53 protein-coding genes, 2 tRNA genes and 1 pseudogene are annotated in these 53,688 nt (G+C 64.6%); 32 read left to right on the forward strand and 24 right to left on the reverse strand.

Annotated features, from left to right (window positions below; all coding sequences use genetic code 11):
- Positions 1-60 precede the first annotated feature (60 nt).
- From J1N50_RS06125 to J1N50_RS06150, 6 genes are all read left to right on the forward strand, one after another.
- Complete coding sequence (locus tag J1N50_RS06125) at positions 61-267, forward strand: hypothetical protein (RefSeq protein ID WP_215351151.1); 207 nt, start codon at positions 61-63, stop codon at positions 265-267.
- Positions 264-638 (forward strand): hypothetical protein, encoded by a 375-nt coding sequence (locus tag J1N50_RS06130; RefSeq protein WP_215351154.1) that lies wholly within the window; start codon positions 264-266, stop codon positions 636-638. The genes J1N50_RS06125 and J1N50_RS06130 overlap by 4 nt, the downstream gene beginning before the upstream one ends.
- Positions 635-850 (forward strand): hypothetical protein, encoded by a 216-nt coding sequence (locus J1N50_RS06135; protein WP_215351158.1) that lies wholly within the window; start codon positions 635-637, stop codon positions 848-850. Before J1N50_RS06130 ends, J1N50_RS06135 begins: the two co-directional genes overlap by 4 nt.
- The gene (locus J1N50_RS06140; RefSeq protein ID WP_215351161.1) at positions 834-1,394 is read left to right on the forward strand and encodes a hypothetical protein; all 561 of its coding nucleotides are present in this window, start codon (positions 834-836) and stop codon (positions 1,392-1,394) included. The genes J1N50_RS06135 and J1N50_RS06140 overlap by 17 nt, the downstream gene beginning before the upstream one ends.
- Positions 1,381-2,676, forward strand: a complete 1,296-nt coding sequence (locus J1N50_RS06145) for an AAA family ATPase (protein ID WP_215351163.1) — start codon at positions 1,381-1,383, stop codon at positions 2,674-2,676. Before J1N50_RS06140 ends, J1N50_RS06145 begins: the two co-directional genes overlap by 14 nt.
- A 420-nt stretch (positions 2,677-3,096) precedes the next feature.
- On the forward strand, positions 3,097-3,435 hold the full coding sequence (locus J1N50_RS06150) for a hypothetical protein (protein WP_215351166.1): 339 nt from the start codon (positions 3,097-3,099) through the stop codon (positions 3,433-3,435).
- A 36-nt stretch (positions 3,436-3,471) separates the two neighbouring features.
- Here J1N50_RS06150 and J1N50_RS06155 read toward each other — a convergent pair whose 3' ends face one another.
- Positions 3,472-4,626, reverse strand: coding sequence for an acyltransferase family protein (locus tag J1N50_RS06155; protein WP_215351169.1), 1,155 nt, complete (start codon positions 4,624-4,626; stop codon positions 3,472-3,474).
- 66 nt (positions 4,627-4,692) lie between these two features.
- Between J1N50_RS06155 and J1N50_RS06160 the strand changes: the two genes are divergently transcribed.
- On the forward strand, positions 4,693-5,244 hold the full coding sequence (locus J1N50_RS06160; protein ID WP_215351172.1) for a hypothetical protein: 552 nt from the start codon (positions 4,693-4,695) through the stop codon (positions 5,242-5,244).
- A gap of 307 nt (positions 5,245-5,551) precedes the next feature.
- Here the strand turns inward: J1N50_RS06160 and J1N50_RS06165 are convergent, their stop codons facing one another.
- The 4 genes from J1N50_RS06165 to J1N50_RS06180 are packed head-to-tail and all read right to left on the reverse strand — an operon-like array spanning position 5,552 to position 6,733.
- Positions 5,552-5,710, reverse strand: coding sequence for a hypothetical protein (locus J1N50_RS06165; protein ID WP_215351175.1), 159 nt, complete (start codon positions 5,708-5,710; stop codon positions 5,552-5,554).
- Positions 5,707-6,042, reverse strand: coding sequence for a hypothetical protein (locus tag J1N50_RS06170; RefSeq protein ID WP_215351323.1), 336 nt, complete (start codon positions 6,040-6,042; stop codon positions 5,707-5,709). The genes J1N50_RS06165 and J1N50_RS06170 overlap by 4 nt, the downstream gene beginning before the upstream one ends.
- The gene (locus tag J1N50_RS06175) at positions 6,039-6,413 is read right to left on the reverse strand and encodes a hypothetical protein (protein ID WP_215351177.1); all 375 of its coding nucleotides are present in this window, start codon (positions 6,411-6,413) and stop codon (positions 6,039-6,041) included. The genes J1N50_RS06170 and J1N50_RS06175 overlap by 4 nt, the downstream gene beginning before the upstream one ends.
- On the reverse strand, positions 6,410-6,733 hold the full coding sequence (locus tag J1N50_RS06180; RefSeq protein ID WP_215351180.1) for a hypothetical protein: 324 nt from the start codon (positions 6,731-6,733) through the stop codon (positions 6,410-6,412). Before J1N50_RS06180 ends, J1N50_RS06175 begins: the two co-directional genes overlap by 4 nt.
- 259 nt (positions 6,734-6,992) lie before the next feature.
- Here J1N50_RS06180 and J1N50_RS06185 point away from each other — a divergent pair, with 259 nt between their 5' ends.
- Positions 6,993-7,724: a hypothetical protein gene (locus J1N50_RS06185; protein ID WP_215351184.1), complete on the forward strand. Its 732-nt coding sequence runs from the start codon at positions 6,993-6,995 to the stop codon at positions 7,722-7,724.
- Positions 7,725-7,784: 60 nt separating this feature from the next.
- Complete coding sequence (locus J1N50_RS06190) at positions 7,785-8,267, forward strand: hypothetical protein (RefSeq protein ID WP_215351186.1); 483 nt, start codon at positions 7,785-7,787, stop codon at positions 8,265-8,267.
- A 65-nt stretch (positions 8,268-8,332) separates the two neighbouring features.
- Here J1N50_RS06190 and J1N50_RS06195 read toward each other — a convergent pair whose 3' ends face one another.
- The 4 genes from J1N50_RS06195 to J1N50_RS06210 all read right to left on the reverse strand — a co-directional run bounded on the left by J1N50_RS06195 (position 8,333) and on the right by J1N50_RS06210 (position 12,907).
- The gene (locus J1N50_RS06195; protein ID WP_215351189.1) at positions 8,333-8,710 is read right to left on the reverse strand and encodes a hypothetical protein; all 378 of its coding nucleotides are present in this window, start codon (positions 8,708-8,710) and stop codon (positions 8,333-8,335) included.
- A 4-nt stretch (positions 8,711-8,714) separates the two neighbouring features.
- Positions 8,715-9,275, reverse strand: a complete 561-nt coding sequence (locus J1N50_RS06200) for a Panacea domain-containing protein (protein ID WP_215351192.1) — start codon at positions 9,273-9,275, stop codon at positions 8,715-8,717.
- Positions 9,276-9,492: 217 nt separating this feature from the next.
- Positions 9,493-9,582, reverse strand: a tRNA-Ser gene (locus tag J1N50_RS06205).
- Between the two features lie 91 nt (positions 9,583-9,673).
- Positions 9,674-12,907: an amidohydrolase family protein gene (locus J1N50_RS06210; protein ID WP_215351196.1), complete on the reverse strand. Its 3,234-nt coding sequence runs from the start codon at positions 12,905-12,907 to the stop codon at positions 9,674-9,676.
- A gap of 140 nt (positions 12,908-13,047) precedes the next feature.
- On the opposite strand from J1N50_RS06210, the gene J1N50_RS06215 reads away from it, so the two are divergent.
- The 5 genes from J1N50_RS06215 to J1N50_RS06235 all read left to right on the forward strand — a co-directional run bounded on the left by J1N50_RS06215 (position 13,048) and on the right by J1N50_RS06235 (position 18,408).
- Complete coding sequence (locus tag J1N50_RS06215; protein ID WP_215351199.1) at positions 13,048-14,226, forward strand: CaiB/BaiF CoA transferase family protein; 1,179 nt, start codon at positions 13,048-13,050, stop codon at positions 14,224-14,226.
- A 75-nt stretch (positions 14,227-14,301) separates the two neighbouring features.
- Entirely contained in the window at positions 14,302-15,183 is an 882-nt protein-coding gene (yghU, locus tag J1N50_RS06220; protein WP_215351202.1) for a glutathione-dependent disulfide-bond oxidoreductase, read from the forward strand.
- Positions 15,184-15,341: 158 nt separating this feature from the next.
- Positions 15,342-15,788, forward strand: a complete 447-nt coding sequence (locus J1N50_RS06225) for a TadE/TadG family type IV pilus assembly protein (RefSeq protein WP_215351205.1) — start codon at positions 15,342-15,344, stop codon at positions 15,786-15,788.
- Between the two features lie 2 nt (positions 15,789-15,790).
- Positions 15,791-17,413, forward strand: coding sequence for a TadG family pilus assembly protein (locus J1N50_RS06230; RefSeq protein WP_215351208.1), 1,623 nt, complete (start codon positions 15,791-15,793; stop codon positions 17,411-17,413).
- A 116-nt stretch (positions 17,414-17,529) separates the two neighbouring features.
- Positions 17,530-18,408, forward strand: a complete 879-nt coding sequence (locus J1N50_RS06235; RefSeq protein WP_215351211.1) for a PAS domain-containing protein — start codon at positions 17,530-17,532, stop codon at positions 18,406-18,408.
- On the opposite strand, the gene J1N50_RS06240 is transcribed toward J1N50_RS06235, so the two are convergent.
- Entirely contained in the window at positions 18,405-19,481 is a 1,077-nt protein-coding gene (locus tag J1N50_RS06240; RefSeq protein ID WP_215351214.1) for an MBL fold metallo-hydrolase, read from the reverse strand. The genes J1N50_RS06235 and J1N50_RS06240 overlap by 4 nt on opposite strands.
- A gap of 153 nt (positions 19,482-19,634) precedes the next feature.
- Here J1N50_RS06240 and J1N50_RS06245 point away from each other — a divergent pair, with 153 nt between their 5' ends.
- On the forward strand, positions 19,635-20,828 hold the full coding sequence (locus tag J1N50_RS06245; RefSeq protein ID WP_215351217.1) for an acyl-CoA dehydrogenase family protein: 1,194 nt from the start codon (positions 19,635-19,637) through the stop codon (positions 20,826-20,828).
- A gap of 111 nt (positions 20,829-20,939) precedes the next feature.
- On the forward strand, positions 20,940-22,079 hold the full coding sequence (locus J1N50_RS06250; RefSeq protein ID WP_215351219.1) for an acyl-CoA dehydrogenase family protein: 1,140 nt from the start codon (positions 20,940-20,942) through the stop codon (positions 22,077-22,079).
- 20 nt (positions 22,080-22,099) lie between these two features.
- Here the strand turns inward: J1N50_RS06250 and J1N50_RS06255 are convergent, their stop codons facing one another.
- From J1N50_RS06255 to J1N50_RS06270, 4 genes are all read right to left on the reverse strand, one after another.
- Positions 22,100-24,589, reverse strand: a complete 2,490-nt coding sequence (locus J1N50_RS06255; protein ID WP_215351222.1) for a TonB-dependent receptor — start codon at positions 24,587-24,589, stop codon at positions 22,100-22,102.
- Positions 24,590-24,593: 4 nt separating this feature from the next.
- Positions 24,594-25,529: a FecR family protein gene (locus J1N50_RS06260; protein ID WP_215351225.1), complete on the reverse strand. Its 936-nt coding sequence runs from the start codon at positions 25,527-25,529 to the stop codon at positions 24,594-24,596.
- Positions 25,522-26,217 (reverse strand): RNA polymerase sigma factor, encoded by a 696-nt coding sequence (locus J1N50_RS06265; protein WP_343227848.1) that lies wholly within the window; start codon positions 26,215-26,217, stop codon positions 25,522-25,524. Before J1N50_RS06265 ends, J1N50_RS06260 begins: the two co-directional genes overlap by 8 nt.
- Before the next feature lie 74 nt (positions 26,218-26,291).
- Positions 26,292-29,495 carry an autotransporter domain-containing protein gene (locus J1N50_RS06270; RefSeq protein ID WP_215351230.1) on the reverse strand — a complete coding sequence of 1,068 codons (3,204 nt, stop codon included), beginning with the start codon at positions 29,493-29,495 and terminating at the stop codon, positions 26,292-26,294.
- 177 nt (positions 29,496-29,672) lie between these two features.
- On the opposite strand from J1N50_RS06270, the pseudogene J1N50_RS06275 reads away from it, so the two are divergent.
- Positions 29,673-30,383, forward strand: a pseudogene (locus tag J1N50_RS06275) (2OG-Fe(II) oxygenase); the annotation flags it as partial.
- 10 nt (positions 30,384-30,393) lie between these two features.
- On the opposite strand, the gene J1N50_RS06280 reads toward J1N50_RS06275, so the two are convergent.
- A tRNA-Ser gene (locus J1N50_RS06280) sits at positions 30,394-30,483 on the reverse strand.
- Between the two features lie 236 nt (positions 30,484-30,719).
- Between J1N50_RS06280 and J1N50_RS06285 the strand changes: the two genes are divergently transcribed.
- From J1N50_RS06285 to mazG, 10 genes are read left to right on the forward strand one after another with little or no spacing between them, the layout of a single operon-like run.
- On the forward strand, positions 30,720-31,712 hold the full coding sequence (locus J1N50_RS06285; RefSeq protein WP_215351316.1) for a lytic murein transglycosylase: 993 nt from the start codon (positions 30,720-30,722) through the stop codon (positions 31,710-31,712).
- On the forward strand, positions 31,696-32,670 hold the full coding sequence (locus J1N50_RS06290; protein ID WP_215351233.1) for a septal ring lytic transglycosylase RlpA family protein: 975 nt from the start codon (positions 31,696-31,698) through the stop codon (positions 32,668-32,670). Before J1N50_RS06285 ends, J1N50_RS06290 begins: the two co-directional genes overlap by 17 nt.
- Positions 32,671-32,676: 6 nt before the next feature.
- On the forward strand, positions 32,677-33,900 hold the full coding sequence (locus tag J1N50_RS06295) for a D-alanyl-D-alanine carboxypeptidase family protein (protein WP_215351236.1): 1,224 nt from the start codon (positions 32,677-32,679) through the stop codon (positions 33,898-33,900).
- A complete protein-coding gene (gene tmk, locus J1N50_RS06300) occupies positions 33,894-34,523 on the forward strand; it encodes a dTMP kinase (protein ID WP_215351320.1) in 630 nt (209 codons plus the stop codon). The genes J1N50_RS06295 and tmk overlap by 7 nt, the downstream gene beginning before the upstream one ends.
- Positions 34,520-35,494, forward strand: coding sequence for a DNA polymerase III subunit delta' (locus J1N50_RS06305; RefSeq protein WP_246553155.1), 975 nt, complete (start codon positions 34,520-34,522; stop codon positions 35,492-35,494). Before tmk ends, J1N50_RS06305 begins: the two co-directional genes overlap by 4 nt.
- Before the next feature lie 38 nt (positions 35,495-35,532).
- Positions 35,533-37,101: a methionine--tRNA ligase gene (gene metG / locus J1N50_RS06310; RefSeq protein ID WP_215351242.1), complete on the forward strand. Its 1,569-nt coding sequence runs from the start codon at positions 35,533-35,535 to the stop codon at positions 37,099-37,101.
- Positions 37,101-37,877 (forward strand): TatD family hydrolase, encoded by a 777-nt coding sequence (locus J1N50_RS06315; RefSeq protein WP_215351246.1) that lies wholly within the window; start codon positions 37,101-37,103, stop codon positions 37,875-37,877. Before metG ends, J1N50_RS06315 begins: the two co-directional genes overlap by 1 nt.
- 13 nt (positions 37,878-37,890) lie before the next feature.
- A complete protein-coding gene (locus J1N50_RS06320; RefSeq protein ID WP_215351251.1) occupies positions 37,891-38,655 on the forward strand; it encodes an MBL fold metallo-hydrolase in 765 nt (254 codons plus the stop codon).
- A complete protein-coding gene (locus J1N50_RS06325) occupies positions 38,652-38,834 on the forward strand; it encodes a hypothetical protein (RefSeq protein WP_215351254.1) in 183 nt (60 codons plus the stop codon). The genes J1N50_RS06320 and J1N50_RS06325 overlap by 4 nt, the downstream gene beginning before the upstream one ends.
- 56 nt (positions 38,835-38,890) lie before the next feature.
- Complete coding sequence (gene mazG, locus J1N50_RS06330) at positions 38,891-39,673, forward strand: nucleoside triphosphate pyrophosphohydrolase (protein WP_215351257.1); 783 nt, start codon at positions 38,891-38,893, stop codon at positions 39,671-39,673.
- 10 nt (positions 39,674-39,683) lie between these two features.
- On the opposite strand, the gene hflX is transcribed toward mazG, so the two are convergent.
- From hflX to dusB, 7 genes are all read right to left on the reverse strand, one after another.
- Positions 39,684-41,015, reverse strand: coding sequence for a GTPase HflX (hflX, locus tag J1N50_RS06335; protein WP_215351259.1), 1,332 nt, complete (start codon positions 41,013-41,015; stop codon positions 39,684-39,686).
- A gap of 10 nt (positions 41,016-41,025) precedes the next feature.
- On the reverse strand, positions 41,026-41,616 hold the full coding sequence (hfq, locus tag J1N50_RS06340; RefSeq protein WP_215351262.1) for an RNA chaperone Hfq: 591 nt from the start codon (positions 41,614-41,616) through the stop codon (positions 41,026-41,028).
- A gap of 28 nt (positions 41,617-41,644) precedes the next feature.
- Positions 41,645-43,024, reverse strand: coding sequence for a nitrogen assimilation response regulator NtrX (ntrX, locus tag J1N50_RS06345; RefSeq protein ID WP_215351265.1), 1,380 nt, complete (start codon positions 43,022-43,024; stop codon positions 41,645-41,647).
- Positions 43,014-45,305 (reverse strand): sensor histidine kinase, encoded by a 2,292-nt coding sequence (locus J1N50_RS06350; RefSeq protein ID WP_246553157.1) that lies wholly within the window; start codon positions 45,303-45,305, stop codon positions 43,014-43,016. The genes ntrX and J1N50_RS06350 overlap by 11 nt, the downstream gene beginning before the upstream one ends.
- 86 nt (positions 45,306-45,391) lie before the next feature.
- Positions 45,392-46,807, reverse strand: a complete 1,416-nt coding sequence (ntrC, locus tag J1N50_RS06355) for a nitrogen regulation protein NR(I) (protein ID WP_215351277.1) — start codon at positions 46,805-46,807, stop codon at positions 45,392-45,394.
- Positions 46,804-47,898 carry a two-component system sensor histidine kinase NtrB gene (locus tag J1N50_RS06360; protein ID WP_215351278.1) on the reverse strand — a complete coding sequence of 365 codons (1,095 nt, stop codon included), beginning with the start codon at positions 47,896-47,898 and terminating at the stop codon, positions 46,804-46,806. The genes ntrC and J1N50_RS06360 overlap by 4 nt, the downstream gene beginning before the upstream one ends.
- On the reverse strand, positions 47,895-48,893 hold the full coding sequence (gene dusB / locus J1N50_RS06365; RefSeq protein ID WP_215351280.1) for a tRNA dihydrouridine synthase DusB: 999 nt from the start codon (positions 48,891-48,893) through the stop codon (positions 47,895-47,897). The genes J1N50_RS06360 and dusB overlap by 4 nt, the downstream gene beginning before the upstream one ends.
- A gap of 97 nt (positions 48,894-48,990) precedes the next feature.
- Here dusB and J1N50_RS06370 point away from each other — a divergent pair, with 97 nt between their 5' ends.
- A complete protein-coding gene (locus J1N50_RS06370) occupies positions 48,991-50,166 on the forward strand; it encodes a bifunctional 2-C-methyl-D-erythritol 4-phosphate cytidylyltransferase/2-C-methyl-D-erythritol 2,4-cyclodiphosphate synthase (protein WP_215351282.1) in 1,176 nt (391 codons plus the stop codon).
- Positions 50,167-50,168: 2 nt separating this feature from the next.
- Positions 50,169-50,726 carry a CinA family protein gene (locus tag J1N50_RS06375; RefSeq protein ID WP_215351284.1) on the forward strand — a complete coding sequence of 186 codons (558 nt, stop codon included), beginning with the start codon at positions 50,169-50,171 and terminating at the stop codon, positions 50,724-50,726.
- Here J1N50_RS06375 and J1N50_RS06380 read toward each other — a convergent pair.
- Positions 50,669-51,148, reverse strand: coding sequence for a type II toxin-antitoxin system RatA family toxin (locus tag J1N50_RS06380; protein WP_215351286.1), 480 nt, complete (start codon positions 51,146-51,148; stop codon positions 50,669-50,671). The genes J1N50_RS06375 and J1N50_RS06380 overlap by 58 nt on opposite strands.
- Positions 51,149-52,093 carry a lipoyl synthase gene (gene lipA, locus J1N50_RS06385; RefSeq protein ID WP_215351288.1) on the reverse strand — a complete coding sequence of 315 codons (945 nt, stop codon included), beginning with the start codon at positions 52,091-52,093 and terminating at the stop codon, positions 51,149-51,151.
- A 62-nt stretch (positions 52,094-52,155) separates the two neighbouring features.
- Between lipA and J1N50_RS06390 the strand changes: the two genes are divergently transcribed.
- The 3 genes from J1N50_RS06390 to J1N50_RS06400 form a co-directional block, all read left to right on the forward strand.
- Positions 52,156-52,794 carry a carbonic anhydrase gene (locus tag J1N50_RS06390; protein ID WP_215351290.1) on the forward strand — a complete coding sequence of 213 codons (639 nt, stop codon included), beginning with the start codon at positions 52,156-52,158 and terminating at the stop codon, positions 52,792-52,794.
- Positions 52,795-52,815: 21 nt separating this feature from the next.
- Positions 52,816-53,394 carry a DUF2846 domain-containing protein gene (locus tag J1N50_RS06395; protein ID WP_215351292.1) on the forward strand — a complete coding sequence of 193 codons (579 nt, stop codon included), beginning with the start codon at positions 52,816-52,818 and terminating at the stop codon, positions 53,392-53,394.
- Between the two features lie 114 nt (positions 53,395-53,508).
- The coding region (locus J1N50_RS06400) for a hypothetical protein (RefSeq protein WP_215351295.1) at positions 53,509-53,688 on the forward strand (180 nt) is incomplete at its 3' end.

Genomic DNA, 53,688 nt, shown 5'->3' on the forward strand with positions numbered 1-53,688 from the left:
GCGTCCTCTGTGGAAGCGGCTCGCTTACCCGTCCCGGATGCTTCGGCAGGGGAGGTTGGCATGACCCTGCCGCAACCATTCCAGTCGGTGCGTGCTGCGGCGCTCGCGGTCCTCAACGATCATGCGGACGGCTTGACGTGGAAGGCGGGGGCGTTCCTCGGCCAGTGCTGCGTTGCCGACCGCGACCTCTCGGAGAAACAGCGCTCTTGGCTGGGGTCGATCCTCGCCCGTGCTGGTCTGCCCGATCTGGCGGAGCAAGCGAAATGAACGACAACGATCTCCCCAAGTATCCCAAGGGGGCTGGCTACCGCGATGACGAAGCCAGCAGGGATGGCGCTCGCAAGGTGAACAGTGATGGCTCGCGCAAGAGCCAGTCCGATTTCGCTTTGGCGCTGGTCGAGGCTGCCGGACCTGCCGGCATTATCGCGGACACGATCTTCGCCGCTCCTGACGCTCCATTCTCGGCGCTGGCTCTCTGCCGCGCACGGCTGAGCGAATTGAAGAAGCTCGGGAAGATTGCCAAATCCGGCGAACGCCGCCTCGGCTTGTCCGGTATCGCGGTCAACGTCTGGGTTGCAGCGCGTTACGTGACGGAGCAAGACGGTCAGGGCGACTTATTCGGGAGCGAGGCGGCATGAACGATCCCGCTCCCGCCATCGTGATCGGCAAGGGCGGCGGGTTTTTCCGCGTCGTCTTTCGAGAATCAACCCTCTCGCCTTCCGACTTCAACCGACCCGGCACCTATACCGCCCACAGCGCAGCGTGGGATGCTGCCCGCCTTCTCGCAAAGGCAACTGGCTGGCCGGTGATCGATGAGACGAAAGAGGGCGGCAATGTCCCTGCTCGATGATTGCAACCGCGCCGTGTTCAACGTCCGCCAGCCGCACATAGACTATCTGCTGGGCCTCGGGGCGACCCCTGAGGCAATTGCAACCCTTGGATATCGGCAGCCGCCTTTCGGTGTTGAGCGCATCGACGTGGACGATGCTGGGCGATGGTGGCCCGAACCTGAGGGGAAGCCAGCCCTTATCGTGCCAGTGTTCGAGCGTGGCGAGATGATCGACATCGTTGCCTTTCGCTCGTCGGCCTCGGCTCGTTGGTGGTGGCGTATCGGCTGCGGCTCGATCCTCGGCGCCGATCTGCTCAACGACGTTTGGCCAATTGGTCCGCTTCGGATCGTCTCGACGCCGTTGCAATGGCTGTGCGAGGGCGGGAATGCTGTCTGCATTCTGGATTGGTCCTGCCCCGACTATGAGCTGTCACCCATGCGCGACCGCGAGGCCTTGGCCTGCGATAGTCCGATGCTGGCCGCTCGTCTCCGCAAGCGCCTTTCGCAGCCACGCAAGGTTCCTCCGATTTCCGTGATGACAGGAGGCGCCCGTGACGCTGCGTAGTCTCGCCGATGAAATAGACGGGCGTCCGTTCGCCAGTGACACCGAATCCGGCGCGAAGGTCGCTCGCCTCAAGCCGATCAGCGCAACGCCGTTCGGCTGGCCTGATCCGCGATCTATTCCGACACGGCCTTGGCTCATGGGCCATTGGCTGCTTGCCGGGGAAGTCACCGCGATCATCGCCCCCGGCGGGACCGGCAAGAGCACGATCGGCAATGCCATTGCCTTGTCGCTCGCCTCGGGCCAACCCTTGCTCGGGAAGCCTCTCCACCGTGGAGCGCAGGCGGCATGGATCTACAATCTGGAGGACGCCCAGGACGAACTGGACAGGCAGATTTCTGCCGCTGCCCTGTTCTACGGAATATCGCCCGATGATTGCGCCGGCCGCCTGCTGGTGGATAGCGGATTGGATCAGCCGCTGTGTACCGCGAAAGAGGACCAGTCAGGATTCCTTCTCGCGGAGGATGTCTTTCAGCAACTCACGGCCACGATCCGTGCCCGAAAGATTGCCGTGGTGACCGTCGATCCGTTCGTGTCGAGCCACATGGTTTCGGAGAACAACAACGGCGCTATCGACGGTATCGCCAAGCGTTGGAAGCGCCTCGCGAAGGAGACCGGATGCGCGGTGGTGCTGGTCCACCATACCAAGAAGCTCGGGGGGCGTGAGGTTACGGCGGAAGATGGTCGCGGGGCCGTCGCTCTGCGCGATGCTGCTCGCGTCGTGCTGCCGCTCAATCCCATGGGCGATAGGGAGGCGGAGGAACTTGGGATCAACGATCCGGCATTGCGCCGGTCACTGGTCCGCATCGACACCGGGAAAGCCAACCGCGCTCCGGCCGATGCCGCGACGTGGATCAAACTGGAAAGCCAGAGCCTCGATAATGGCAAGGATGGGTCGCCAGCCGATTTCGTCGGTGTCGCCACGCTATGGGAAAAGCCTGATGCATTTGATGGCCTTTCGGCATGGCATCTCTACGAGGTCCAGCAGCGCCTTAAGGATGGGGAATGGCGGGATAGCGTTCAAGCCAAGGATTGGGCGGGGCATGTCGTCGCCGAAGTCGTTGGTCTCTCAGCCGAGCGCGACAAGGGAAGGATCAAGGCCTTGCTTCGGTCGTGGATCGGGAGTGGGGCCCTCGCTATCGATCGGCACACCGATGGTAAGGGGAATCTCCGCCCGTTCGTCATCGTCGGCAATGAGCTTAATCCTGCCGAGCTTGGGCCTCGCCCCCACCTTGAAAAGTGTGGTGGGGAAAGTGTGGAAAGTGGGGGCGGCGTCCTCTCGTGACGATCTCCCCACCACCCCCACCCCCCTTTAGAAGGGGGTGGGTGGTGGGGGTGAGGATTTCCGTGGTCAGGCTGCTATTGCCGAAGGTTGAATTTTTTCAGGCAGTCATAGCCGGTTGATCGCGTCGGTTTGAATTTGCGGCACGTATCGCGTGCGGGAGTTATGAGAGCAATACGCGCGGGCGCGCGTTATAGCTGATCCAGAATTTTGTCAGGCAGTATGTGTCTGGTAATTTTGTCAGTCCAATGCGCGCGCGCGCGTTAAGTTATAGATGCAAGAGAACCGGAAAAAACCTGAAACGGAGCGCTAAGATTGCACTGAGGGTCGAGCCGGGTTTGCGACACGTATTGCGCGCGCGTTATAGCGAGGTTGGCAACTACGCACGGGCGCGTCTCATTATAGCTGGAGAGGGCGGGCGGCATGTCGGAAGCGGGCGGATGGATCGACTACCTCATTGCCAGCGACGATCCTGCGGATAGGGCATTGCTCAATGAGTTTCGCGACCGGGCATGGGCTTATGGCCAGCTCATGCAATTCATCTGCGCCGATCCCGCGAACATCAACAATGAAACCGCTGCGCGCATGGATGAGGCACAGGAGGCGGAGAATAATCTACAGGCTCGCATCCACGCTCGGGCGCTGGTTCTCCGCGATGCTGGACAGCCGCCATGCGATGAGGCGGCGTTCAAGGCTTGGCGGGCATCGTGGGTGCCGCTTGCCTCGCATGTCGCGAACGACGGCCCGCTACCTCGGGTCTAACGTGCGTGCGCCGTGCTTCCTCGCGACTCACCGGCTCTAGACCCGTGCAGCATCCATAGCGAAGGGCTGGCCTTTAGCGGTCGCCAGCCGATGCCCGATCCGGATCATAGGTTTCTCGATTAGGTGAAGGCTCAACAAGGCGCATGCAACGGCCGCCACGATGTTGATCGGGAAATCTTGTAGTACCGTGAGCGAAGATGACAGCCATTCGTCCTCAACGAGAAAGAGCTGTTGGTAGAGGTATAGGCTGTACGAGAGGCGGCCAACCCATCGAAATGGCGGGCTTTCGAGCAGGCGCCCCATCCAACCGCCGGGATTCACGACCGTGAATATGATCGCGGAGACGATCAGCAGAAATTGGACGTCGATCAGGAAGAGGTTGACCTTCCAGTCGAAGGCTTGTCGCAGCATTGCCACCGATAAGGCGCAGACGACTAGGCCGAATCCCAGAAGTGGCGCCCATTTGCCCGAGAGGTGTTTGACGATGCGCGCGCGCCATTCGGGATCGGCGAACAGCAGGGCGAGCGCAACCCCGAATAGCAGGCTGTCTGCGTTCGTGTCTGTGCGTCCCCAGAAGAGCGCGCTGTCCGTGTAGGTGATCTGATACTTGAACGCGATGGCGCGCCACAGCGCCACGCCCGCTATCGTCGCTACCACAAGCACAAGGCGATGCGACGACTGCCTGAGCAGGATGAATGCAAGCGGCCAGATGAAATAGAAATGCTCTTCGACCGCTAGCGACCAGAAATGCATGACATAATAGCTGCGCGGCGCTTCCGAATAGTTCGCCATGAACAGCAGCGTATGAACCCAACGCGTCGGATCGACTTCGATAAATTGAAGCGTCCCGAGCAGGCCCGCAATCGCGAGGAATGTAAGCGCGGCGGGCAGGATGCGAAAGCATCGCCGGATGTAGAAGGAGCGCAACGACGCGGAACCCCGCGCATCCTCTTCGTTGATGAGGTTGGTCGTAATGAGGAAGCCGCTCAGACAGAAGAATATCTGAACCCCGAGCAGGCCCACGCCAGAGCCTGGATCGAAGTGAACGCCGGCCGGGGCAAGGGCTCGCGTGATCGAGTCCGCTCCATGCAGCAGCATGACGAGTCCGATCGCGACTGCACGCCAGCCATCGAGCGTCGGAATATGTCTCCGCACAGGATTGATGCCCCCCATCGCCGCGCTAAATCGCATCGTGGCCACGCCTCGGCAAGCCTGATATCGCGCCAAACTGGTTCGGAATGAAACGGGGTTGGCGATATGGGGTGGCTCACGGTTCTCGACTATGTGCTGGCGTTTATCGCGTGCGGGATGGCGGCGCTGTCCGACCAGCGGAACGCGCGGTTCTGGGCGGTGTTATGCCTGTTGATGCTGCTGCTCGGCGCCGCGAAGGCAACGGCCGCCGACCTGTTGCTCGCCGACCTGATCCGCGAACCGATACGCGACAGCGCCCTATACGGGGACCGACAGGGCTACCAAGAGGTCGCCATCGCAGGAATGTTTGCCGTCGCCGCGGCGGCTGGCGCATTGTTGCTCTATCGGAAACGCGCCGCCAGGTTGCCGATCAGGCTCGCTGCTTTTGCCAGTGTCGGCCTGATCGCCTTCATCGCTGTCCGGTCGGCATCGCTGCATCAGGTCGATGCCTTGCTAGGGATCAGGCTTCTCGGACTTTCGGCGAACGCCGCCATCGAGAACGCTGCGATCATCGTGATCGCGCTCTGCGCGGCGATTCGCGTCGCGCCGGGTTGGAAAGGCGGACCAGCCCGGACTAGCCCGGAAGGGGTAGCAACATCGCGTCGCTCCAACCGTTAAATAGTCAACCTCGTCTCGCGGGTGCGACTCCGCGAGGCGGGGCCCCGCCAGCCAGATTTACCAATAAAAACGCCCCCGCCAACATGATCGCGGCGGGGGCAGTAGGAAGGTTTGGGCACAGTGGCTAGGGTCGCAAAAGCCACTGTGTCCGAACGCCTTACCGGGTCCGGGAGCGCTAGACATTGATCCCGATCAATTAAAGGCCAAATTACTTTAGCCTGTGCCAGTTCGGGGCGGTGGACCGACGACGCAGAATGGGCAGCGAGCCGAAACCCGCTGCCCGCTTAAGGTTGGGATTCCCAACCTTTCAACTGACCTTGTAGCGCGTCGGCTGGCCTCCCTTCTGTGCTGGCAGGATGATTTCGCCCACGTCCTCGCCGTCGTTGCAGGCGATCAGGCGAATGGGCTTGCTGTCGATATGGCGGGTGAGCGCGGGCCGCCCTTTGCGCTGTGGTCGGGCGTTCATGCTGCCGCCCTCGGCTGCACGGCCTCAATCGCACGACGGAGCAATTCGAGAGCCTGCCGCGGATCGCCGTTGGCATTCCGCAATGCGCGCTCCTCAAGCGAGACGGTGCGCCTCCGGTCGCCGATCTTGTGGACCTGACCGGCTTTGTAGGCAGCCCGCCAATTCCGCATGAAGTCGTCACAGCGAAGAGTGACCGACCGACCGGCCTCCCTGCCGCGCCGCAAGTCATCAACAAGACGGGGATCGCGGACCACCATGCGGCCAAAGACGCTCGGGGGCATGTCCGCCTCTCGGAGAAAGGCGTTGATGCGCTTGACGAGGGCCGCGCTCATACAAGTCCCCGCCGCTGCAACACGGTCCATATCAGATGCTGTGTCAGTGGGTCGGCCAGCGCCAGCTCTATCAGGGTGAGGGCCTGATTGCTGGAAACGACGTTCCCGCGAAGTTCTGCAACCTGTTCGGGTTCGAGGATTTGAACAAGCCCCAGCCTGACCGCCAATTCGGCTCGCATCGGCAAATTCTCCACCATGAAATCCGCCAGCCTCTCGGCCTTTATGACGGCCTCGCGGTTGTGGTGCAGCGGGAAGTCGAACAGCCCCTGCTCCCTGCGAAGCGCGCTGCCCGCGCGGCGCTGCTCCTTCCACCGGCCATTTTTGACCTTGTGCGACGCTGCTGTGGGCAGCTTCACGACGGCGGCGCTCATCCGAACCACCCCGCGGGGGTCACGTCCCGCTCCAGCTCGTCGCCGTTATATTCGATGTCCTCGTCATAACCGCTACCCGGGTCAGAGATTGGGCAACCGGGGCCGTCGTGGTGAGAGCCGCTGAAATCATCTTCGCCGCCCGTGTGGTCGGTTTCCTCGGGCTCTAGGTCGGTGTCGCCGTCGGCCTCGTCCATGCGATCGATGAGGGTTTGGACAAGGCGCTCAAGGTGCGGACGCGGCAGCGACGGGATGAGCGCAAGGGCGATGTCGGCGGGGAGCTGCGAAACCCCCCGACCGAACCGAATGGTAAGCGCGCTCATTTCAGCACACGGAAGGCAAGATCGACGGTCTGGATCGTGAACCATGAGGCCGCGAGGCAGACAATCCAGCAAACGAGCGTCGTCCAGCCGCTGGGTTCGGTACGACGGGCGCTCATTTGCCCTGCTCCGTCGCGTTCGACAGGATGCGGACGCCCTTGGCCCGCATATAGGCCTTGAGCATGTCCGCTCCCCCCGGAACGACGCCGAGCGCAGCGACGCGCGCATCCGTTCTCGCGTTCCCGGCCTGTCCGATGACCTCTTGCCCAAGCGCGATATTTGGGGGCGTCCGATCACGGGCGAGGGCGGTATCGGGCCTGACATTGTTTCGCCGATCTGGACCTCAACAGCGAAGAACGATCCTATTACGCGCGAAGTTCTGCGCGCTGGTGGGGCTATCTCCGTTCCCCAAAAGGGTGACCTCACGCCGCAGCAGTATGACAAGCTGCTTGAGACGCGCGGCCCGATTGCGCGTCGCTGGCTCGGGGAGTTGTTCGGGACGCCGGAGTATCGCGCCATGTCGGCGGACGATCAGGCTGAGGAAATTCGCAAGACGATGGCGAAGGCCACCAAGGCAGCGAAGGCAAATATCTTCGGCGGGGAGCCAGTGCCGGATTCACGCCCCGAGAGCTACAAGAAGGGGGAACCCCGGTTCAGCAGCAAGGTCCAGCCGATCATCAAGGGCAATCTCCCGCTCGGCATCCGTGACCGGGTCCAGAACTTGGATGGTTCGCTATCGACGGTGCGCACCATGTCCATCGGGACCGATGATGGCGAGGTGCTGATTCCGACCGTCATCGGTGGGCGCGTCGTGTCGGACGCCGAGGCGATCCGACATTATGAGCGTACCGGCGAGAATTTCGGTACTTTCGCGACGCCGGCCGATGCGACGGCCTACGCGGAAACGCTGCATCGCTATCATGAAAGACTGCTCGATCGCTCCGAAGCGCAGTCTGCGCCAGCGATCCCGAGCGGGTGGGAATTAGCGGAGTAGGCTTCTGCTCTTGCCGCCTCGCCGCAAGCCGCGCTACCCCTGATAAAACAGGAGAGCGTGATGGAGCGAGAACAGGCTGGCCTTCCGCCATATTTCGATACGAACCGTCGTGACTATGAAGGTCATATGGCCGAGGTCGCTCAGCGTTTACAGTTCCAGCACGATTTCGCGCAATCGGCGCTCAAGACGTTGGTCCTCGTCAATGGGGGAGCGATAATCGCGCTGTTCACGTTCTTGGGCCATGAACGTGCGGCGTTCGATCTCCTGTGGCTCAAGCGGTCGTTCGCCGCTTTTGCGGCCGGTCTTGGGCTAGCGATGTTCGCATATTTTGGGGCATTTTACTCCCAGGCGAATTATATGACCGCCGTGTACCAGCAGGCCATCAACTCGCGCTCCGCGATGGCTGCGCTAGATCTGCGAGAAGACGAGGAGCCAGCGGAGCGCTGGGGCACCATCTTTCTCAGGGTTGGGGTCGGGTCGGCTTTATTAGCGCTTGCAGCCTTTGTCGGCGGTTCCGTCTGCGCCCTCGTCGGCCTTGTCTGATACTGCCAGTCGTTGAGATGGCCGCGCACCGTCGATTGGATCGTGGATTCGCGCACGATCACGGGTCAGGGGCAACCTATATATTTCTTAATCTTTCGGGGTGTCTGGATGGACGCGCATATGCCGTTTGCAATTCGCAGGAAGGTTTGGCCGTTCATGTCGTCCTTCACTGTGAAATGGTTTCCGGCGATACCGTTTGCCAGCGCAGCCTGAGGGACGATTTGAGCCTTCCTGTAAAAGACATAGGACTCTTTGGTCAGCCAAGAGTGTTCGTGCGGCTGAATGGTACAAGCTGGGTCGCAAAGGTTGTTCACCTTCGTGCATATCGAGACAATCAACTGCTCGCCATTGGCGTCGGGATCGGTGCAAACCACGTGCAAATGCTTGCGATTTGGATCGTGCGATGGCCCCGACGGAATAAGTACCGTCCCCTTTTTATGCATCGACTTAGGCTAGCTTGACCATCAGGTGAGCGATCCGGGCATGATCATCAATCATCGCCGATTGCGCCACTGCATTCTCCACACCGACCATCGACATGATCCGCTCTAAAGGAATCGTTTCTGAGCTGCCGTGCGGGTCTTCCCATTCAGGCACGTTTTCACGCCGGTGAGTCCAATCCACAATATCCCACTTGCCCATATGGCCGAATTTTTCCCACACGGCATCGAGGCACTGAATATCGGCTTCGCTCAGTTCATCCAGATCGTCGTCGGTCACGTCGGCTTTGACGGCGAGCTGATGGTTCGCTCGATCTTCCAGAAATGCAGACCAGCCACAGGCATCAAGGTCACGTTCGCCGTTGATGTGCGAATAGGTGACAGAGTTTACCGGGCCGTGCGGCATTGAGACTCGGCGCTCATCCAAAATGGGCGCCCCAAAAGTCGTGATGCTTTCGCGGTCGGCGAGGTAAACCAGTTTGATCGCCTTCAGCACATCAAGTGTCCGGTTCGGAACCTTGCACGCAAGGTAAGCGATAACCTGTGCTGCCTTTACCGGATTATACATCTGGTTCCTCCGGGCGCTAATAGCGCCCCACTGCCGGGGGGGTATATGCCTGCGGCCCTAAAATTGCACTAAAATTGATATCAGACTCACGCTGAACGATCACTGAGCCAAAACGCCGCTCAGGACTTCAAGAAATCCTTATGTGGTATCGAATGAGGGAACGATTTGAACCAGCGGGTCGAAACGCCAGCGTTTTCAATCCACTAAGGGAAGGAAATGGAGGAGAGTGAGGGATTCGAACCCTCGGTACCGTTGCCGGCACTTCGCATTTCGAGTGCGACGCTTTCGACCACTCAGCCAACTCTCCTCGCTGAGAGGAGACGCCCCTAGCGGCGGCCGCCGAGTCTTGCAACCCTCTCGTCACAAAATCGTCGGCCGCCATCTGCGTCCGCAATGTATCAGGGTTTATCGGCCTCCCACCAATAGGGCTGCCGCTTGCGTGTCCCTGTGCCGACCTCGTCCATCGTCAGCGGATCGTAGAGCCGTCCGCCGAGCATGACGCGATGGATTTTCTCGGTATTGCGGATGTCCTGCGTCGGATCGGCGTCGAGAATCAGCAGATCGGCGAGCTTGCCGACCTCGAGAGAGCCAACATCCTTTGCATAGCCCAGCGATGTCGCCGGCATGATCGTCGCGGCGCGCAAGGCATCGATATTGCTCCAGCCGCCGCGCACGAAGGACCAGATTTCCCAATGCGCGCCGAGCCCCGCCTGCTGGCCATGCGCCCCGATCGAGACCATGCGGCCGGTATCGGCGATTTTCTTCGCCTCGCGGGCACTGTCGTCGTCGACATAGTCGCCCTCGGGCGCGATCACGCGGCGCTTGTTGTTCGCGGCGAGTTCCGCAGGCGGCGCGTGGCGCGAAAGGATCGGCTGCTCCCATACATTGGTGTGGGCGCGCCAATAGGGGTCGCCCGCAGGTCCGCCATAGGTCACGACAAGCGTCGGCGTGTAGTCGGTCCTGGTCTGACCCCAGAGCTGTACCAGATCCTTGTAGAAGGTGTGGAGCGGGATGTTGTGCTCGACGGTCGAATTGCCGTCCTGAATGAGCGTGACGTCCATCGTGTAGAGCGAGCCGCCCTCGGGCACGACCTCCATGCCTTCGGCCTGCGCCGCCTTCACAACCATCTGGCGCTGCTCGCGGCGCGGCTGGTTGTAATTCTTGACGCTGTGCGCACCCTGCGCCTTCAGGCGGCGGACATGCGCGAGCGCATCCTCATAACTGTTGATTTCGGCATAGATACCAGCCGCCTTCGCCCCATAGATGATCTCGCCGGTCGAGAAGATGCGCGGCGCGAGAATTAACCCTGCACGCTGCATTTCGGACGACACGAAAATCTCCGAGGCGCGCGACGAAGGGTTGTGGCTGGTCGTCGTCCCCATCGCGAGGTTGACGATTTCCGACCAGTTATGCTGCGGCACCAGCTCGTCGTCGCCATGCGGTCCGTGGGCATGAGCGTCGACGAAGCCGGGGACGATCGTCTTGCCGGTCGCATCGACCGTTACGGCGTTCGCGGGCACCTGCACTCGGACGGTGTCCGCAGAGCCGACGAACTCGATCCGGTCGTTCTCGATGACGATCAGCCCGTTGTCGATGATGCCGCCGTCCTTGTCGGCCATGGTGACGATCTTTGCGCCGGTGATGACGACGGTGCCTTTCGGCTTTGATGCGGCCTGCGTCATCGCGAGCGACACGCCGTCGGTCGGCGGCGTGAATTCGGGCGCCTTGTCGTCGGTCGGCGCGTTGGCGAAGAAGCTGCCGAGATCGGCGCTGAACAGCGTTGCGCCGCGGCTCCAGTGCAGGCGGCTGCCGCCGTTCGACCAGTGGATATAGTCGGCGCCGCTGCCGCTGACGCGCGTCACCGGGAGCGCGCCGCTCTTGGTCCCGAGCGACACATCCTGTCCGCCCGGCATCAGCGGCGTGACATAGGCGTCGTAATTCTGCCGGAAGGCGAGGGTGCGGCCATCGGGCGACACTTCATAGTCGCTGACGAGTTCGCCGCTGGCGTGGACGCGCCTGTCCTGCCCGTGCAGATCGGTCGAGACAAGCTGATTCTTGCCGTCGGCCGACGCGATCATGAAGATGCGGTCGCTGGCGGCGCCGAACTGTGGCTTCGCGCCGTTGTCGCTCACGCGTTCGGCCGCGCCGCCGCTTACCGCGATACGGTAGATGCCGGGATTCTCGCCCCAGCGTTCCGACCGGAGGCCGCCGCCCGAGCGCTTTTCAAACGCGATCAGCTTGCCGTCGGGCGAGAAGCGTGGCTCGGCATAGTGGCCGGGGCTGGCCGTGATCTTGCGCGACGATCCGCCGCCCCGTCCGACGATGTGGATTTCGCCAAGCCCGGCGTCGGTCCAGCGCACGAACACAATAGATTTGCCGTCGTGCGACCAGCTGGGCCACAGTTCGAACGCATTGTCCTTCGCGGCAGTCAGGCGTCGCGCGGTTCCGCCGGCTGCAGGCTTGATCCACAGTTTGCCGAGCGTTTCGAAGACGACGGTGCTTCCATCGGGCGACACTTCGGCCCAGCGCGGCATTTTCGTCTCGAAGCTGTCGGGCGCGACCTCGACCGCCGGGTGGGTCGCATCGATGATGACCCGGTCGTCGCTGATGCTGAACGGGATGATCCGCGCCTCGCCGCCCGCGCTGCTCACGCGGCGGAGCTTGCCTCCGGCCCAGAAGACGACGTCCTGGCTGTCGGGTGTCCAGCTCATATTCGGATAGACGCCGGTCACCGCCCAGGTCTCCTGCACATCCTGGTCGAGCGCGTCATAGAGCTTCTTCTCGGCGCCCGAGGCGAGGTCTTTCACATAGAGCTTCGATTGCGTTCCCTCGCGGCGGACATAGGCGAGCTTCTTGCCATCGGGCGACGGGGAGGGGCGCACGGCGCCGCCGGGGCCAGCTGCCACGGTCGTGACCTCGCCATCGTTCAGGTCGTAGCGCTCGATGTGGAACAGGTCGCCGTTGCTGTCCTGTGCATATTCGAAGATCGGTCCCGGCGTGACGTTGCGCGTGTAATAAACCCCGTTGCCGTCGGGCGCGAAGGTCGGTTCGCCAAGTTCCTTCTGATGACGTTCGCTGGGTTTCTTGACCAGCGGCACGCCCGCGCCGCCCGAGACGTGATACATCCAGACCTCGCCGGTGCCGAGCGAGCGACCGGTGGTGAAATGCTTCTTCGCGACGATGAACTGCCCGTCGGGGCTCCAGCTCGGCTGGTTGAGCAGGCGGAACTCTTCCTTGCTGAGCTGGCGCTTGTCGCTGCCGTCGCGGTTCATCAGCCAGATATTGTCGCCGCCGCCGCGGTCCGAGACGAAGGCGATACGCTTGCCGTCGGGCGAGAAACGCGGCTGATGCTCATAGGCAAGCCCTTCGGCGATCCGCGTCGGCGTGCCCCCCTCGATCGGCATGGTATAGATGTCGCCGAGCAGGTCGAAGGCAATGGTGCGCCCGTCGGGCGCAACGTCGACGTTCATCCAGCTGCCCTCGTCGACCGCGATCGGCACCTTGTGCGTCGTCATGCCGGGAGGGGCGTTGACGTCCCACTTTTCGGGCTGGGCATCGGCGGGAGCAGCCTGCGCCCATGCCGAAGTCGAGCAGGCCAATGCCGCCGTGAAGGCGAGTGCGAAGCGCGCCATTTAATTATCCCCTGTTGAAATTTGCAGCGACCATATGATTTGCCGCGCCACATGCAAGGGACTGGTTTCAACGAAGAACTGGCACGGTCGACGGGCGACTGCTAGCGCGGTCGAAACATGGAAAAATCGGGAGAGCTGATGTGCCGCTGACGGGAATAAGGGTACTCGATTTCGGCCGCTACATCGCGGGCCCGTATTGCGCGGCATTGCTCGGCGATTATGGTGCCGACGTCATCCGCATCGAGGCGCCCGGCGGCAACGACGATCGCTACACCGTCCCGGTCGCGGAGGACGGATCTGGCGCGATGTTCATGCAGATGAACCGCGGCAAGCGGTGCCTGAGCCTGAAGCCCGGAAGCCCCGAGGGCCGCGAGATCGTCCGGCGGCTCGTCGAAACCGCCGATGTCGTCGTCGCCAACCTGCCGCACGATGCGCTCGTCAAGCTCGGCCTCGACTATGACAGCCTGTCGGCGATCAATCCGCGCATCATCCTCGCGACCGCATCGGCATTCGGTAGCGACGGGCCGCTCGCAAAAAATGTCGGTTTCGATGCGGTTGGGCAGGCGATGTCGGGGTCGGTGCATCTGACCGGCACGCCCGACCAGCCTTATCGCGCGCAGGTCAATTTCGTCGATTTCGGCACCGCGCTCCACACCGCGTTCGGCGTTATGGTTGCACTGCGCGAACGCGAGACGACGGGGAAGGGGCAGTGCGTGTCCGGGTCACTGCTCGGCACCGCGCTTGCGATGACCAATTCGCTGACGATCGACCATGCGCTGAACGGCATCGAACGGCAGCCGATCGGCAATCGCAGCTTCAGTTCGGGGCCGACCGACATATTCCGCACCCGCGATGGCTGGATCGTCACCCAGATTGTCGGCGGTAGCATCTTCGCGCGATGGGCCGGGCTGATGGGTCGGCCCGAACTGGTCGATGACCCGCGCTACGCCAGCGATATTCTGCGCGGCGACAATGGCGAGGAGCTGAGCGTCATCATGCAGCAATGGTGCATCGACCGCACCAGCAGCGACGCAATCGCGGAGCTTGGCGCCGCGCGCGTGCCCGCAGCGCCCGTGTTGCGGTCCAGCGAGGTGCTGGCGCAGCCGCAGGTCAGGGCGATGGCGCTCGTCGAGCCGGTTTCCTATCCCGGCGCAGCCCGGGACATTCCGATGATCCGGGCGCCGATAGATCTGTCGGGAAGCGCCAAGGCCGATCCCGCACGCGCCCCGCGCGTCGGCGAGCACAGCGATATGATACTCGCCGAGATCGGTTACAGTCCCGACGCGATTTCCGCTTTGCGGGCGCAAAGCATTATTTGAGCGGCCGACGCTGGACGATTGCGCCCGGGACGATTAAGTACCGATCAGTACAAAATCAAGAGCAGGAGCTTCCCGATGACCGACCAGAGTGAATATGTGCCGCCGAAAATCTGGACCTGGGACAAGGACAGCGGCGGGCGGTTTGCGAACATCAACCGCCCGATCGCCGGCCCGACGCACGACAAGGATCTGCCGATCGGCAAACATCCGCTCCAGCTCTATTCGCTCGGCACGCCCAACGGCGTGAAGGTCACGGTGCTGCTCGAGGAACTGCTCGCAGCCGGCCATAGCGGCGCCGAATATGACGCCTGGCTGATCAACATCGGCGAAGGCGACCAGTTTTCGAGCGGCTTCGTCGACGCCAATCCGAATAGCAAAATCCCCGCGCTCGTCGATCGCAGCGGCGCGGAGCCGATCCGCGTCTTCGAATCGGGAGCGATCCTGATCTATCTCGCCGAAAAATTCGGTGCGTTCCTGCCAACCGAGCCTGCGAAGCGCGCCGAGACGCTGTCGTGGCTGATGTGGCAGATGGGCAGCGCGCCGTTCCTCGGCGGCGGTTTCGGTCATTTCTATGCCTACGCCCCGACGAAGCAGGAATATCCGATCAACCGCTATGCGATGGAGGTGAAGCGCCAGCTCGACGTGCTCGACCGGCGCCTGGCCGAGAACGAATATATCGCGGGCGCCGGCTATACGATCGCCGACATGGCAATCTGGCCCTGGTACGGCGCGCTCGCGAAGGGGTTGGTTTACGATGCCGGCGAATTTCTGCAGGTGCAGGAGTATAAGAATGTCCAGCGCTGGACCGACCAGATTGCCGCGCGCCCGGCGGTGAAGCGTGGACGCATGGTCAACCGCGTGATCGGCGAACCGTCGAGCCAGCTTCGCGAACGCCATGACGCGTCCGACTTTGACCTGCGCACACAGGACAAGCTGGAAGCCGAAGCCGCCGAATAATCGGATTTTTCGTTTTGCGCCGCCGCCGCGCCGTTAACGGTTCAGCGACGGTGGCGGATTTGCGGGCGATTGGTCCGCTCGAAAATACATAAAGTACGGAACATTACGGCGGGCGCGCCGAGACGCAGGATTCATCGGGCGACGCCATGCTGTGCCGCATGACCCGACCGACCTTACCCCTGCGGCTTGCCCGCTCGCTGCCCGCCCGACTGGTCCGCAGCGAGCGGGCGGCCGCGATCGTCGAGATGGCGCTCGTGCTGCCGCTCTTTCTTGCGCTGATGATGGGCATATTGGTCTATGGCCAATATTTCATGCTCGCGCACAGCGTGCAGCAGGCCGCCAATGACGGAGCCCGCGCGGCGATCGTCGGGCTCGACGCCGCCGACCGGCGCGCCATCGCCACGCGCGCGGTCGACCGCAGTATGCAGGGCGTTGGCGGTTATGCGGTCGCCCGCCGCAACGTATCTGTCGCAGAAACGACCGACGCCGTGACCGTCGCCGTTACTTACACCGCGCCGCAGACCAGCTTTCTCCGCTCTTCCTTCGTCCCGTCGCCAGGCCATGTGATCCGCGCCCGCGCGACCTTCGAACTGCCGGTGGATTGACCATGCACCTGTTCACAAATCTTGTCGCCGACCGCCGCGGCGGTATCGGCGTGACATCGGCCGCCGCGCTGACGATGCTGATCGGCGCGGCGGCGCTGGCAGTCGACATCGGCTCCTTCCAGCTCGATCGCCGCAAGCTTCAGGGCATCGCCGATGCGGCTGCGCTCGCCGCGGCTGGCAAGCCCGGGGAGGAGCGCGCGGCGGCGGAGCGCGTTATCGCCGCCAACTGCAATTGCAACATCGTCATCGCCTCGCTCGAGGCCGGCACCTATCGCCCCGACGCCGCGATTCCCGCCGAGCAGCGTTTCAGCGCGGGCGGGGCGACGCCGAACGCCGTGCGCATCGTCCTGACGCGCGACCGCCCGATGTTTTTCGGCAGCTTCCTGACCGGGCGGCAGAGCACGGTCATCGGCGCCTCGGCAACCGGCGCCCGGCGGGGATATGCGGCCTTCTCGCTGGGATCGCGCGTCGCCGCGGTCCACGGCGGCGTCCCCAACGCATTGCTGTCGGCGCTGACGGGCAGCCAGGTCAATCTGTCGGTCATGGACTATAACGCGCTCGCGAGCGCCGATATCGACCTGCTTGCTTTTTCCGACGCGCTCAGAACCGAACTCGATGCCGATGTTCTGACCTTCGGCCAGACGCTGAACACGCAGGCGACGCTGCCGCAGGTGCTTTCGGCGCTTTCGAAATCGAGCACGGATGCAAAGGTCGCGTCGGCGCTCGGCACGATCGCCGACAGTGCGCTTCCGCGCAGCCTGCTCCCGTCGCGCGCGATCGACCTTGGGCCGCGCTCGTCGAGTATCCGCGTCGATCCGGCCAATCCGGTGAAGGTCAACGCGCTCGGCCTGCTCCGCTCGATGCTGCTGCTTGCCAACGCCAACCGCCAGGTCGACCTGTCGCTCGCCTCCAGCTTGCCGGGCGGGTCGGGAGTCGATGTCGCGCTCCTGATTGGCGAGCCCCCCGCGCAGTCGCCGCTGATCGCGGTTACCGACAATCAACAGGTCATCGTTCGCACCGCGCAGGTGCGGATCAAGATGGATACGAAAGTTGCGACGCCGCTGGCCACGGTCGAAATCCCCGTCTTCGCCGAACTTGGATCGGCGTCGGCGCGGATAACCGCCATCGACTGCACGCGCGGCAGCAGCAACGCCGTCCGCCTTGGCGTCACGACTTCGCCCGCGACCCTGGCGCTCGGAAAGGTCGCCGCCGCCGACTTCCAGAACATGCAGCGCCCGATCGATCCGGCTCCTGCAAAGCTGCTCAAGCTGCCGCTTGCCAGCGTCGAGGGTAAGGCCGAACTCGTCCTTTCCGGTCTCAGTCCCAAACCGGCCGGCTTTTCGCGCGACGATATCGATCGCGGGACAGTCAAGACGGTGGAAAGCACCGGCCTCGTCGCTGGCGCCGCCAAGTCGCTCGCCGATCGCATGGACCTCAAAGTCAATATTCTCGGCCTTGGCCTGAATTCCAGGGCGCTGACCACAGCGGTAGGCGATGCCGTCGGTCTAGCGGCGCCAGTGCTCGACGGGGTTTTGGAGAGCGTCACCGGGATGCTCGGCGTCCATATCGGCGAAGCCGACGCCCGCGTGAACGCGCTTCGTTGCAGCAAGGCCAAGCTGGTCTGACGCGCGATCGGGATCGCCACCGAACCGGACATAACAGGACGAGTTCCTCAGCTATTCGGACCGAAATCGGCGCCACATCACCGGTCGCAGGGCTAGAATGGGCCCGGGAGGCGTGAATGGCGGCAACTCAGGAACCCCAGCGTGTTTCGGCGGCGAACTTCATCCGGGGCTTCGCGAACTGGCGATTGCAGGCGGCACGCAAACCGGTGGTGGTGACGCACCACGGCAAGGACGCCCATGTGCTGATCTCGCTCGACGATTATCGGCGACTGGGCCACACCGGCGCGGCGGGCATGGACTTGCGCGCATCTTTGGCCGATCTGGTCGAATCGATCCACGACGGAATTCTGGTCATCGATCGGGAAAGGCGGATCATGGCCGCCAACCCCGCCGCCTCGGACATGTTCGCTATCGCTGTTGCCGACATGATCGGCCGCAACCTCGTCGAGGCGCTGCCCCAATTCGGCCGCCACCTGCTGCTCGCGCATATCCACCGGCTGCTCGACCATCGCGAGCGTTTTTCAGGTGATGTGCCGGGGCTGCTCGACCCGCGTCGATGGGTGCATGCCGAGTTGGTCCCGATCCCCGTCGGCGGGGCGCTGTTGCTGCGTGACGTCAGCGCCGCCATGGCCGAACTGTCGGAGAATGATGCGCGGCGGGCGCTGGCCGACGCTATCGGGGCGCATGGCGATATCGGCTATGCCGCGATTTCCGTGCGCGAGGCGGTCGAAGATGCGAATGACGCGCTGACCGCATGGGTCGGGGTCGACCCGGCCGCGATCCGGCGCGTCCGCTTCTCCGCGCTCGTCGCGATGAAGGAGCGCGCCAGCTTTGGCGAAGCGCTGGAGACGGTGTTCCGCACCGGCCTGCCAACACGGCTGGCCTCTGCGCTGATTACACGCGAGGGCGACGCCGTTCCGGTGATGCTGGCAATCGCCGAGCGTCGCAGCGCCTATGCCAGCGAAGGCGCGATGATCGCCGTGACCCGAGCCTAGAACCAGTTTCCGCGCCGGATATCCTTGGTGCCGACGGGCATGGAATAATAATCTCCATCCTCGCCAACGATGACCGGCCCGGCGAATTTGTCTTTCGCATCACCCAGAAATGCCGCGTCGAGATAACGCAGAGGGTAGGGCGGTACGATGTGGCTCAGCACCAGCATCTTCACACCGGCAGTCTTCGCGCTCGCCGCCGCCTGCGCCGGGGTCGCGTGATAGTCGATGATATCGTGCATGATCTGCGCGGTCTGCGGACGCCCTGCGGCCTTCAGCTTCGCGGCCAGCGCCTTGACCATTTCGGGTTGAAGCGCTTCGTGGACGAGCAGGTCGGCGCCCTTGGCCACGGTTTCGACCATCGTCGACGGACCGGTGTCGCCGCTGATCACTACGCTCCGTCCCTTATAGTCGAAGCGATATCCAACCGCGGGCTGGACCGGGCGATGATCGACCGGAAAGGCGGTCACCTTCAATCCGTCGGCTTCATAAACCACCTCCGGGCCGGTCGGGGGAGCAAAAGGCATCGCGATCGCCCCGGCGGCTGCCGGCGGTGCGATCGCGGCGCCGTGATGCGCCGTGCGATATCCATTGTCGGCGGCATAGGCGGCGCCAAAACCGGCTATGACCGCCTCGACCCCGCTCGGGCCATAGACGGGAAGGGGCACGGCGTTGCCGCTTGCCGTCCAGCGGAGCAGCATCATCGGCCCCAGCCCGTCGATATGGTCCGAATGAAAATGCGTCAGGAAAAGGCCGCGAATTCTGGCGTTGGGAAGCCCCATCAGCGCGATGTTGCGCGCACCGCCTTCGCCGGCATCGACGACGAACATGGCCTTGCCGGCGATCACCACGGTGCAGGCGCCTGCACGGTCGCGGTTGGGGAGCGGCGATCCGGTTCCGCAAAGACCGACATGGAGGCCGTCGGGCAGGCTCGCCAGATTGTCGCGGCCCGCACCGCGCTCGACCGCACGATCGAACATCCACATCCCGATCTGGCGCTGGAATAGCAGGGCGGCCCCGCCCACCAGGGCGATCAACACAAACAACCCCGTCAGCGCGCGCAATCCCTTCGTCATCGTCCCCTCCCGAATATGATTTTCTTATGGGGCGCCGCTGGACAAGCGACGCGACCCGGCGCAGTCTGCCCGAAAGGGTTGCCGCCCGCAACTTACCTTTACGTAAACGTGAGCGCCTTCTATAAGGGCGCCAGTGCCCTTGGGAGAATCATAATGGACATGGAATTCAGCCCGGAAGATCTCGCTTTCCAGAGGGAAGTGCGCGAGTTCATCGCCGAAAATTATCCCGCCGATCTGCGCGCAAAGCAGGATGAAGGCGAAGAGATGGCGAAGGAAGATTTCCTCGCCTGGCACAAGATCCTGTACAAGAAGGGCTGGGTCGCCCCGGCATGGCCGGTCGAATATGGCGGGACGGGGTGGACCCCGACGCAGCGTTTCATCTGGTCGGAGGAAACCGCGCGCGCCGATTGTATCCGCCTGCTGCCCTTCGGCCTCGCGATGGTCGGGCCGGTGATCTACACGTTCGGCACCCCCGAACAAAGGGCCTTTTTCCTGCCGCGCATCCTGTCGGGCGAGGATTGGTGGTGTCAGGGCTATTCCGAACCTGGCTCGGGCTCCGACCTCGCCAGCCTTCGCACGACCGCAGTCCGCGACGGCGACCATTATGTCGTCAACGGGCAAAAGACCTGGACCACGCTCGCGCAGCACGCCGACTGGGGCTTCTTCCTCGTCCGCACCGACAAGGATGCGAAGCAGCAGGAAGGCATCAGCTTCCTGCTGATCGATATGAAGTCGCCGGGCATCACCGTGCGGCCGATCATCACCCTCGGCGGCGAGCATGAAGTCAATGAAGTGTGGCTGGAGGACGTCCGCGTCCCCGTCGAGCAGCGCGTCTATGAGGAAAACAAGGGCTGGACCTGCGCCAAGTTCCTGCTCGCGCACGAACGCACGGGCATCGCGGGCGTCGCGGCGTCGAAGCGCGGGGTCGAGAAGGTGAAGGCGATCGCGCGCACCGAGCTCGACGGCGACAAGCCGCTGCTTGCGAACCCCTTCTTCAAACGCAAGATCGCGGAACTCGAGGTCGACCTGACCGCGCTCGAATTCACCGAGCTTCGCAGCCTCGCCGGTGCGAATGCGGGCAAGGGGCCGGGGCCCGAATCGAGCCTGCTCAAGATCAAGGGATCGGAAATCCAGCAGCGTCTGACCGAGCTCACGCTGGAGGCGGTCGGCCATTATGGAGCGCCCTATTTCCGCGGTTTCGGCGAGGGCGACAACGAGCATCCGATCGGGCCCGATTATGCGCATCGCGCCGCGCCGACCTATTTCAACACGCGCAAGACGACGATCTATGGCGGGTCGAACGAGATTCAGCGCAACATCATCGCGAAGATGGTGCTCGGGCTCTGAGCGCATAATTGACGTCATTCTGGCGAAGGCCGGGATCTCGACCTCTCTGCATAAAGCGACGGTGAGATCCCGGCTTTCGCCGCGATGACGATGAAATTGAGGACTGGGATAATGGATTTCACTTACACCGAAACGCAGGACATGATCCGCGATACGCTGTCGCGCTTCCTGGCCGACACCTATGATTTCGAAACGCGCCAGAAGTTCATCAACAGCGACACGGGCCGCGATCCCGCGATCTGGACCGCGCTGGCGCAGGAACTCGGTATGCTGGGCGCCGCCTTTGCCGAAGAGCATGGCGGGCTTGGCGGCGGTGCGCTTGAAAATGCGATCGTCATGGAAGAGCTCGGGAAGGTGCTGGGCATCGAACCCTATCTGCCCACCGTCGTCATCGCAGGCGGCGCGTTGAAGGCCGTCGGCGGAGCGCAGGCCGACAAGTTCATCCCCGAGATCATCGCGGGTAACGTCATCGTCGCCTTCGCCTATGCCGAGCCGCAAGGTCGCTACGACCTCGCCAACCTTCGCACGACCGCGAAGAAGGACGGCGCGGGCTATCTATTGAGCGGGCACAAGAGCGTCGTTTATGCGGCGCCCTGGGCAACCCATCTGCTCGTCACCGCGCGCACCGGCGGCGGCCAGCGCGACCGCGACGGGGTGTCGCTGTTCCTGATCGACGCGAACCTGCCCGGCATCGTCCGCCGCGATTACCCGACCGTCGACGGCAGCCGCGCGTCGGAAATCTATTTCGAGAATGTCGCGATGCCCGCGGACGCGCTGCTCGGCGGCGAAGGTGCCGCACTGCCGCTGATCGAACAGATCGTCGACGAAGCGACGATCGCGGTCTGTGCCGAGGCCACCGGGGTGATGCAGAAGCTGCACGAAGGGACGCTGGAATATACGCAGCAGCGCAAGCAGTTCGGCGTACCGATCGCGAAGTTCCAGGTGCTCCAGCACCGCATGGTCGACATGTTCATGGAGGTCGAGCAGGCGCGCTCGATGACGATCATGGGCACGCTGAAGCTCGATCTGCCCGCCGCCGAACGCAAGGCTGCGGTCTCCGCCGCCAAGTCGAAGGTCAGCCGCGGCGCGAAGTTCGTCGGCCAGAATGCGGTCCAGACGCACGGTGGCATCGGCATCACGCAGGAACTCGCGATCGGCCATTATTTCAAGCGCGCGACGATGATCGAGGGCCAGTTCGGCAGCGCCGACTATCACCTCGATCGCTACGAGCAGCTCACCTTAGCCGATTGACCGGATGCGGGCCGTCGGCGTCAGTAGCTGACGTCGACGGCAATCCGCAGCGTGCGGGGGCGTAGCGGGGTCAGGAACCCCTCATTGCCCTCGACGAAGGGGGTGCCGAGCGAAAAGCGGTTGCCGCGCGAATCGAACAGGTTGGTCAGCGTCAGCGACAGGCCGCGCCGGTCGTTGCCCACGCGCATCGCAAGGCCCGTATCGACATAGTCGCCCTGGCTCTCGCCAAGCACGGGACCGATACCCAGCCGCGACGGGCCAACGTAGCTGGCCCAGCCATTCACGCGGACATCCTGATCGCCGACAATGGTGGCATAGTTGACCGATCCGCGCACGGCGTGGCTCGCGACATTGGGAATGCGGCCAAGGCGGGCGGGGGCGGCAGCGAATACCGGCAGAATTTGCGGCGAGAGGTCGTCGACCCGGCTGTGGTTATAGACCGCGCTGAGATCGAACGTCAGCGCCGCGCTCGGCCGGACCGCCACGGCGCCCGACACGCTGGTGATGCGCCCGTCGCCGATATTGGCGGTCGTCGGGAAGCCGTTGCTGTCGATGAAATCCGCCTGGATATTCTTCCACCGGCTATGCGAGATCGAAATGCTCGCGTCGAGGATGCTCTTGCCCTTGTCGCCGAAGCGCATCCCGGCTTCCCAGGTGCGCACCTGATCGTTGAGGAAGCGGCGGACGAAATTGCCGTCCACCGCAAGGCCGCCGGGGCGGAAGCCTTCCTGATAGCGGGCATAGAGCCGGACATTGTCGAGCGGCGTCGCCAGGATCGAGAAGGAGGGCAGGAGGTCGGTCTCGGTCCGCGATGCGGTCGTCGCGCGTCCCGCCTGCGCCAGCGCGAAGGACACGCCCTCGGCTTCGCCGTCCAGCTTCGCGTGCGACAGGCGAAGGCCGCCCGATGCGATGAGGTTGGGCATGACCTCGACAGTCGCTTCGGCATAGCCCGTGAATTCGGTAACGCGGTTGGTGACGCCGGGCAGGACGGTGCTGAGCGAGCCATAGGCATAGTCGCGGCTCTGCCGCGCCCGATTGTCGACGAAGCTCGCGCCGACCACCCAGCCAAGCCCGTCGTGATAGGGGCGCGACAGGCGGTTTTCGCTCACGAACATGCGAGTGGCGTTATGCTGATCGAGCACACGGGGCACGTCGCCAAGCGGGATGATCTGGATCGGCGCGAACAGCCGCACCACATCGACCGAGCCGACGGCGATGCCCGAGCCGTTGCCGCCATCCTGCCGCGCCTCGGGCAGGCTGGCATCGAAGCGCTCGAACAGCCGGTGGTCGATATAGGCGTTGGACGACTGGAAATGCAGGCCGTCCCAATCCTTCATCACGACAAGCGTGCCCATGCCGTAGCGCGCGGTCGCATTCTGCTCGACCATCGAACGGCGCGTGAGCGGGGCGCCATCCTTGTCGGCATATTGGGCATCGTCGGAGGTGATCGCCTGATAGACACCGCCGATATCGATCGTCCAGTCGTCGCCGGCATCGACGCGGAATGTACCGCGCCCGCCGCGAACATGCACGCGGTTGACGTCATCCTGTCCGCGCAGCGGGTTGTCGATATAGCCGCCGTCGGAGATCAAGTAGCCGACAAGGCGGAGGGCGTGTCCGTCACCGACCGGAACATTGGCGATGCCCGCAATGTCGCCCCCCGGCTCGCCGTGCTGGGTCACCGAGAAACCGGCAATCGCCTGCACCGAACGTTCGCGGGGATCGGGTGCCTTGGGTATGGTGCGGATGATGCCGCCGAGCGAGCCCGCGCCGTAAAGCGTTCCCTGTGGCCCCTCGAGCACCTCGACGCTTTCGATGTCATAGAGGCGCAGATCGGGGTCGGGCGCATTGTAGCTGAGGCGGATATCGCCGAGATATTGGCCGACGGTCGCCTGCGTCGGCCCGGTAAAGCTCGAATCGGCGATGCCGCGGATGAACAGCTTGTTGCGGCCCGATCCGAGATGGGTCGAGGACACGGTCGCGATGCGAGACAGGATCGATTCGGTGCCGCGCTCGCCGCCGAACGCCAAATCGTCGCCATCCAGCCGGGTGGCGACGCCTGCGAAGTGCGAATAGGGAAGGTCGGTCTTGGTCGCGGTGACGATGATCTGTTCGTCGGCCGAAGCGACATAGTCGTGCGACGGCTCGCGCGCCCTGGGTTGCGGAGCGGCGCGCACCGGCGGCGGGCTTTGCCGGACCAGTCTTTGCGGCTCGCGCCGCCGTTCGATTCGCCAGCTCGTCGCGCTCACCTTCACTGCGCGCGTGCCGGTTCCCGCCAGCATCCGCCGTAGCGCGTCGTCGATATCCATGCGGCCGCGAACGGGCTTGACCTCGACCTGCCACAGCCGCGCGTCGGCGACGCTGATGCTGACGCCGCCCTGTCGGCTGAGCACCGGCAGCGCCGTGGTCAGCGCGCCCCCCGCCACGTTGAAGACGCGGTCCTCCGCCGCCATCGCCTGCACCGGCAGGCTGCATAGCGCGAGCGCCAGCAGGCTGGAGGTCCCCCGCATCATCCTACCGCGTCAACACCCAGCCATCGCCGCGCCGTTCGGCCGTCGTCCCCGAAAGCGCCGCAAGGTCCGCGACGGTGCGGGCGCGATCCTTGTCGATCACGAGCGCACCGCTGAAGGAGCGGTCGGCGGCTGCGGCGCTCACGCTGATCTCGATCCCCGCGGTCCGGCGCAGATCATCGGCGACGGTCGCGAGCGATGCGGCGTTGTACACCAGCAATCCCGAACGCCACGCACCGACATTGGCGATATCCACGTCGCGAACCTGCGGCGGCGTGGCGTCGTCGTCATTCGCCTCGATCGCTTTCCCGGCGGTGATGCGAACCTTGTCGCGCTGCGGGTTATAGAGAACCACGCCTTCCGAAACCGCTACCGCGGTCTGCCGGTCGCGCCGCACGACGTTGAACGCGGTGCCCAGGTCGACGATCCGCGACGTGCCCGCTTCGACGACGAACGGGTCGCTTTCACGGTGGACGACATGGAACATCGCCTCGCCAGCCTCGAGCCGCGCAAAGCGTGGGCGGTCCTGGTCGAGTTCGACGATCGACGCGCCGTTGATCTCGATCTTCGACCCGTCGGCGAGTTCGATGGTGCGATGCTCGCCGGCGGCGGTCTCGATCCGGTCCGGATTTCCGAACAGGCCGAGATTGGGCAGGCTGACCATCGCGACAAGCGCCGCCACAACTGCTCCGCCGAACCACAGGCGCCGCGACGGGCGCGCCTGCTCGCGCGGCCGGATCACGACCGACGGCGCGCTTTCGGGCGGCAGCGCGTCCAGATCCTGATCGAGGCTGGCAAGCGCGTCATAAACCTCCGCATGGGCGGGATCTTCGGCCAGCCAGTCGGCAAAATCGTCCCAGTCGCCGAAAGCCGGATCGCGCTGACGGATGATCCAGTCGATGGCCTGCGCTTCGGCGGCGCTGTTCGCAGCGTCATGCATCGAACTGCCTCCTCAGCCTGGCGATGGCGGCATAAACCTTGCGCAGATCGGCCTCGACGGTGCTCAGGCTGACGCCGACCTCGACTGCGATATCGCGCTGGGCGACGCCATCGACGCGGAACCGGCGGAAGATGCGGGCCGCACGCTCGCCGCTCGCGATGATCGCCTGCTCGACCAGTGCCAGCTGTTCGCGCGAGATAAGCGCGGTTTCGGCGGACGGTCTCTGCGCCGCCGACGCCTCGGTCCATGCGGCATCGCGCAGCGAACGCTGGCGCGCCGAACGATAGCGGTCGAGCATCAGATTGTTCGCCGCGCGCATCACATATGAAAGCGGATCGGCAATCGGCCCCGTGCGGCGTTCGGTCAGGCGCATCCACAGGTCCTGAAAAATATCTTCGGCCGAATCCCCGGCGCCGCGCACCTCGAGAAAACGCAGAATGCGATCGCGGTTGGCGAGCAACACGCCCTCGATGCCCTGTGCGGCCTCGTTTCGATCACTCGCCTCGGTCATGGGAAAATTATTGCTTCGGAATGCCATCTGCTGTCGACACACGCCCCGACGGCGTCCGTCATACGGCCCCCTGATGGCGCCGTCATATAACGCCACGCGCGCGCCGTGCAACCGCATTGGCATGGCGATACCGGCATCAGGACGGGCGATCGCTGCTAACTGCATCTGCTCCTTCATTTCTTTTGGGGCCTAGGCAAGGGGGAAGCGGGGTAGGGAGGTGCTTCCCCCTTGCTGCGGACCGGCCGAGGGGGCTAGAGGCCGATCCGCAGGCTCGCACGGAACGCCCAGCCGATATGGCTTTGCTGTTCTTCCGCGGATACTTCACCGGCGACCTGGAAGGCCGAATTGCCGGCGATGCCGCGGAAGCGACCGACCCAGCCGCTCGTGCGATCTTCGGGAACCAGGGTAAAGGGCGTGCCGTCCTTGAACGACGCCGTCGTCGCGCCGAGGTTGCCGCTGACGATCTGGCGGCGACCACCTTCGAGTTCGAAGCGCGTCCAACCGTCATATTCGTCGGCCCCGCCGAACTCGAGACCCACCGCGACGCTGCCGGTAACCGCCAGCTCGTCGCTGTCGCGGCCGGCGACCGTCAGGTCGAGCGCGTCGCCGCCGCCGGTTTCGGTATAGCCGTCTTCCTTCAGCTTGTAATAGTCGACCGCGACGGTCGGGCGCAGGGTCAGGCCGCCGACGCGCGCGTCCTTGGCAATCGAGCCCGATGCCGAATAGAGCGTCGCATCCCATTTGCCGCGCATCGTCTTGTCGATGTCCTCGGCACCGGCTTCGGCGCGGAAGGAGCGCGTGCCCTTCATGCTGATCGGCGCGCCCGACACGCGGGCGTGCGCAAGCCATCCGTTCGACTGGAGCCGCCAGTGCAGCGCGCCCTCGAACTGGCTCGACTGCACTTCGCTGTCGTTGCTGCTGTTGCCGTCCTTGCCGTTCAGGAAGGCAATCGAGCCGCCGAAGTTGCCGATGTCGCTCTTGATCTCGGCGCCGAGCGAGATGCCCCAGCCGCTGACGTCGTAACCGGCGGTCTGGCCGACCCCCTTCGACGTGCCCCACACCGCCTGGTTGACCCAGTAACGCCATTTGCCCTCGTCCTGGAACGGTGCGTTGGGATCCTGAAGATAGCGGGCCAGCGCGCGCGAACCCGAGGTGACGGTTTCGAACACGCCGCCTTCGTGCTCGGGCAGCATCTGGCCGAGCTGGTTGCGGAACTGCGCGCCATCGGTGATGCCGAGGAACACATCCTCGATCTTCTGGTCTGCCGTCACCGCATCGATCACCGCATCGAACGCGCTCGCTTCCGACCGGTTCAGCCCGAGCTCGGTGACGCTCTTGCGCGAGACGTTGACGATCAACTGGTTCGCGTTCGAGCTCAGCACGCCCTTGTAGAGATAGGGAAGCAGCGTCGAGGTCGCGGTCAGGTTGCTCGCGCCGGTCAGCGTGCCGGCGGTCAGGACGACGTGATTGCCCTCGGCATTCTCGATACTCGTCAGCTTGAGCGCCAGTTTCGACTCCGCGCCGAAGCTCGCGGTCCCCGACACGTTGAGCGTTGTGCCGGTTGCGCCATTGTCGAGCAGCACCGCGACCGTGCCCTTGTTCGTCACCGCAAGCGACGAGATGTTCGTCGCACCGGTGACGTCGAACACGCCGCCGTCAACCGATACCGACAGTCCCTGCGCGTTGAGCAGCTTGCCCGAAAAGACCGACGTTCCGGCGATCGTCAGCGCGTCGGTCCCGCCGCCGAAGTCCGCCGTGCCGGTGAAGACCGAGCTGCCCGACAGCGCCAGCGTATCGTTGCCGCCGCCGAAGCGGGCGGTGCCGGCATAGGTCGCGTCGCCCGACAGGGCGAGGCGGTTGTTGCCCGCGCCGAAATAGCTGTTCCCCTTCACCGAGCCATCGGCGATGTCGAAGATGTCGTTGCCGCCGCCGAAGCGCACGTCGCCGACGATCGAAGGCGCCGCGATGCCCGCCGCCACGGCGGTCTGCTTGACGGTGGTTCCGGCGTTGTTCGCCGACAGGTCGATCGCGATGTTGCGGTCCGAGGTGGCAAGCGCGCCCGTGGCGCTGATCGTGCCGCTGTTCTCGATCGTCGTCACCGTACCCGACAGGTCGACAATGCCGCGCGCGGTGCCGTTGTCGCCGCCGGCCTTGGCGGTAATCGACCCACTGTTGCGGATGAGCGGGACGTTGCCGCCCGCCTCGACGACGATCGCGGTGGTGATTGCGGTTGCGGCGTTGCCGCCGGTTGCCTCGATCTTGCCAGCGTTGCGGATTTCGGGGGTCGAGGTCCCGGCGCCGACGCGGATCGCGGTCGCCGAAGCGCCGTTCGACAGCGCGCTGACCGTGCCGCCGATGCCGACGCCGCCCGCGATGGTTACGTTGCGGCCCATCCCGCCGAGCTGGATCGCGGTCGCGTCCTTACCCGCGTACAGCCCGTTACCGGCAACGCTGCCGTCGACGATCAGGCCGAGCCCGGTGCCCGTTCCGGGGACCACGCCGATCGCGATGTCCTGCGTCGCCGAGCCGATGCGCAGCGCCGGCGCCGATCCGAAGGAGCGGATCGAGCCCGATCCTTCCTTGTCGTCGTCGATGCCGTCCTTGTCTTCGTCCTTGTCGTCGGGCTTGGTGTCCTTCGGCGGCACGGCGATGACGATCCCGCCGGTGACATTGCCTTCGATCGACAGCGCCGGGCCGCCGATCAGCAGGTCGTCGGCGTCGAGCTTCGACGGGTCGGCGGGCGGGGTGGTGAAGCGATAGCCGGTTGCGGTCAGCGTGCCCTGGACGACCAGCGCGCCGGTGACATTGCCCGCCAGCCGCGCGGCAGTGGCATTCTGCCCGGTCGCAGTGATCGCGCCGGCAAGGCGAACATTGCCGGTGACATCCTGCAGACCGACGCCAAGCGCATTGTCGCCAAGCACCGAGATCGTGCCGTCATTGGTGAAATTGCCCGTCAGCGGACCGCCGAGGCGAATACCTGCCGAATTATTACCCTCGATCGTGATCGCGCCGGCATTGACGATGCTGCCGGTAAAGGCGCCGCCGGTCGCGATGCCGGTGCGGCCGTTGCCGATCGCGAACGGGCCGTCGAGGTCCCCGTCATTGTCGATGTCGGTTGGCGCATAGGGTTCGTCGATGATAATCTTGCCGGTCGAGCTGTTGGTGATCCCGCCCGCCGTGCCGGCATTGGCGAAGATGCCGGTCGCGCCATTGGCGTTGTTGATCTCGATCGTGCCGTCGTTGACGACCTTGTGGTTGCTGTCCACCGTCACCGCGGTGCCGTTCGTCGGCTTCACCGAGCCGGTCGAGCTGATCTTGATGTCGTCGGGCGCGCCCGACTTGATCGTCGAGGTGCGAACCGGTGCGGTGGTGGCAGTGGTGATGCTGGTTTCGGCAAACGCGGGAACCGAAACGATCGCGGCCAGACAGGTGGTGGCCAGCAAGGTGTTGCGCATGAATGTCCTCTTGTGGTCTGAGCCGGACGGGCGCCCGGAACTGCCCACAAGACGGAACCGTCGTTCGGCAGCCTTGGAAAAAAGTCAGGCCACCCTTTTTGACCGCAAGAAATGGAACGCCGGACAGTCGGACCGAAGCTAAGCGCGGTCCGCTCTCCGATCGCGAAGGACGACCGAATGATCTTGCCGGACCTCAAGACCCGCATTGCCGACCTCGACACGGCAGACATCGCGCGCCATCTGGACGACAAGGGCTGGGCCGTCGTTCCGCGCCTGCTCGACGACGCGCAGTGCCAGGCCTTGAAAGCGGACTATGGCAGCGACGGTCTGTACCGCAGCACCGTCCATATGCAGCGTCATGGCTTCGGGCGCGGCGAGTATCGCTATTTCCGCTACCCGCTCCCCGATCCGGTCGCGACGTTGCGCGGCGCCTTCTATCCGCTCCTCGCCGGAATCGCGAACGACTGGTGGGCGGCGATGGGCCGGACGACGCTCTTTCCCGCCGATCACGACAGCTTTCTCGCGCAATGCGCGCTCGGCGGCCAATCGCGGCCGACGCCGCTGATCCTGCGCTATGGCGCCGGCGACTATAATTGCCTGCATCAGGATCTGTACGGCGCGCTGCACTTCCCCTTCCAGGTCGCGATCCTCCTCTCGCGGCCGGACGAGGATTTCAGCGGCGGCGAGTTCGTGATGACCGAACAGCGCCCGCGAATGCAGTCGCGTCCGCACGTCGTGCCGCTTGGGCAGGGGGATGCCGTTATCTTTGCAGTCGACGAAGCGCCGCGCCAGGGCACGCGCGGCACCTACCGCGTCAAGCTGCGCCATGGCGTCAGCGAAATTCGCCACGGCGAACGCTTCACCCTCGGCGTGATCTTTCACGACGCGATGTGGGATATGGCGGACAGGGTGGGATTCGAACCCACGGTGAGCTTGCACCCACGGCGGTTTTCAAGACCGCTGCCTTAAACCACTCGGCCACCTGTCCGCACGGCGCCGACATAACGTCCGCAAGCTTTGCGGCAAGCAAAACATCGCCGCACGGCCCGCCGCGCATATGACTCGGCCCGTCCCGCGAGGAGGGTGTCCGGGGACAGCGGGGGGTGGCCAAGGCGCGTGCATCTGTGACACAGACACCCTATGGGGTGGGACATGACCGACGCTGGACGTTTCAGAATCAAGCATATTTTCCGTTTTGCAGGCGTCATCGCCTCCGCCTGGGCCATGGCAGCATCGGCGCCCGTCCATGCGCAGAGCGCCGATGCCGGTTTCGACGCCTATGTCCAATCGCTCTGGCCGAAGGCGCAGGCGCGCGGCGTTTCGCGGGCCACCTTCGACCGTGTAACGGCGGGGCTGCGCTATAATGCGCGTGTCGTCGCGCTCGACCGTGACAATCTCGGGGCGCCGCCGAGCCCCGACACGCCGATCCCCGCTTTCGCGCCCTACAAGGCGAAGCATGTCGATGCTGCGCGGATCAACGGCGGGCGCCGCGTCCACGACCGGCTGCTGCCGCTGCTGTCGCGGATCGAGCAGCGTACCGGCGTGCCGACGAGCATCATGATCGCCATCTATGGCCACGAAACGGCTTATGGCGCGGTTACGGGCAATTTCGACCTTCCCGAGGCGCTTGCGACGCTCGCATATGAGGGGCGTCGCCGAACCCTGTTCGAGCCCGAATTCCTCGCGACGCTGGAGATGGTCCAGAAGGGGGTGCCGCGCGACGTGCTCAAGGGGAGCTGGGCGGGCGCCTTCGGCTATCCGCAATTTCTGCCCTCGGTCTATCTTCAGGTCGCCGAGGACGGCGATGGAGACGGCGTCGCGCGCATATGGTCGAGCGAAGCCGATGCGATCGAATCGATCGGCGCCTATCTGCGCCGCGCGGGGTGGCGCGCCGGCCAGCCGTGGGGCGTCGCGGTTCGCGTGCCCGACGGCTATAATCGCGCTGCAATGGCCAGCCGGCTCCAGCCGACGCGCTGTTCGCGCGTGTTCGCGCGCTACAGCCGCTGGCGTTCGATGGCCGAATGGCGCGCCGACGGTTTCCAGTCGCTCGACGGGCGCTGGCCCGACGGGCAGGTGCAGGCCACCCTGCTGGAACCCGATGGTCCGGGAAAAACCGCCTATTTGCTGACTGGCAACTATCGTGCGATATTGGACTATAATTGTTCCAACTTTTACGCGCTTTCGGTGGGGTTGCTGGCAGATGAAATCGATCGGTAGGGGCGGGGTGCTGATGGCCGGGGCGGCGTTGCTGCTCGGCGGCTGCGGCAGTTTCGATGGCAAGCGCGATCGCGGGCCCGCTGCCGGGCCGACTCCGGTCCCTGCGGCCGAGCTTGTTGCCGATACGCCGGTCAAGATCGGCGATCCCTATACGATCGCTGGCACGACTTACACGCCCGCGGACATTCCCGACTATGACGACGTGGGCTATGCCAGCTGGTATGGCGAGGAACTCGGCGGCCGTCCGACAGCCAATGGCGAGACCTTCAACCCCGACGCGATCAGCGCCGCGCACAAGACGCTGCCGCTGCCAAGCTATGTCGAGGTGACCGCGCTCGATACCGGACGCACCATCCTGGTCCGGGTCAACGACCGCGGGCCGATGGCGAACGACCGGCTGATCGATCTGTCGCGCGGTGCCGCGGCGCAGCTTGGCATCACCGACGGCGTCGCCGCAGTGCGCGTCCGCCGCACCAACCCGCCGCAGGCCGAACGCGCGCAACTGCGCGCCGGACGCGCGGTTCCCGAACGCATCGCAACCCCCGACTCGTTGCTCGCAATCCTTCGCAACAAATTGAAAGCGCTTCCTGTTCCGGGTGGGCAGCCAGCGGCGCCGGTCGCATCGGGAACGCAAAAGCCCGGCGATGACAGGCTCGAAGTGAAGACGCCCGCCGCGCCGGTAAAGCCCGCACCGGTCGCCAAGCCGGCGCCCATGAAACCCGCGTCGCCAGCAAAGCCCGCCCCCGCAGTTGGAAGCTATTTTGTGCAGGTCGGCGCGTTCAGCAACCAGGACCGCGCCAGCGCGGCGGCGAAGTCCGTCGGCGGCTCGGTCGTGAAGGCCGGCAATCTCTGGCGTGTCCGCGCCGGCCCCTTCGCCAGCGACGCCGAGGCGCGCGCGGCGCTCGGAAGGGTCAAGGGGAAGGGATTCCGCGACGCGGTCGTGGTTCGCGATCGCTGACGCACTATGAAACGAGCGTCGTCGATCCTGAAAGCTGGCACGGTAGCCCTTGCGATGCTTGCGCTTTCGGCATCGCTGCCGATCGCCGCCGCGGACGCGGCGCCCGGCACGAAGGCTCCGGTCGGCCGCCCGATCTATGTCACCCAAGCGCCGATCATAGTGCTGAAGGACATGGATTCGGGCGCAATCCTCTTTTCGCGCGGCGCCGACAAGCGTTTCGCTCCAGCCTCGATGGCGAAGGTGATGACCGCTTATGTCGTGCTGGACCTGATCAAGAAGGGCGAATTATCCGCCGACAAGCCGTTCACGGTCGGCGAGGCGACATGGAAAAAGTGGAATGGCCGCAACGGCGGATCGACGATGTTCCTGCGCCCGGGCGAAAGAGTGACGGTCGACGAGTTGCTCAAGGGCCTGATCACCGTTTCGGGCAATGACGCCGCCGCTGTTCTGGCAGTCGGGATCGACGGAAGTGAGGAAGCTTTTGTCAAACGAATGAATGAGATGGCTGCCAAAATTGGCATGGAATCAAGCCGGTTTGGAACGCCCAATGGCTGGCCCGATGGCGGCGTGACCAGGGTCAGCGCCGACGATCTCGTCACGCTGGCCGACCGCCTGATCCGCGATCATCCCGACGGGTACGCCCGATATTTTTCGATTCCGAGGCTGCAGCACGGCATATCCCCCGACGGCAAGCCGATCGTCCAGCCGAATCGCAACCCGATTCTCGGTCGTTTCGCGGGCGCCGATGGATTGAAGACGGGTCACACCGCCGAGGCGGGTTATTGCTTCCTGGGCTCGGCGAAGCGCGGCGGGCGCCGTTTGATCATGGTGATCGCCGGTATGGAGAGCGAAAAGGCGCGACGCGACGAGGCCGAGCGGCTGATGACCTGGGGCTTCGAGCAGTGGGAGGGGCGCAAGATCGTCTCTGCCGGGGCCAAGGTGGGCCATGTCGAGGTCGGCAAGGGGCGCGCTCCCATGGTCGCAGCGGAACCTGGCATGGCAGTCCGGATGACGGTTCCCAAAGGCTATGCAGGCGGCTACCGGGCCGTCATGCGCAGCCGTGCCCCGCTGATCGCGCCCGTGGCCCGCGGGACGCCCGTCGCCGATCTGATCGTGACGCCCGACGGCTTGCCGCCGCAAACCACGCCGCTGATTGCAGCAGCCGACGTTGCGCGTGGCGGGTGGCTCGCCCGGTTGCGGACAGGTTTCTACCGGTTGACCGGCTGGTGAGCGGGCGCTTCATCACGCTCGAGGGCGGGGAAGGAGTCGGCAAGTCTACCCAGATCCGCGCTCTCGCTGCCGCGCTGGCGGGGCACGGATTTGAGGTCGTCGCGACGCGCGAGCCAGGTGGTAGCGCGGGCGCCGAGGCGGTCCGCACGCTGCTGATGGAAGGGAATGACGACCGTTGGGATGCGAGGAGCGAAGCCTTGCTCTTTGCCGCCGCGCGCGCCGACCATGTTGCCCGCACGATCCGTCCGGCGCTCGATCGCGGCGCGTGGGTCTTGTGCGACCGTTTCATCGATTCGTCGCGCGCCTATCAGGGCGGCGGCGGCGGCATCACCGACGCCGACATTTTGGCGCTCCACGCATTTGGCTCGCTCGGGCTGATGCCCGACCGCACCTTCCTTCTCACGGTCGGCGCCGACGAAGCCGCACGGCGGCTTGCGGTACGCGACGCCGCCGGTGCCGATCGCATGGGCAGCAAACCCGCCGACTATCAGATGCGCCTCAACGCGCGCTTCCTCGAAATGGCGGCCGCCGAACCCGCGCGCTGGCGGGTCGTCATCGCCGATGCGCCCGCCGACGCGGTGACCGCCGCGATCCTCGCCGAACTCACCGAATGGCTGCCATGATCGGCCAAGCGGATGCGGAAGCCGCCTTTCTGGAGGCGTGGCAGGCCGACCGGCTGCATCACGCCTGGCTGCTCGCGGGGCCGCAGGGCATGGGGAAGGGCAGCTTCGCCATGCGGGTCGCCCGTTTCCTTGTCACCCATGGACGCAGCGGCGACGCGACGACGCTGGACGACCCCGGCGACAGCGCGGCGAGCCGGTTGGCCGATGCGGGCAACCATCCCGAGATCATCCATCTGACGCGCCAACCCAAAGACAAGGGCAAGGAGCTCGCGCGCAATATCACGATCGACCAGGTGCGCGGAATGATCCGGCGCCTGCACCTCTCGCTCTCGCTCGGCGAATGGCGTGTGGTCATCATCGACGCGGTCGACGATCTCGAAACCGACGGCGCGAACGCGTTGCTCAAAACGCTTGAGGAGCCGCCCGCGCGAACCTTGTTCCTGCTCGTCAGCCATTCGCCCGGACGCTTGCTGCCAACCATAAGGTCACGGTGCAGAATTCTGCGTTTTCAACCGGTTGGGCGTGACGTCATGACATCGTGGCTGCACGATCTGCGCGCGATGCTCGATATGGCCGAGGTGCGCGCGATCGTCACGGCGTCCGGCGGTGTTCCGGGCAAGGCGCTGGCGCTGATCGACAGCGACGTCGCGGCGCTGGAGAAGAAATTGCTCGCGATCGCGACCACCGGCGACCCCGGCAACCGCCTCCGCGACGCGCTGGCGCGGGAAATCGGCGGGTCGAGCAACCGCGAGCGGCTCGAACTGGTGATCGACATCGTCCCCGGCCTGCTCGCGCGGATCGCCCGCGAGCGCCCCGTTGCCGAGATCGCACCGGTCCTCGCGCAGTGGGACAGGATCCAGCGCACGGTGCGCGACGCGATCCGCGGCTCATACGACGGCGCCATGGTCGGCTTCGAAATCGGCAACTGTCTCGCTGAACTCGCGCCCCGCGAAGCCCAGCCCGCGCGCTGACGCTTCCCCTCGCGCGCGCCACCCGCTAAGGCGCGCGCATGTCCGATCCTTTCTACATCACCACCGCCATCAGCTACCCCAACGGCCGCCCGCACATCGGCCACGCCTATGAGGCCATTGCGACCGACGTGATGGCGCGCTTTCAGCGGATGCGCGGGCGCGACGTGCGGCTGACGACGGGCACCGACGAGCACGGCCTGAAAATGTACCAGACGGCGCGCGACCAAGGGCGCCCCACGATCGAACTCGCCGATGAAATGTCGGGATATTTCCGTGAGATGTACAGAAAACTGAATATCAGTTTCGATCATTTCATGCGCACATCGGACCCCGCGCACCATGCGGCATCGCAGGCGCTATGGCGCGCGATGGAAGCGAATGGCGATCTTTATCTCGACCGCTACGAGGGCTGGTATTCGGTCCGCGACGAGGCCTTCTACGACGAAAGCGAGCTCGTGCAGGGGGAAGGGGAGAGCAAGCTCTCGCCGCAGGGCACACCGGTGGAATGGACCGTCGAGGAAAGCTGGTTCTTCCGACTGTCCGCCTATCAGGACAAACTGCTCGCGCTCTATAATGAAAACCCCGACTTCATCCGCCCCGAAAGCCGCCGCAACGAGGTGCTGCGCTTCGTCGAGGGCGGGCTCAAGGATCTCAGCGTCTCGCGCACCAGCTTCGACTGGGGCGTGCCGGTGCCGGGCTCGCCGGGGCATGTCATGTATGTCTGGGTCGACGCTCTCACCACCTATATGTCGGCGCTCGGCTATCCCGACCCCGACGGCGAGTGGGGCAAATTCTGGCCCGCGAATATCCATATGATCGGCAAGGATATCGTGCGTTTTCATACGGTTTACTGGCCGGCCTTCCTGATGAGCGCCAATCTGCCGCTGCCCAAGCAGGTCTTCGGTCACGGCTTCCTGCTCAACCGCGGCGAAAAGATGTCGAAGTCGCTCGGCAATGTCGTCGACCCGATGGAGCTTGCCGAACGGTTCGGGGTCGACGCGCTGCGCTATTATCTGCTTCGCGAAGTCAGCTTCGGTCAGGACGGCAGCTATTCGGCCGAGGCGATCGTGCGGACAGCGAACGCCGACCTGGCGAACAGCTTCGGCAATCTCGCGCAGCGCAGCTTGTCGATGATTTTCAAGAATTTGGATGGCATCGTGTCCGTGGACTATGCGGTGGCAAAGGACGACACCGATCTACTGACCGATCTGCAGGTGATGGCCGAGGAACGCCTGCCGCGTGAATTCGAACAACTCGCTTTTTCGGTCGGGATCGAGGACTGGATCCGCGCCGTTTTCGCCTGCAATCAATATGTCGACACACAGGCGCCGTGGGCCTTACGCAAAACCGACCCCGAGCGGATGCGCGCGGTGCTGATGACGCTGTTCCAGGCTGTCCGCACGCTCGCGATCGCGATCCGTCCGGTCGTCCCCGACGCCGCCGACAAATTGCTCGACCAGATGGGCATTGCCGCCGACGCGCGCGATTTCGCGGCGCTTGCGGACAAGGATTGGTTCGTCAAGCTCGCCGCCGGCGGTTTCACCGTTGGCCAGCCCGTTCCCATCTTCCCGCGGCTCGAACTGCCGGAAGGAGAGGGGGAGGGCTGATGCTCGTCGATTCGCACTGCCACCTCAATTACAAGGGGCTCGCCGAGCAACAGGGCGAGGTGCTGGCGCGCGCGCGGGAGAGGGGAGTCACCGCGATGCTCAACATCGCGACGCGCGAGAGCGAATGGGACGATGTGCTCGCCGCCGCCGAGGCGAACGACGACGTCTGGGCGAGCGTCGGGATCCATCCGCACGATGCCGATCATCATCCCGACGTCGATACCGCAAAGCTGGTCGCTCGCGCGGCGCATCCGCGCGTGATCGGGATCGGCGAGACCGGGCTCGACTATTATTACGACAAGAGCGACCGCATGCGGCAGCAGGACAGCTTCCGCCGTCACATCCATGCATCGCAGGAAACCGGCCTGCCGGTGATCGTCCACACGCGCGATGCCGAAGACGACACGCTCGCGTTGCTCGGCGAGGAGATGGGCAGGGCGACTTTCCCAGGCGTCATCCACTGTTTCACGGCCAGCGACAATTTCGCACGAAAGGCGCTCGACCTCGGGCTCTTTATCTCGATATCAGGCATCGTGACGTTCAAGAACGCCGCCGACCTCCAGGCAACCGCAAAATGGCTGCCGCAGGACCGGCTGCTGATCGAAACCGATTCCCCCTTCCTGGCCCCCGTCCCGCATCGCGGCAAGACTGGCGAGCCGGCTTTTGTCGCCGATACGCTGGCTTTTCTCGCCGCACTGCGCGGCGAGGATCGCGATGCCTTGGCCGCCGCGACCAGCGACAATTTCTACGCGCTTTTCAACAAGGCCCTGCCATGATCTCACGGCACTCATGAAGTTGAGAATTCTTGGCTGCGGGACGTCCTCAGGCGTGCCGCGGATCGGCAACGACTGGGGCGCGTGCGATCCCGACAATCCGCGCAACCTGCGCAGTCGCGCTTCGATCATGGTGTCGCTGGGCGGCTTTCGTATTCTCGTCGATACAAGTCCCGACATGCGGCTCCAGCTGCTCGACGCGGGTGTCGGCGAGATCGACGCGGTGATCTGGACGCACGAACATGCCGACCATACGCACGGGCTCGACGACCTGCGCCAGGTGATGCATCTGCGGCGTTCGCCGGTGCCGGTCTATGCCCGCGACCATGTGCTCGACATTCTGAAGTGGCGTTTCACCTACGCCTTCGCCGGAAATGCCGGCTATCCGGCGTCGGTCGATCCGATCGACCTTCACGACCATCAATCGATCGGCCCGATTGAAGTCTCGGCGCTGGAAATGCCGCACGGTCCGATCAAAGCGACCGGGCTCATCTTCAGCGACGGTGCGCACAAAATAGGCTACGCTACTGATTTCTCTAAATTTACGGACGAGATGGTCAATTTCTTTCAGGGGGTCGACCTGTTCGTCATCGACGCGCTCCGCCGTTATCCGCACCCGACGCATCCGCATTTGGCGATGAGCCTCGAGGGACTTGCCAAGGTCGGCAATCCGCGCGCTATCATCACCCATATGGACAACACGATGGATTACGACGACCTTGCGGCCGAACTGCCGCCGGGGGTCGAGCCCGGCTACGACGGGCTGGAGGTTCAATTATGAGCGGCGACACGACGGTTGAGCTGATCTGGTTCGCCGGCGCGCTGACGCTGGTGATCAGCGCGCTCGTCGCGCGCCGGATCAAGCTGGCCGATGGCATCAAGATGGCGCTCGCGTGGGGGGCGATCTTTGCGCTGGTATTCCTGGCGATCTGGACCTTTCAAGTGGCGCGAGGAGGCTAAGTTCCTCTACTCCCCCGAAACTATATTTAACATAATATATATTATCGGATAAACAGATGAGCGAAACCGCGACCCCCGCAGTCCAGTCCCCCATCGATCGCCTCCTTGCCGTGATGGCAAAACTGCGTGACCCCAATGGTGGATGCGAATGGGATCTCGCGCAGAACTTCTCGACGATCGCGCCCTATACGATCGAGGAAGCCTATGAGGTCGCCGACGCGATCGCCGGCGGCGACCCTGCCGCGATCTGCGACGAGCTTGGCGACTTATTGCTCCAGGTCGTATTCCACAGCCAGATCGCGACCGATGAAGGTCTGTTCGGCTTCGACGATGTCGCAACCGCGATCAGCGACAAGATGGAACGCCGGCACCCGCATATCTTCGGCGATGTGCGGACGGACGATGTGCGCGTCCAATGGGAAACGATCAAGGCAGCCGAGCGCGCATCGGACGGCCCCAAGAGTGCGCTCGACGGCGTCGCGCTTTCGCTGCCCGCGTTGCTCCGCGCGCAAAAGCTGCAGGGGCGCGCCGCGCGGGTCGGTTTCGACTGGCCGGATGCCGAAGGTCCGCGTGAAAAGATCGCCGAAGAGCTCGCTGAAGTCGTGACGGCACCCGACGAAAGCGCGCGGGCCGAAGAGATCGGCGACCTGCTGTTCGCGGTCGTAAACTATGCGCGCCATCTTGGTGTCGATGCCGAAAGCGCGCTGCGCGCCGCCAACGACAAGTTTGCACGCCGCTTCCAGGCTGTCGAGGACCGTGCCGGACCCGATATTGCGAAACTGCCGCTCGATACGCTCGAAATGCATTGGCAGGCGGTCAAGGCGGCGGAGCGCTCCTAGGGTCCGGACCCTAGGCGACGCTCGGCGGCCACAGCCGCTCGAACCGCGCGCGATCGGCCGGGTCGAGGCGCACCGTGAGCATATGCCCCTCGCCCTCGGGCAGGTCGGACAGGACTTCTCCGCGCGCGTGGAGCCACGCCATCGCTTCGCCCTGATCGAAACGGAGGAAGATGCGCTCCACCTTGTGCTGCGCAGTCAATTGCGACGCCATGAGCGCGCGCGCCGACTCGACGCCCTCGCCGCTCACAGCCGAGATGATCGCGACGTCGGGACGCCGCGCCGCCATCTCCTCGATCTGCGCGCGGCGGTCGGCGTCGGCGGTGTCGATCTTGTTCCAGATTTCGATCTGCGGAACCGCATCGGGAGCGTATTCCCCCTCCCCGTCGCGCGGTCCATTGACGCCGAGTGAATCGAGGATCGCCCGCACATCGTCATATTGCGCGTCGCTGTCGGGATGGACGATGTCGCGGACATGAACGATCAGGTCGGCGGTGGTGACCTCCTCCAGCGTGGCTCGGAACGCGGCGACGAGTTCGGTCGGCAGATCGGACACGAAGCCCACGGTATCCGACAGGATCGCCTTGTCGATGCCGGGTAGCCGGATTTCGCGCATCGTCGGATCGAGCGTTGCGAAAAGCATGTCTTCCGCCATGACGTCACTTCCCGTCAGACGATTGAAAAAAGTGGATTTTCCAGCATTGGTATAGCCGACCAGTGCGATTACCGGCCAAGGCGCGCGTTGCCGCTTGGCGCGTTGCAATTGCCGCGTCCGGCGCGCATCCTCCAGGCTTCGGCGGATGCGCGCCATGCGGTTGCGGATCATCCGGCGGTCGGCCTCGATCTGCGTCTCGCCCGGCCCGCCGAGGAAGCCGAAGCCGCCGCGCTGGCGCTCGAGGTGGGTCCAACTGCGCACGAGTCGCCCCGCCTGATAGTCGAGATGCGCGAGTTCGACCTGCAACCGGCCTTCGGCCGTTGCGGCGCGTTCGCCGAAGATTTCGAGGATCAAACCGGTGCGGTCGATGACCTTGGTCCCGAACTCGGTTTCGAGGTTGCGCTGCTGGATCGCGGTCAGCGCCGCATCGACGATGACGAGCTGCACCCCTTCCATCGCGATGTCGGGCTTGATCGCCTCGATCTGACCGACGCCGAGCAGCGTTGCAGCGCGCGTCTGGCGCAGCCGCAGCGGGTGCACCGCGACGACGTTGAGTCCGATCGCGACCGCCAGCCCTTTCGCTTCCTCGACGCGCGCGTCGAGGTCCCGCGACAGGCGCTGCGCGTGCCATTCGGGCACGACAAGCAGCGCGGCGGCGCCGCGCGTCACTTCGTCTTCGCTGTCGGTCATCGTCCCAAGGTCAGGCGCCGGCGTCGCCGTCCTCGTCGCCATTGTCGGTCAGGTTGATCGGGCCGTTCGGCTGCACGGTCGAGATCGCGTGCTTATACACAAGCTGCACCTGCCGCTCGCGTTCCAGCAACATGCAGAACAGGTCGAACGCCACGATATCGCCCTGCAGCATCACGCCGTTGACGAGGAACATCGTTACCGACTCGTCGGAGCGGCGCACCGCGTTCAGGAACACGTCCTGCAACGCCTTTCCCTTGCTGGCGGGCGCCTCGCGAAGGTCGGCGCCGAGCGCGCCGACGTCGAAGTCGTGCGACGGCATCACCGTCGAGATCGCATGTTTGTAAACGAGCTGCGACTGCCCATCGCGGCGCAGCAGCAGCGAGAAATTGTCGAACCAGGTGATGATGCCCTGCAGCTTCACGCCCTTGACGAGGAACATCGTGACGGGGGTCTTACTGCGGCGCAGGGCGTTGAGGAAAAGATCTTGGAGATTCTGATTTTTATCGGACACATTTGCCTCCTGTTCTTGGCGGTAGGACCGCGGGTGCGGCGCCGGTTCTCCGGCATTCTGGCCTTCATCGCAGGCGGCAATATGCGGCAAAGCTCGCCGCAGGTCTAGCGCAAAGCCGTCACCCCTCGCCTTCGGGATTATCGGTCAATCCCAACAGCTTCAATTTGCGGTGCAGCGCCGAACGTTCCATGCCGATGAAGGTCGCGGTGCGCGAAATATTGCCCGAAAAACGGTTGATCTGGATGCGCAGATACTCGCGCTCGAAATTCTCGCGCGCTTCCTTGAGCGGAATGGCGGTGATCGATTCACTGCCGGGCAAAATGTCGGTGCCGCCGCGCACGAGTTCGGCAGGCAGCATGTCGGCATCGATCCGGCCCAGCCGGTCGCTCGGCGCGAGGATCATCACGCGCTCGATAACGTTGCGCAGTTCGCGGACGTTGCCCGGCCAATCGTGGGCCTGCAGGGCAGCCATTGCTTCGGCGCTGATTTCGGGCGGCGGCGCGCGGCGGTCGGCGGCATAGCGCCGGACGAAATGGTCGCAGAGACTGGCGATATCGTCACGCCGTTCGCGCAGCGGCGGGATATGCACCGGCACGACGTTGAGCCGGTAATAGAGATCCTCGCGAAACCGGCTCTCCGCGATCTCGGTCTTGAGGTCGCGCGCCGAGCCCGAGATGATGCGGACGTCGACGCGGATCATCGTCCGTCCGCCGACGCGGGTGAAGCTCTGGTCGGTCAGGACACGCAGAACCTTGCCCTGCGTCGTCAGCGGCATGTCCGCGACCTCGTCGAGGAACAGCGTTCCACCATGCGCCTGTTCGAGCAGGCCGACGCGGATCGAACCGTCCTCGGCCTCGGATCCGAACAGCTCGGTCTCGACCGTCTCGGGATCCATCCGGGCGGAGGAAATGACACGGAACGGCGCATTCTGCCGCCCGCTCCAGCCATGAAGGACGCGCGCGGCAACCTCTTTCCCCACCCCCGGGGCACCCGTGATGAGCACGCGGCTGCCGGTGCCGGCAACGCGCTTCAATGTCGCGCGGACATTGTTGATCGCGGCGCTCGTCCCGGTCAGTTCGTCGGCGGGGCCGGCCTTTTCGCGAAGCTGCTCATATTCGAACTTCAACCGTTCGCTCTCGGTCGCGCGCGCGACGAGATGCAGCAACCGCTCGGCCTCGAACGGCTTTTCGATGAAGTCGAACGCGCCGCGGCGGATCGCTGCGACCGCGGTGTCGAGCCCGCCGTGCCCCGATATGACGATGATCGGCAACGTCGGATCGAACGCCTTGATCGCCTCGACCAGCCCCAGCCCGTCGAGACGCGATCCTTGCAGCCATACGTCGATCAGCGCCAGCGAAGGCCTGCGCTGACGGATCGCCTCCAGCGCGGCGTCGCTGTCGGACGCGGTGCGCGCCTCATAGCCCTCGTCCTCCATGACGCCGGCCACCAGTTCGCAAATGTCACGCTCGTCGTCGACGATCAGTATATCAAGCGCCATATTCTTCTTTGCCTTGCCGGTTCCGGATCCGCCCCGGAACCGATTCAATCTGCCCTGTCACCAAGTCGCCGCCCTTCCCCGCGAGCGGTCGCAGGCGGTCGGGGTGCAGCGTCAGCGTGACGCACGTCCCCTGCCCCGCCGGATTGTCGCAGAAGTCGAGCTCTCCATAATGCTGCTCGACGATCTTCTTCACGATCGCGAGCCCGAGTCCGGTGCCGCCCTGCCGCGTCGTCATATAGGGTTCGGCGATCGCGTCGCGGGCCTCCGGCAATCCGATCCCGTCGTCGGAAATGCGGATGACAATGGCATCGTCGCGGCCGATATCCAGCTCGGCGCGAATATGGCCGATTGGAGGAGATTCTGAATCTTTCGAATTTTCTTCAATCGCTTCCACGGCATTTTTGACAATATTGGTTAGCGCCTGCGACAACAGCCGACGATCGCACACCAGCGGTTCGATCTCGTTCGGGGTCTTCACGCTGAACTGGATATCGGGTTTCGCAACCTCGAACAGGAACACCGCCTGGCGCAGGATATCGCGCACATCCTCGACGCCGAAGGTCGGTTTGGGCATTCGCGCGAAGCTTGAGAATTCGTCGACCATGCGGCGCATGTCGTGAACCTGACGGATGATCGTGTCGGTGAGGCGGCGGAAGGTCGCCTCGTCGCCTTCGACTTTCATCCCGAACCGCCGCTGGAGCCGCTCGGCCGCGAGCTGGATCGGGGTCAGCGGATTCTTGATCTCGTGCGCGATCCGGCGCGCGACGTCGGACCAGGCCGCGCGGCGCTGGTCGAGCAATTGCTGCGTGATATCCTCGAAACTCAGCACATAGCCGTCGCCCTGCGCCACCGCCTTTGCCGCAAGCGTCGCCGGCTCCGCGTCGCGCCGCGCCAGTTGCACGATCGCCTCATGCTCGTCGCTGGTCAGCAGCCGCGCAAGTTCCGGCGCGACATCGGCGAGCGGCTGACCGGTCAGTTCCTGCGCGCTTTGCCCGATGAGATGTTCGGCAGCGGCATTGGCAAGCAGAATGCGGTGTTCGGCATCGACCGAGACGACTGCCGACGAGACGCCCGACAGCACCGCCTCGATGAAGCTGCGGCGGGTTTCGAGCTGCTCGTTGACGCTGACGAGCGCCCCCGTTTGCCCCTCAAGCTGTTCGGTCATCCGGTTGAACGCGCGGGTGAGCACGGCGATTTCGTCATCGCGCTCCGGCGGCGTCACGCGTACCGACAGATCGCCGCCCGCCGCGATCCGCGTCGCCCCGATCAACGTACCTAGCGGGCGCACGATGCGGTCGGCGACGACGATCGCGGCGATCACCGCGAGCGCGAGAAGCAGCAGCGATCCGAGATACAGGGCGCCGTTGAACTGAAGCTGCAATTGCTGCGATCGTTCGAACAGATCATTGTAATCCGCCAGCACGGCTCCGGCGCGCGCGGATTGTTGGAATCCGGGCACATTGGCATCGCGCGAAGCATAGACATAGGCGCTTTCGGTTCCGGGTAAGCGCGCAGCGGCTTCAATGCGGTCAGGCTGGCGGACGACGACCACGTCTTCGCCTGCGTTAAGCCTGCTCACCATGGTCGGCGTCAAACGGCTTTCCGCCGCGCGCTTATCGGGATCAATCGCCGCTGCGGTTCGCGCAACGCCATCCTTGCCGATCTCGATGATCGCCGATTCATTGAGGCTTCGAACGACAACCTGTTGCAGATAATAATTATAGAAGCCGGGGCTATCGACCGTGAACTGCGTCAGCTGTTTGCCGAGGTCGGTCGCCATCGCATAAGTGTTCGCACTCACCTGGCGCTGATTTTCTTGATAATAGCCCTCCGCAAGATTCGCTGCGTTCTCGAACATACCCCGCGATCGATCGGAGAACCAGAAGTCGACGCCATATTGAAAGAGCAGCGACGCGAAGATCACCACGAGCAGCGTCGGAGCAGCCGCAATCAGCGAGAAGAGCGCGACGAGCCGGACGTGCAGACGCCCGTTGCCGCCCGCCATCGATCGCTCGGCGCGCGCGCGCGCGACGCGGCTGCCGACGAGGACGATCAGCGCCATCGCCGGCACGAGATTGACGACCATGATCGCGGCGACGAGCCCCGGCGTCAGCAGCCGCTCGCTCTGCGCGTCGCCGGTAACGAAGATATAAGTGGCGAGCGCGACGCTGACGATCACCGCCAGCGTGTAATATTCGGGCGCCGCAAAATGCCAACCGCGCGAACCGGCGTCTGCGGCGGATGACTCGCTCGCTTGAAGGGGGGAGGCGGCAGGCTCCATTGTTGCCTTGTTACGACAAAGCTGTTGCATAGAAAACACACAAAGTGTCTTCGGCGACCGATTGCCGGGCCGGGCCGATCCTGTCGTCAGGGTTGTGCGGGGTCGATATCGAGCTGGCCCAGCCGCTTGCGCAACGTATTGCGGTTGATTCCCAGCCGGCGAGCGGCTTCGAGTTGGTTTCCGCGCACTTCGCGCAGCGTCCGGCGCAGCAGCGCGGCCTCGACGATGGCCTCCAGCCGCTCGTGAATCTCGCCGTCATGATCCGCGGCGGCAAGCTGCTCGCGCGCCCAGTCGTCGACCGCGCGCGCGATCAGATCGACGGGGTCGGCGGGCACCGCACCCTCGCCGCTGTCGCGCAGCACCGATTCGACGTCGCGCGGGGTGACGATCGTATCGCGCGACAGCACTGCCAGCCGCTGGACGACGTTGCCCAGCTCGCGGACGTTTCCCGGCCAGTCGTGCCGTTCGAGCAATTGCATGGCCTCCGGCGCAAACTGGCGGTCGGGGAGCCCCGAATGGCGCCCGGCATCGACGAAGTGGCGCACCAGCGCGGCGATGTCGCTCCGCCGGTCGCGCAGCGGCGGCAAGGTCACGGGAATGACGTTGAGCCGGTAGAACAGATCCTCGCGAAAGCGACCGTCGGCAACGAGCGTGCGCATGTCGCGGTGCGTCGCGGCGATGACGCGCACGTCTGCGCGCAGCGCCTGGCTGCCGCCGACGGTCGAATATTCATTGCTCTGGAGTACGCGCAGCAGCCGCGTCTGCGCCTCGAGCGGCATGTCGCCGATTTCGTCGAGGAACAGCGTGCCCCCTGCCGCTTGCTCGAAACGGCCGGCGTTGCGGCTGTGCGCGCCGGTGAACGCTCCCTTTTCATGGCCGAACAGTTCGGCCTCGATCAGCTCGCGCGGGATCGCCGCCATGTTGATCGCGACAAAGGGACCGGCGCGACGCAGCCCCGTTGCATGGATGGCGCGCGCGACGACTTCCTTGCCCGTCCCCGATTCACCGAGGATCAGCACCGCAAGATCGTTCGTCGCGAGCCGCGCGATCGTCCGATAGACCGCCTGCATGGCCGGCGCGCGGCCGACGAGACCATGGCTGTCGGCCTGCCCCGGATCGACCTTCGCCGCCGGCTGGCTGCTGCGTTCGAGCGCCGCGCGGACGCTTGCGGTCAGTTCTTCGAGGTCGAAGGGCTTGGGCAGATAGTCATAACTGCCGATCCCCGTCGCGCGCACCGCGGTATCGAGGGTATTCTGCGCCGAAAGCACGATCACCGGCGTCTCTGGATCGACCCCGGCACCGGGAAGCGAGTCGATGCCGTCGCCATCGGGCAGCACGACATCGGTGATGATCAGGTCGGGCCGGTTATCCGCAAGCCAGGCGTTGCGTTCGCCGACGCTGCCGACCGACGCGAACGTACCGCACTCGCCGGTCAGCGTCTCGCGGATGATCAGCGCGATCGCCGGATCATCCTCGACGAGCAGGATCGTCTTGCCGGTCATGCGTCGCGGCCTTTCTTGGACACCGCCGGCAGGTGGACGCGGAAACGGGTCCATTCCCCGTCGCGCATATGCTGGACGGTGCCGCCCATGTCGCGCGCCAGCTTGGCGACGAGCGCGAGGCCGAGCCCCCTCCCCTCGCGCTTGGTGGTCACGAAGGGGTCGAACAGGTCGCCGCGAATGTCGGCGGGTACGCCGGGGCCATTGTCGCTGACGCTGACCTCGATCGGCAACGCGATGCGGCCGCGGCCGTCGCCATTGTCGATCGACAAGCCGTGGCGGAATGCCGTCGCGATGCGTACCACGCCGTCGTCGCGCCCGCCGAGCGCTTCGCAGCCATTGGTGATCAGGTTGAGCAATATCTGCACGACCGCGTCATGATTGCCGTGGACGAGCGGCAGCGAGGGGTCGAAATCCTCGGCAAAACGAACGCCTGGAAACTGGCGCGCACGCGCGGTTTCGATCGCCTGGTGGATCGGCTGATACAGATTGAGCGGCGCACAGGCGATCGGCTGCCCGCGCGAGAAATGCTCCATCTGGTCGATCAGCGTGGTGATCCGGTCCACCTCGGCGCAGATCAGGGTCGTGAAGCGCTCGCCGCTCGCGTCGGTCTTGCGGGCGAGAAGCTGCGCCGCGCCTTTGATCCCGGCGAGCGGGTTCTTGATCTCGTGCGCCAGCATCGACGCCGCGGCTCCCGCCGCGCGGCCCGACCGTCCGATCGCACCGCCCATCAGTTCGGCATCGCTCTGCGAGGGCACAAGCGTCAGGATGCGGTGACCGCTGCGGCCATAGGGGACCATCTGCATGTCGACGAACGCGGATTTGCGCGCACCGATCGAGATTTCGGCGCGATGCGCGAACAAGGCCGAGGTCGCGGGGTCGTTCATCCGCTGGCGATAGCTGCGATCCATTCCGATGACGTCATACACGACCCGCCCGACCATCGCGGCGCGGCCGATGTTGCAGAGCTGCTCGGCGGCGGCGTTGACGAACAGGATCACCCCGCCCTTGTCGATCAGCAGCGTGGCGATCGGGTGCGACTGGATGATCTCGTCATGGTCGAACGTCGGGATGCTCGACGTCAGCGCGCTCACGCAGCGGCCTTGCTCAGATATGGACCGTAAAAGGCTTCGAGCGCGTCGAGGACGCCCTTGCTGTCGGGGATCTGGTTGACCTTGTTACGGAACTCCGCCGAGCCATGCAGCCCCTTGACGTACCAGCCGAGGTGCTTGCGCGCCATATTGACGCCGGTCATTTCGCCATAGTGATCGATCATCGCACGATAATGCGATGTAATGACTTCATATTGCTCGTCGATGCCGGGATCGGGCCGCTCGGCCTCGCCGCGCAGCGCCGCGATCACCTGACCGAGCAGCCAGGGGCGGCCATAGGCGCCGCGGCCGATCATCACCCCGTCGGCGCCGCTCTGCGCGAGCGCCTTTCGGGCGTCATCGGCCGAGCAGATGTCGCCGTTGACGATCACCGGGATCGCCACCGCATCCTTGACCTTGCGGACAAAGGCCCAGTCGGCCTCGCCGCGATACATCTGGTTGCGGGTGCGGCCGTGAACCGTGACCAGCTTCGCTCCCAGATCCTCGGCGATGTGCGCGAGCTCGGGGGCGTTGAGGCTGTCATGATCCCAGCCCATGCGCATCTTCACCGTCACCGGCACCGCCACCGCCTTGACACAGGATTCGATCAGCGCTGCGGCAAGCTTCAGGTCGCGCATCAGCGCCGACCCTGCGTCGCCGTTCGTCACCTTGCGCACCGGGCAGCCCATATTGATGTCGATGATCGCGGCGCCGCGGTCTTCGTTGAGCTTTGCGGCCTCGCCCATTTCATAGGGGGTGCAGCCGACAAGCTGCATCGATACCGGCTCTTCGACCGGATCCCACGCCGCCTTCTGGATCGACTGGCGCGTCTCGCGGATCGCTGCCTGGCTGGCGATCATCTCGGTGACGTTGAGCCCCGAGCCATAGTAGCGCACAAGTTTGCGGAACGGCAGATCGGAGACGCCCGTCATCGGCGCGAGGATCACGGGATCCGCGATAGTGATGTTGCCGATCTGAATGGGCCTGAGCGGCGCCATGGCGGGGAGCTTTCGTTCGAACTGCCTAAAATTTGAGCAGCCCCTACACGCTAAGCGGCTTTCCCGCAAGGCGCGGCTGCGCTAACCGGCGCGGCTGATGACCGAGTCCACGCCTTTGCCTGCCCCGCGCGTCGCGGCGATCCTGCTTGCCGGGGGCACGGGCACGCGCGCGGGTTTCGACCATCCGAAGCAACTCGAACCGCTCGGCGGCAAGGCCGTGCTGCGCTGGAGCATCGACGCGTTCGACGCGCATCCGGCGATTTCACTGGGCGTGCTGGTGGCGAATGGTGACGTCATGGCGGCAGCAGGCGACACCGGGAAAGGCTGGATTTATGCCGATCCGGGTATCGAGCGCCAGCAATCGGTGGGCCATGCGTTGCTGGCGCTTGCCGACTGGGAGGACGAGGCGCTGGTCCTCGTTCACGACGCCGCGCGCCCCGGATTGACGGCCGATGTGATCGACCGCCTGCTCGCGGCGCTCGAGACCGCCGAAGCGGCGATTCCGACCTTGCCGGTTCCCGACACGCTGGTCGAACAGGCGCATGGCGAAGCGGGAGAGGTCATCGATCGCAGCGCCCTCGCGCGCGTCCAGACGCCGCAGGCGTTCCGCCTGGGCATTCTCAGACGCGCGCACGCCGCGGCCGTCGAAGCGGCAGCGACCGACGATGCGCAGCTTGTCCGGCGGCTTGGCATTGCCGTCGCTGCCGTTCCGGGCGACGCCCGGCTTCACAAACTGACATATGCCGAGGATATGGCGATCCTCGCGGGACTTTTGGGAACGGGAACGATGCGAACCGCGGTCGGCATGGGCTATGACGTTCACCGCCTGGTTGCGGGCAAGCCGCTGTGGATCGGCGGGATAGAAATCGCCCATAGTCATGGGCTTGAAGGCCATAGCGATGCCGACGTTGCGCTTCACGCGATCACCGACGCCATCCTCGGCGCGCTGGCCGATGGCGACATAGGCGACCACTTCCCGCCCAGCGATCCGCAATGGCGCGGCGCGGCGTCGCACCGCTTCCTGGCCTTCGCCGGCGAGCGCGTGGCAGCGCGCCATGGCCGTATCGCGCATGTCGACCTGACGATCATTGCCGAAGCCCCGAAAATTGGTCCGCACCGCGTCGCCATCAGGGCGCGGATCGCCGAAATCCTTGCGATTCCGGTCGAGCGCGTTAGTGTGAAAGCCACAACGACCGAGCGGCTGGGTTTCACCGGCCGCCGCGAGGGGATCGCCGCCCAGGCCGTAGCGACCTTGGAACTTCCGGAGAATTGAGAGTGGTTTTCGACGCAGAAGCGCGCCTTGCCGAGCGCGACCAATTGGCCGCGGCCGTCCTCGCCGCCAACCGTGCGGCGGGCAGGCGGATTGCCGTCGCCGAAAGCTGCACCGGCGGCATGGTCAGCGCCGCGCTGACCGACATTGCCGGAAGCTCGGACGTCTTTTCGGCGGGCTTCATCACCTATTCGGCCGACGCGAAGCAAAGGCAGCTCGATGTCAGTAGCGAGATACTCGAAACCTTCGGCGAGGTAGCGCTGGCGACCGCTTGGGCGATGGCCGCCGGCGCGCTGGCGAACAGCGACGCCGATGTCGCGGTGGCGATCACCGGAATCGCTGGCCCCGGCGGCGGGTCGGAGCGCAAGCCGGTCGGCCTGGTCGTCTTCGCGCGCGCGCTGCGCGGTCAGGATCCCGACGATTATTTCACCCAGCGGGTGCAGTTCGACGCGACCGACCGCGCCGCGATCCGCCAGGCCGCGACATTGTTCGCGCTCGACCTGCTTCAGCCCGAAAGGGACGCGCTGCGGCCGTCCGAGGATATTGCGCTTCCGGCGCCATAGAGTTCGCCCGCGCGCGCTTCGAACGCGGCGATCATCTTGCGCAGCGCCTTGTCGAACATCTGCCCGGCGAGCGTTTCGAAGACGCGGCTGCGGAACGAGAAATCGACCATGAAATCGACGCGACAGCCGCCGTTTCCGAGCGGCGCGAAATGCCATTCATTCTCCAGATGGCGCATCGGGCCGTCGATATAGCTGACAGTCACGGTCCGCGGCCGTTCCTTGTGGACGCGGCACGAGAAGCTTTCGCGCAGCCCCTTGAAGCCGACGATCATGTCGGCCACCGATTCATGTTCGCTGTCGCTGCGGACGCGAAGCGCGATCACCCACGGCAGGAATTCGGGATAGCGCGCAATATCCGTCACCAGCGCGAACATCTGTTCGGCACTGTGCGGCAGTTCGCGCGTCTCGTGGTGCCGCGGCAATCAGTCCGCCCCAACCCGCCCCGGCCGGGCATCGCGCGCGAGTTGTTCCTCGCGCGCGGCGCGCATCCGCTCGAAATCGTCGCCGGCATGATAGCTCGACCGCGTCAGCGGCGACGAGGCGACCTGCAGGAAACCTTTGGCGCGCGCGATCTGCGCATAGGCATCGAACGCCTTGGGCGTTACGAATTCGGCGACCTTGGCGTGTTTCGGCGTCGGCTGGAGATACTGGCCCATCGTCATGAAGTCGATGTCGGCGCTGCGCATGTCGTCCATGACCTGATGGACCTCCATCCGCTCCTCGCCGAGGCCGAGCATGATCCCCGACTTGGTGAAGATCGACGGATCGCGGCGCTTGACGGTTTCGAGCAGTCGCAGCGAGGCATAGTAGCGCGCGCCGGGGCGGATCGTCGGATAAAGCCGCGGAACGGTTTCGAGATTGTGATTGTAAACGTCGGGCCGCGCATCGACGATCGCCGCGACCGCGCTTTCGGGCTTGTTGCGGAAGTCGGGGGTCAGGATTTCGATCGTCGTCTGCGGCGTCTCGCGGCGCAGCGCCTCGATCACTTTCACGAACTGGCTGGCGCCGCCGTCGGGCAGGTCGTCGCGGTCGACCGAGGTGATCACGATGTGCGTCAGTCCCATCTTCGCTGCCGCCGCAGCCGTATGCTCCGGTTCGAGCAGATCGACGGGACGCGGCATCCCGGTCTTGACGTTGCAGAAGGCGCAGGCGCGCGTGCAGGTGTCGCCGAGAATCATCACCGTGGCGTGCTTCTTGGTCCAGCACTCGCCGATGTTCGGACACGCCGCTTCCTCGCACACCGTGTGCAGGTTGAGTTCGCGCATCAGCTTGCGCGTTTCGGCATAGCCGGGGCTCGTCGGAGCCTTGACGCGGATCCAGTCGGGCTTGCGCGCGCGCTGGCTGGGAGTAGATGCAGGAGCGTTCATGGCGCCCACATAGTCGTGTGCGCGCCTCTTCTCAACCTCTCTACCTATGCTAAGGGGCGGACATGACTCACTTTGCAGACCTGATCGATGGATACCGCCGCTTCCGGAACGGCGGCTGGCAGCAGCAGCGCGACCGCTGGAACGAGCTGGCCGAGGGGCAATCGCCCAAGGTCATGGTGATCGCCTGCTCCGACAGCCGCGTCGAGCCCTCGCAGATTTTCGACACGAATCCGGGCGAAATCTTCGTCGTGCGCAACGTTGCCGCGCTGGTCCCCCCGTTCGAGACGACGCCGGGCCGTCACGGCGTTTCGGCCGCGCTCGAGTTCGCGGTGCAGTTTCTGAAGGTCGAGGAAATCGTCGTGATGGGTCACGGCCTCTGCGGCGGCTGCCACGCGGCGCTTCACCGCTCGATGGAAGGGGCAGAGCCCGGTCGCGGCGGCTTCATCGCCGACTGGATTGCGATGCTGGACGACGCGGGCGCCGAGGTTCGCGCTGCCCACCCCGACGTCGACAATCGCGAGGCAGGACGCGCGATGGAAATGGCCGCTGTGCGCGTGAGCATAGCCAATCTGCGCACTTTCCCCTGTATCCAGGAAAAGGAAAAGCGCGGAACCCTGAAACTGCGCGGCGCCTTCTTCGCGATCAGCGACGGCGTGCTGCATGTGATGGACGACGCGACGGGAGATTTTACGCCGGCCTGAGGGCCAGACAGGGAGGACGCGATGAGCAAGAATGCAATGTGGCTGACGATCATTTTCGCAGCCGCGATTGTCGGAGCCTTTCTGGGGCCGTCGCTCGGCAGCCTGATCGGCGAGACGACGATGCTGATCCTCGCACCGCTGTTCCTGATCGGGGTCGTCGCCTTCTGCATCTGGGCGCTGTCGAGCAACAAGAGCGGCAAGAAGGCCGATACCGCTGCGCTGGCCGAAGCCCGCGCAATGCGCGCGCCCGAAGGCAAGGGCCGCATCTACATCACCCGCCGCGGCTTCGTCGCCGCACTGCAGGGGATGAATGTCACGCTGGACGGCACGGCGACGGGCCAGATCAAGTCGGGGCAGATGCTGATGGCCGATGTCGAGCCCGGCACGCACCGCATCCAGGTCGGGACCGCGAAGGCGAAGCTCGCCAATGCGGCCGAGATGGATGTCGAAATCAGCGCGGGCGGCGTGGTTGTCATCGACGCAATGATCGAGATGGGGGCGCTCAAGGGCAGCGTGAAGCTGACCCGCCTCGACGCGGCGAAAGCGCGCGAGAATGTCAACGCGACCGCGCTGATCCTGTGGGAGGTGGCGCCGGCGTGACGGCTTGACGTGCACGGGCGAAGGCAGCGCGACGATCCAAAGTTCAGTAAAGTTCAGCCCTGTGCGGCGCCGCTTCGCCCTCCCTTAGACTGCCAGCGCCCGGCCCACCGCGCCGTGGCCGCACCTGCAATCAAGCGCGAAAATGAATGGGTCGGCCGAAGGCTGGCACAGCCGGATAATGTAGGAAAAGGCTATTTGAAGGCGCATCCGTTTTGGGGTGGAGAGCGGCCCTTCAATTCTCGTCATGCTGGCTGCGGCGATGGCCTCGCTGTTTCAGCATCCATGGCCGGGCCT

The sequence above is a fragment of the Sphingopyxis soli genome (assembly GCF_018682675.1).
Lineage (GTDB): Bacteria > Pseudomonadota > Alphaproteobacteria > Sphingomonadales > Sphingomonadaceae > Sphingopyxis > Sphingopyxis soli.

Coding starts and splice junctions, on each gene's coding strand:
- J1N50_RS06125 (WP_215351151.1), top strand. CDS start 61: ATGACCCTGCCGCAACCATTCCAGTCGGTGCGTGCTGCGGCGCTCGCG.
- J1N50_RS06130 (WP_215351154.1), top strand. CDS start 264: ATGAACGACAACGATCTCCCCAAGTATCCCAAGGGGGCTGGCTACCGC.
- J1N50_RS06135 (WP_215351158.1), top strand. CDS start 635: ATGAACGATCCCGCTCCCGCCATCGTGATCGGCAAGGGCGGCGGGTTT.
- J1N50_RS06140 (WP_215351161.1), top strand. CDS start 834: ATGTCCCTGCTCGATGATTGCAACCGCGCCGTGTTCAACGTCCGCCAG.
- J1N50_RS06150 (WP_215351166.1), top strand. CDS start 3,097: ATGTCGGAAGCGGGCGGATGGATCGACTACCTCATTGCCAGCGACGAT.
- J1N50_RS06155 (WP_215351169.1), bottom strand. CDS start 4,626: ATGCGATTTAGCGCGGCGATGGGGGGCATCAATCCTGTGCGGAGACAT.
- J1N50_RS06160 (WP_215351172.1), top strand. CDS start 4,693: ATGGGGTGGCTCACGGTTCTCGACTATGTGCTGGCGTTTATCGCGTGC.
- J1N50_RS06165 (WP_215351175.1), bottom strand. CDS start 5,710: ATGAACGCCCGACCACAGCGCAAAGGGCGGCCCGCGCTCACCCGCCAT.
- J1N50_RS06170 (WP_215351323.1), bottom strand. CDS start 6,042: ATGAGCGCGGCCCTCGTCAAGCGCATCAACGCCTTTCTCCGAGAGGCG.
- J1N50_RS06175 (WP_215351177.1), bottom strand. CDS start 6,413: ATGAGCGCCGCCGTCGTGAAGCTGCCCACAGCAGCGTCGCACAAGGTC.
- J1N50_RS06180 (WP_215351180.1), bottom strand. CDS start 6,733: ATGAGCGCGCTTACCATTCGGTTCGGTCGGGGGGTTTCGCAGCTCCCC.
- J1N50_RS06190 (WP_215351186.1), top strand. CDS start 7,785: ATGGAGCGAGAACAGGCTGGCCTTCCGCCATATTTCGATACGAACCGT.
- J1N50_RS06195 (WP_215351189.1), bottom strand. CDS start 8,710: ATGCATAAAAAGGGGACGGTACTTATTCCGTCGGGGCCATCGCACGAT.
- J1N50_RS06200 (WP_215351192.1), bottom strand. CDS start 9,275: ATGTATAATCCGGTAAAGGCAGCACAGGTTATCGCTTACCTTGCGTGC.
- J1N50_RS06210 (WP_215351196.1), bottom strand. CDS start 12,907: ATGGCGCGCTTCGCACTCGCCTTCACGGCGGCATTGGCCTGCTCGACT.
- yghU (WP_215351202.1), top strand. CDS start 14,302: ATGACCGACCAGAGTGAATATGTGCCGCCGAAAATCTGGACCTGGGAC.
- J1N50_RS06225 (WP_215351205.1), top strand. CDS start 15,342: ATGACCCGACCGACCTTACCCCTGCGGCTTGCCCGCTCGCTGCCCGCC.
- J1N50_RS06230 (WP_215351208.1), top strand. CDS start 15,791: ATGCACCTGTTCACAAATCTTGTCGCCGACCGCCGCGGCGGTATCGGC.
- J1N50_RS06235 (WP_215351211.1), top strand. CDS start 17,530: ATGGCGGCAACTCAGGAACCCCAGCGTGTTTCGGCGGCGAACTTCATC.
- J1N50_RS06240 (WP_215351214.1), bottom strand. CDS start 19,481: ATGACGAAGGGATTGCGCGCGCTGACGGGGTTGTTTGTGTTGATCGCC.
- J1N50_RS06245 (WP_215351217.1), top strand. CDS start 19,635: ATGGACATGGAATTCAGCCCGGAAGATCTCGCTTTCCAGAGGGAAGTG.
- J1N50_RS06250 (WP_215351219.1), top strand. CDS start 20,940: ATGGATTTCACTTACACCGAAACGCAGGACATGATCCGCGATACGCTG.
- J1N50_RS06255 (WP_215351222.1), bottom strand. CDS start 24,589: ATGCGGGGGACCTCCAGCCTGCTGGCGCTCGCGCTATGCAGCCTGCCG.
- J1N50_RS06260 (WP_215351225.1), bottom strand. CDS start 25,529: ATGCATGACGCTGCGAACAGCGCCGCCGAAGCGCAGGCCATCGACTGG.
- J1N50_RS06265 (WP_343227848.1), bottom strand. CDS start 26,217: ATGAAGGAGCAGATGCAGTTAGCAGCGATCGCCCGTCCTGATGCCGGT.
- J1N50_RS06270 (WP_215351230.1), bottom strand. CDS start 29,495: ATGCGCAACACCTTGCTGGCCACCACCTGTCTGGCCGCGATCGTTTCG.
- J1N50_RS06285 (WP_215351316.1), top strand. CDS start 30,720: ATGGCAGCATCGGCGCCCGTCCATGCGCAGAGCGCCGATGCCGGTTTC.
- J1N50_RS06290 (WP_215351233.1), top strand. CDS start 31,696: ATGAAATCGATCGGTAGGGGCGGGGTGCTGATGGCCGGGGCGGCGTTG.
- J1N50_RS06295 (WP_215351236.1), top strand. CDS start 32,677: ATGAAACGAGCGTCGTCGATCCTGAAAGCTGGCACGGTAGCCCTTGCG.
- J1N50_RS06305 (WP_246553155.1), top strand. CDS start 34,520: ATGATCGGCCAAGCGGATGCGGAAGCCGCCTTTCTGGAGGCGTGGCAG.
- metG (WP_215351242.1), top strand. CDS start 35,533: ATGTCCGATCCTTTCTACATCACCACCGCCATCAGCTACCCCAACGGC.
- J1N50_RS06315 (WP_215351246.1), top strand. CDS start 37,101: ATGCTCGTCGATTCGCACTGCCACCTCAATTACAAGGGGCTCGCCGAG.
- J1N50_RS06320 (WP_215351251.1), top strand. CDS start 37,891: ATGAAGTTGAGAATTCTTGGCTGCGGGACGTCCTCAGGCGTGCCGCGG.
- J1N50_RS06325 (WP_215351254.1), top strand. CDS start 38,652: ATGAGCGGCGACACGACGGTTGAGCTGATCTGGTTCGCCGGCGCGCTG.
- mazG (WP_215351257.1), top strand. CDS start 38,891: ATGAGCGAAACCGCGACCCCCGCAGTCCAGTCCCCCATCGATCGCCTC.
- hflX (WP_215351259.1), bottom strand. CDS start 41,015: ATGACCGACAGCGAAGACGAAGTGACGCGCGGCGCCGCCGCGCTGCTT.
- ntrX (WP_215351265.1), bottom strand. CDS start 43,024: ATGGCGCTTGATATACTGATCGTCGACGACGAGCGTGACATTTGCGAA.
- J1N50_RS06350 (WP_246553157.1), bottom strand. CDS start 45,305: ATGGAGCCTGCCGCCTCCCCCCTTCAAGCGAGCGAGTCATCCGCCGCA.
- ntrC (WP_215351277.1), bottom strand. CDS start 46,807: ATGACCGGCAAGACGATCCTGCTCGTCGAGGATGATCCGGCGATCGCG.
- dusB (WP_215351280.1), bottom strand. CDS start 48,893: ATGGCGCCGCTCAGGCCCATTCAGATCGGCAACATCACTATCGCGGAT.
- J1N50_RS06370 (WP_215351282.1), top strand. CDS start 48,991: ATGACCGAGTCCACGCCTTTGCCTGCCCCGCGCGTCGCGGCGATCCTG.
- lipA (WP_215351288.1), bottom strand. CDS start 52,093: ATGAACGCTCCTGCATCTACTCCCAGCCAGCGCGCGCGCAAGCCCGAC.
- J1N50_RS06390 (WP_215351290.1), top strand. CDS start 52,156: ATGACTCACTTTGCAGACCTGATCGATGGATACCGCCGCTTCCGGAAC.
- J1N50_RS06395 (WP_215351292.1), top strand. CDS start 52,816: ATGAGCAAGAATGCAATGTGGCTGACGATCATTTTCGCAGCCGCGATT.